Source organism: Paraburkholderia sp. EG286B (assembly GCF_040965655.1).
In the GTDB taxonomy this organism is placed as follows: domain Bacteria; phylum Pseudomonadota; class Gammaproteobacteria; order Burkholderiales; family Burkholderiaceae; genus Paraburkholderia.
In genome coordinates this window covers 279796-335397 of the sequence record NZ_JBFRCF010000010.1, presented here as the reverse complement: position 1 = coordinate 335397, position 55602 = coordinate 279796, and the positions used below count along the sequence as shown (strand labels likewise).

At 66.9% G+C, this 55602-nt stretch carries 54 protein-coding genes and 1 pseudogene (2 of these 55 cut by a window edge); 34 read left to right on the top strand and 21 right to left on the bottom strand.

The window, feature by feature from the left end; genetic code table 11:
* A protein-coding gene (locus AB4Y42_RS23500; RefSeq protein ID WP_368695494.1) for a L,D-transpeptidase crosses the window boundary here: on the bottom strand, positions 1-806 show its 5' portion. Its footprint begins 367 nt before the window's first position; 806 of the gene's 1173 nt are visible here — the first part of the coding sequence; it begins with the start codon at positions 804-806; its stop codon lies beyond the left edge, outside the window.
* Positions 807-1079: 273 nt separating this feature from the next.
* Here AB4Y42_RS23500 and nadE point away from each other — a divergent pair, with 273 nt between their 5' ends.
* Positions 1080-1958 carry an ammonia-dependent NAD(+) synthetase gene (nadE, locus tag AB4Y42_RS23495; protein WP_368695482.1) on the top strand — a complete coding sequence of 293 codons (879 nt, stop codon included), beginning with the start codon at positions 1080-1082 and terminating at the stop codon, positions 1956-1958.
* A gap of 17 nt (positions 1959-1975) precedes the next feature.
* On the opposite strand, the gene AB4Y42_RS23490 is transcribed toward nadE, so the two are convergent.
* The gene (locus AB4Y42_RS23490; RefSeq protein WP_368688434.1) at positions 1976-2245 is read right to left on the bottom strand and encodes an RNA-binding protein; all 270 of its coding nucleotides are present in this window, start codon (positions 2243-2245) and stop codon (positions 1976-1978) included.
* Between the two features lie 354 nt (positions 2246-2599).
* Positions 2600-3154, bottom strand: a complete 555-nt coding sequence (locus AB4Y42_RS23485) for a hypothetical protein (protein WP_368695493.1) — start codon at positions 3152-3154, stop codon at positions 2600-2602.
* 393 nt (positions 3155-3547) lie between these two features.
* Here AB4Y42_RS23485 and AB4Y42_RS23480 point away from each other — a divergent pair, with 393 nt between their 5' ends.
* Entirely contained in the window at positions 3548-4054 is a 507-nt protein-coding gene (locus AB4Y42_RS23480; protein WP_342918887.1) for a DUF1993 domain-containing protein, read from the top strand.
* Between the two features lie 88 nt (positions 4055-4142).
* Here the strand turns inward: AB4Y42_RS23480 and AB4Y42_RS23475 are convergent, their stop codons facing one another.
* The gene (locus AB4Y42_RS23475) at positions 4143-4769 is read right to left on the bottom strand and encodes a LysE family translocator (protein WP_368688435.1); all 627 of its coding nucleotides are present in this window, start codon (positions 4767-4769) and stop codon (positions 4143-4145) included.
* A 136-nt stretch (positions 4770-4905) separates the two neighbouring features.
* Here AB4Y42_RS23475 and AB4Y42_RS23470 point away from each other — a divergent pair, with 136 nt between their 5' ends.
* From AB4Y42_RS23470 to AB4Y42_RS23460, 3 genes are all read left to right on the top strand, one after another.
* On the top strand, positions 4906-5370 hold the full coding sequence (locus tag AB4Y42_RS23470) for an Lrp/AsnC family transcriptional regulator (protein WP_368688436.1): 465 nt from the start codon (positions 4906-4908) through the stop codon (positions 5368-5370).
* A 38-nt stretch (positions 5371-5408) separates the two neighbouring features.
* Positions 5409-5642, top strand: a complete 234-nt coding sequence (locus AB4Y42_RS23465; RefSeq protein WP_069261806.1) for a hypothetical protein — start codon at positions 5409-5411, stop codon at positions 5640-5642.
* 100 nt (positions 5643-5742) lie between these two features.
* Positions 5743-6147 carry an NUDIX hydrolase gene (locus tag AB4Y42_RS23460; RefSeq protein WP_368688437.1) on the top strand — a complete coding sequence of 135 codons (405 nt, stop codon included), beginning with the start codon at positions 5743-5745 and terminating at the stop codon, positions 6145-6147.
* Here the strand turns inward: AB4Y42_RS23460 and AB4Y42_RS23455 are convergent.
* Positions 6144-7331 (bottom strand): pyridoxal phosphate-dependent aminotransferase, encoded by a 1188-nt coding sequence (locus AB4Y42_RS23455; protein WP_368695481.1) that lies wholly within the window; start codon positions 7329-7331, stop codon positions 6144-6146. The genes AB4Y42_RS23460 and AB4Y42_RS23455 overlap by 4 nt on opposite strands.
* Positions 7332-7527: 196 nt before the next feature.
* Here AB4Y42_RS23455 and AB4Y42_RS23450 point away from each other — a divergent pair, with 196 nt between their 5' ends.
* Entirely contained in the window at positions 7528-8274 is a 747-nt protein-coding gene (locus tag AB4Y42_RS23450) for an IclR family transcriptional regulator (protein WP_368688439.1), read from the top strand.
* 35 nt (positions 8275-8309) lie between these two features.
* Here AB4Y42_RS23450 and AB4Y42_RS23445 read toward each other — a convergent pair whose 3' ends face one another.
* Complete coding sequence (locus AB4Y42_RS23445; RefSeq protein WP_368688440.1) at positions 8310-9305, bottom strand: LacI family DNA-binding transcriptional regulator; 996 nt, start codon at positions 9303-9305, stop codon at positions 8310-8312.
* Between the two features lie 302 nt (positions 9306-9607).
* Between AB4Y42_RS23445 and AB4Y42_RS23440 the strand changes: the two genes are divergently transcribed.
* Entirely contained in the window at positions 9608-10441 is an 834-nt protein-coding gene (locus AB4Y42_RS23440) for an oxaloacetate decarboxylase (protein WP_368695480.1), read from the top strand.
* Positions 10442-10446: 5 nt separating this feature from the next.
* Here the strand turns inward: AB4Y42_RS23440 and AB4Y42_RS23435 are convergent, their stop codons facing one another.
* Positions 10447-11418: a LysR family transcriptional regulator gene (locus tag AB4Y42_RS23435; RefSeq protein WP_368695479.1), complete on the bottom strand. Its 972-nt coding sequence runs from the start codon at positions 11416-11418 to the stop codon at positions 10447-10449.
* Positions 11419-11521: 103 nt separating this feature from the next.
* Between AB4Y42_RS23435 and AB4Y42_RS23430 the strand changes: the two genes are divergently transcribed.
* Entirely contained in the window at positions 11522-12208 is a 687-nt protein-coding gene (locus AB4Y42_RS23430) for an NADPH-dependent F420 reductase (RefSeq protein WP_368688443.1), read from the top strand.
* A 202-nt stretch (positions 12209-12410) separates the two neighbouring features.
* Here AB4Y42_RS23430 and AB4Y42_RS23425 read toward each other — a convergent pair whose 3' ends face one another.
* A complete protein-coding gene (locus AB4Y42_RS23425) occupies positions 12411-12845 on the bottom strand; it encodes a hypothetical protein (RefSeq protein WP_069261799.1) in 435 nt (144 codons plus the stop codon).
* A 145-nt stretch (positions 12846-12990) separates the two neighbouring features.
* A complete protein-coding gene (locus AB4Y42_RS23420; RefSeq protein ID WP_368695478.1) occupies positions 12991-14472 on the bottom strand; it encodes a methyl-accepting chemotaxis protein in 1482 nt (493 codons plus the stop codon).
* 262 nt (positions 14473-14734) lie between these two features.
* Here AB4Y42_RS23420 and AB4Y42_RS23415 point away from each other — a divergent pair, with 262 nt between their 5' ends.
* On the top strand, positions 14735-15316 hold the full coding sequence (locus tag AB4Y42_RS23415) for a cytochrome b (RefSeq protein WP_368688445.1): 582 nt from the start codon (positions 14735-14737) through the stop codon (positions 15314-15316).
* 12 nt (positions 15317-15328) lie between these two features.
* Here AB4Y42_RS23415 and AB4Y42_RS23410 read toward each other — a convergent pair whose 3' ends face one another.
* On the bottom strand, positions 15329-16228 hold the full coding sequence (locus AB4Y42_RS23410) for a LysR family transcriptional regulator (RefSeq protein WP_368695477.1): 900 nt from the start codon (positions 16226-16228) through the stop codon (positions 15329-15331).
* A gap of 134 nt (positions 16229-16362) precedes the next feature.
* Here AB4Y42_RS23410 and AB4Y42_RS23405 point away from each other — a divergent pair, with 134 nt between their 5' ends.
* From AB4Y42_RS23405 to AB4Y42_RS23380, 6 genes and pseudogenes are all read left to right on the top strand, one after another.
* Positions 16363-17817 (top strand): M20 family metallopeptidase, encoded by a 1455-nt coding sequence (locus AB4Y42_RS23405; protein ID WP_368695476.1) that lies wholly within the window; start codon positions 16363-16365, stop codon positions 17815-17817.
* Between the two features lie 26 nt (positions 17818-17843).
* Positions 17844-19124 carry an MFS transporter gene (locus AB4Y42_RS23400; RefSeq protein WP_368695475.1) on the top strand — a complete coding sequence of 427 codons (1281 nt, stop codon included), beginning with the start codon at positions 17844-17846 and terminating at the stop codon, positions 19122-19124.
* 232 nt (positions 19125-19356) lie between these two features.
* Positions 19357-19680 (top strand): ArsR/SmtB family transcription factor, encoded by a 324-nt coding sequence (locus tag AB4Y42_RS23395; protein ID WP_368688449.1) that lies wholly within the window; start codon positions 19357-19359, stop codon positions 19678-19680.
* A 108-nt stretch (positions 19681-19788) separates the two neighbouring features.
* Entirely contained in the window at positions 19789-20850 is a 1062-nt protein-coding gene (locus AB4Y42_RS23390; RefSeq protein ID WP_368688718.1) for an alkene reductase, read from the top strand.
* 270 nt (positions 20851-21120) lie between these two features.
* Positions 21121-21321: a DUF3562 domain-containing protein gene (locus tag AB4Y42_RS23385; protein WP_368688450.1), complete on the top strand. Its 201-nt coding sequence runs from the start codon at positions 21121-21123 to the stop codon at positions 21319-21321.
* Between the two features lie 263 nt (positions 21322-21584).
* Positions 21585-21815: pseudogene (locus AB4Y42_RS23380) on the top strand (DUF2866 domain-containing protein); the annotation flags it as partial.
* Positions 21816-22014: 199 nt separating this feature from the next.
* Here AB4Y42_RS23380 and dapA read toward each other — a convergent pair.
* Positions 22015-22869 carry a 4-hydroxy-tetrahydrodipicolinate synthase gene (dapA, locus tag AB4Y42_RS23375; RefSeq protein ID WP_368695474.1) on the bottom strand — a complete coding sequence of 285 codons (855 nt, stop codon included), beginning with the start codon at positions 22867-22869 and terminating at the stop codon, positions 22015-22017.
* 137 nt (positions 22870-23006) lie between these two features.
* Entirely contained in the window at positions 23007-23177 is a 171-nt protein-coding gene (locus AB4Y42_RS23370) for a hypothetical protein (RefSeq protein WP_368695473.1), read from the bottom strand.
* Positions 23178-23320: 143 nt separating this feature from the next.
* Between AB4Y42_RS23370 and AB4Y42_RS23365 the strand changes: the two genes are divergently transcribed.
* Entirely contained in the window at positions 23321-24616 is a 1296-nt protein-coding gene (locus AB4Y42_RS23365; RefSeq protein ID WP_368695472.1) for an aspartate carbamoyltransferase, read from the top strand.
* A gap of 75 nt (positions 24617-24691) precedes the next feature.
* Here AB4Y42_RS23365 and AB4Y42_RS23360 read toward each other — a convergent pair whose 3' ends face one another.
* Positions 24692-25771, bottom strand: a complete 1080-nt coding sequence (locus tag AB4Y42_RS23360) for a zinc-binding dehydrogenase (RefSeq protein WP_368695471.1) — start codon at positions 25769-25771, stop codon at positions 24692-24694.
* Between the two features lie 64 nt (positions 25772-25835).
* On the opposite strand from AB4Y42_RS23360, the gene AB4Y42_RS23355 reads away from it, so the two are divergent.
* Together AB4Y42_RS23355 and AB4Y42_RS23350 are read left to right on the top strand one after the other, a co-directional pair.
* Positions 25836-26804, top strand: coding sequence for a LysR family transcriptional regulator (locus AB4Y42_RS23355; RefSeq protein WP_368695470.1), 969 nt, complete (start codon positions 25836-25838; stop codon positions 26802-26804).
* Positions 26805-26965: 161 nt separating this feature from the next.
* The gene (locus tag AB4Y42_RS23350) at positions 26966-28618 is read left to right on the top strand and encodes an FAD-dependent oxidoreductase (RefSeq protein ID WP_368695469.1); all 1653 of its coding nucleotides are present in this window, start codon (positions 26966-26968) and stop codon (positions 28616-28618) included.
* Between the two features lie 133 nt (positions 28619-28751).
* On the opposite strand, the gene AB4Y42_RS23345 is transcribed toward AB4Y42_RS23350, so the two are convergent.
* The gene (locus AB4Y42_RS23345; protein WP_368688456.1) at positions 28752-28952 is read right to left on the bottom strand and encodes a hypothetical protein; all 201 of its coding nucleotides are present in this window, start codon (positions 28950-28952) and stop codon (positions 28752-28754) included.
* Positions 28953-28972: 20 nt separating this feature from the next.
* Here AB4Y42_RS23345 and AB4Y42_RS23340 point away from each other — a divergent pair, with 20 nt between their 5' ends.
* From AB4Y42_RS23340 to AB4Y42_RS23315, 6 genes are all read left to right on the top strand, one after another.
* Positions 28973-29689, top strand: a complete 717-nt coding sequence (locus AB4Y42_RS23340; protein WP_368695468.1) for a (2Fe-2S)-binding protein — start codon at positions 28973-28975, stop codon at positions 29687-29689.
* Between the two features lie 16 nt (positions 29690-29705).
* Positions 29706-30722: a xanthine dehydrogenase family protein subunit M gene (locus AB4Y42_RS23335; RefSeq protein WP_368695467.1), complete on the top strand. Its 1017-nt coding sequence runs from the start codon at positions 29706-29708 to the stop codon at positions 30720-30722.
* Entirely contained in the window at positions 30719-32950 is a 2232-nt protein-coding gene (locus AB4Y42_RS23330) for a xanthine dehydrogenase family protein molybdopterin-binding subunit (protein WP_368695466.1), read from the top strand. The genes AB4Y42_RS23335 and AB4Y42_RS23330 overlap by 4 nt, the downstream gene beginning before the upstream one ends.
* 154 nt (positions 32951-33104) lie before the next feature.
* Complete coding sequence (locus AB4Y42_RS23325) at positions 33105-33692, top strand: NTP transferase domain-containing protein (protein ID WP_368695465.1); 588 nt, start codon at positions 33105-33107, stop codon at positions 33690-33692.
* Between the two features lie 126 nt (positions 33693-33818).
* A complete protein-coding gene (locus tag AB4Y42_RS23320) occupies positions 33819-33968 on the top strand; it encodes a hypothetical protein (protein ID WP_176732810.1) in 150 nt (49 codons plus the stop codon).
* 262 nt (positions 33969-34230) lie between these two features.
* Positions 34231-35460 (top strand): PepSY-associated TM helix domain-containing protein, encoded by a 1230-nt coding sequence (locus AB4Y42_RS23315; protein WP_368695464.1) that lies wholly within the window; start codon positions 34231-34233, stop codon positions 35458-35460.
* Between the two features lie 17 nt (positions 35461-35477).
* On the opposite strand, the gene AB4Y42_RS23310 is transcribed toward AB4Y42_RS23315, so the two are convergent.
* Positions 35478-36578 carry a porin gene (locus AB4Y42_RS23310; protein WP_368695463.1) on the bottom strand — a complete coding sequence of 367 codons (1101 nt, stop codon included), beginning with the start codon at positions 36576-36578 and terminating at the stop codon, positions 35478-35480.
* 446 nt (positions 36579-37024) lie between these two features.
* On the opposite strand from AB4Y42_RS23310, the gene AB4Y42_RS23305 reads away from it, so the two are divergent.
* The 3 genes from AB4Y42_RS23305 to AB4Y42_RS23295 are packed head-to-tail and all read left to right on the top strand — an operon-like array spanning position 37025 to position 40172.
* Positions 37025-37912 (top strand): N-formylglutamate amidohydrolase, encoded by an 888-nt coding sequence (locus tag AB4Y42_RS23305; protein WP_368695462.1) that lies wholly within the window; start codon positions 37025-37027, stop codon positions 37910-37912.
* 8 nt (positions 37913-37920) lie between these two features.
* Positions 37921-38691, top strand: coding sequence for an IclR family transcriptional regulator (locus AB4Y42_RS23300; protein ID WP_368688464.1), 771 nt, complete (start codon positions 37921-37923; stop codon positions 38689-38691).
* Positions 38692-38714: 23 nt separating this feature from the next.
* A complete protein-coding gene (locus AB4Y42_RS23295) occupies positions 38715-40172 on the top strand; it encodes a YfcC family protein (RefSeq protein ID WP_368695461.1) in 1458 nt (485 codons plus the stop codon).
* Between the two features lie 72 nt (positions 40173-40244).
* On the opposite strand, the gene AB4Y42_RS23290 is transcribed toward AB4Y42_RS23295, so the two are convergent.
* From AB4Y42_RS23290 to aepX, 3 genes are read right to left on the bottom strand one after another with little or no spacing between them, the layout of a single operon-like run.
* The gene (locus tag AB4Y42_RS23290; RefSeq protein WP_368695460.1) at positions 40245-41312 is read right to left on the bottom strand and encodes a 2-aminoethylphosphonate aminotransferase; all 1068 of its coding nucleotides are present in this window, start codon (positions 41310-41312) and stop codon (positions 40245-40247) included.
* Positions 41313-41322: 10 nt separating this feature from the next.
* Positions 41323-42522 (bottom strand): phosphonopyruvate decarboxylase, encoded by a 1200-nt coding sequence (gene aepY / locus AB4Y42_RS23285; protein ID WP_368688467.1) that lies wholly within the window; start codon positions 42520-42522, stop codon positions 41323-41325.
* Entirely contained in the window at positions 42519-44210 is a 1692-nt protein-coding gene (gene aepX / locus AB4Y42_RS23280; RefSeq protein WP_368695459.1) for a phosphoenolpyruvate mutase, read from the bottom strand. The genes aepY and aepX overlap by 4 nt, the downstream gene beginning before the upstream one ends.
* Positions 44211-44628: 418 nt before the next feature.
* Between aepX and AB4Y42_RS23275 the strand changes: the two genes are divergently transcribed.
* On the top strand, positions 44629-46176 hold the full coding sequence (locus tag AB4Y42_RS23275) for a methyl-accepting chemotaxis protein (RefSeq protein ID WP_368688469.1): 1548 nt from the start codon (positions 44629-44631) through the stop codon (positions 46174-46176).
* 221 nt (positions 46177-46397) lie between these two features.
* Positions 46398-48182 (top strand): peptidoglycan D,D-transpeptidase FtsI family protein, encoded by a 1785-nt coding sequence (locus AB4Y42_RS23270; protein WP_368695458.1) that lies wholly within the window; start codon positions 46398-46400, stop codon positions 48180-48182.
* An 8-nt stretch (positions 48183-48190) separates the two neighbouring features.
* On the opposite strand, the gene AB4Y42_RS23265 is transcribed toward AB4Y42_RS23270, so the two are convergent.
* Both AB4Y42_RS23265 and AB4Y42_RS23260 read right to left on the bottom strand, forming a co-directional pair.
* Positions 48191-48547 carry a DUF4148 domain-containing protein gene (locus AB4Y42_RS23265; RefSeq protein ID WP_368688471.1) on the bottom strand — a complete coding sequence of 119 codons (357 nt, stop codon included), beginning with the start codon at positions 48545-48547 and terminating at the stop codon, positions 48191-48193.
* 118 nt (positions 48548-48665) lie between these two features.
* Entirely contained in the window at positions 48666-49418 is a 753-nt protein-coding gene (locus AB4Y42_RS23260; RefSeq protein ID WP_368695492.1) for a Crp/Fnr family transcriptional regulator, read from the bottom strand.
* 173 nt (positions 49419-49591) lie between these two features.
* On the opposite strand from AB4Y42_RS23260, the gene AB4Y42_RS23255 reads away from it, so the two are divergent.
* The 5 genes from AB4Y42_RS23255 to AB4Y42_RS23235 all read left to right on the top strand — a co-directional run bounded on the left by AB4Y42_RS23255 (position 49592) and on the right by AB4Y42_RS23235 (position 55454).
* On the top strand, positions 49592-51262 hold the full coding sequence (locus AB4Y42_RS23255) for an acyl-CoA synthetase (protein WP_368688472.1): 1671 nt from the start codon (positions 49592-49594) through the stop codon (positions 51260-51262).
* Between the two features lie 311 nt (positions 51263-51573).
* Positions 51574-51891, top strand: a complete 318-nt coding sequence (locus AB4Y42_RS23250) for a hypothetical protein (protein WP_368688473.1) — start codon at positions 51574-51576, stop codon at positions 51889-51891.
* An 803-nt stretch (positions 51892-52694) separates the two neighbouring features.
* On the top strand, positions 52695-53288 hold the full coding sequence (locus AB4Y42_RS23245) for a YigZ family protein (protein ID WP_368695457.1): 594 nt from the start codon (positions 52695-52697) through the stop codon (positions 53286-53288).
* Positions 53289-53445: 157 nt separating this feature from the next.
* Positions 53446-54888 carry a flagellar filament capping protein FliD gene (fliD, locus tag AB4Y42_RS23240; protein ID WP_368695456.1) on the top strand — a complete coding sequence of 481 codons (1443 nt, stop codon included), beginning with the start codon at positions 53446-53448 and terminating at the stop codon, positions 54886-54888.
* A gap of 320 nt (positions 54889-55208) precedes the next feature.
* Entirely contained in the window at positions 55209-55454 is a 246-nt protein-coding gene (locus tag AB4Y42_RS23235) for a DUF2964 family protein (RefSeq protein WP_245623541.1), read from the top strand.
* Positions 55455-55477: 23 nt separating this feature from the next.
* On the opposite strand, the gene AB4Y42_RS23230 is transcribed toward AB4Y42_RS23235, so the two are convergent.
* Positions 55478-55602, bottom strand: the final stretch of a protein-coding gene (locus tag AB4Y42_RS23230) for a hypothetical protein (RefSeq protein ID WP_368695455.1). 490 nt of this gene lie beyond the right edge of the window; 125 of the gene's 615 nt are visible here — the last part of the coding sequence; its start codon lies beyond the right edge, outside the window; its stop codon occupies positions 55478-55480.

Below are 55602 nucleotides of genomic sequence, written 5' to 3'. Positions count from 1 at the left end.
CCGAAATCGTAGATGCGCATGTCGCGCCGGCCATAACCGCGAATGTTGTTCTGGTTCATGGTGCCTTCCGCGCGGAAGTCCATGTTCAGCGGCGTGTGCTCGAACACGCCGAGCGGCGTGAGGAAGTGGTCGTACTCGCCGGGGCGTCCCGTCGCGACCGGCGACGCGCCGATCATGAGCCACGGCTCGTCGGGCATCGCGCGGAAGTAGATGAAGAGCGCCTGCACGTTCGCGCTGCGATCGACGAGGATGACGAACTCGCCCGCCAGCGCGCCGAGGTTCTTCTCATCGAGCGCAGCCTGCAGGCGCTGGCCGTAGGCGCGCTGCTCGGCCAGCGGCACATGCAGGCGCCGGTTGACGTCGCGCGCGAAGCGCTTGCGCATTTCGAGCGCGCCGCGGGTTTCTTCGGCGGCCTCCTCCGGCGTGAGCATCCGGTGAATCGGCAGCACGAGCGCGGGAGGCGCGGAGGCGGCTTCCGCGGCCGAGGCCGCGGAAGCCGGCTGAGCCGACGAAGCGGCAGACGCACTCGAAGCGCCGGAAGCCGCTGAAGCCGGTGCGGGCATGGAAGCAGCGGATGCCACTGAAGCCGCCGGGGCCGCCGAGGCCGCTTTGGCAACCGGCCGGGCGGCCGAGGCGCCCGCAGCAGCCGAGGCGCCCGGAGCGGCCGGCTTCGACGCCGCCTGCGCCGGCGCGCTGCGCACGGCACCTGAGGCAACGTGCGCGCCGGAAGCCGTCACGGCGTCGGAAGCGTAAGCGGCGCGAGCCGCCCACGAAGCGCAAAACCAGCTGCAGAGTGCGATCGCTATTGCGCGGCGCGCCGGCGCGCCCGGCCACCGCGTTCTATGATGGGGAAGTTTCGGGGCGTCGCCCCGGACGCCACCGCGTACGCGAGCGCCCATGCGCCGCGAAAAATTGTCATTCATCGTGAGTCCGGCCGATTGTGCGTCTTGTCTGAAGTCGGATACGTCGGGCGCCGTGCCGTGCGGCGTCGCTGACAGCGCCACGACCACCCGACATTAGACCAGACAACGCAGACTGCGCGCATATGTCGCGTGCGCAGCCAATTTGAGGAACCGCCCATGCCCACCCAATCGGACGCCAACCCCGAAACCGTCCGCCTCGCCCGCCAGCACCGCATCATCGCGGAACTGAACGTCGCCGGGCATTTCGACGCACACGCCGAAATCGAGCGGCGCGTGCGCTTTCTCGGGCAGCGCCTCCAGGCGAGCGGGCTGCCCACGTTCGTGCTGGGTATCAGCGGCGGCATCGACTCCGCGACGGCAGGGCGCCTCGCGCAACTGAGCGTGGAAAGCCTGCGCACGCAGGGCCAGACGGCGGCACGTTTCATCGCGATGCGTCTGCCCTACGGCAGCCAGCGCGACGAAGCGGACGCCGCCGCCGCGCTCGCCTTCATCGCCGCGGACGACATCCTGACTGTCGACATGCGCCCCGCCGCCGACGCGATGCTCGCCTCGCTCACGGCGAGCGGTCTCGCCTTCGCCGACGAGAGCGTGCAGGACAAGGTTCAGGGCAACATCAAGGCGCGCGAGCGGATGATCGCGCAATACGCGGTGGCCGGTGCGCGAGCGGGACTGGTGATCGGCACGGATCACGCGGCGGAATCGCTAATGGGCTTTTTCACGAAGTTCGGCGACGGCGGCGCCGACGTGCTGCCGCTCGCGGGCCTGAACAAGCGGCGCGTGCGCGCGCTTGCGCGGGCGCTGGGCGCTCCGGCCACGCTGGTGGAGAAGACGCCCACTGCGGATCTGGAAACGTTGCGCCCGCTGCACCCTGACGAGGACGCCTACGGGATCGGCTATGACGAGATCGACGACTTTCTGGAAGGCAAACCGGTGAGCGAACGCGCCTACGAGACGATCTTTCGCTTTTACGAGTCGACGCGCCACAAGCGGGCGCTGCCCTATACCCCGTACGACACCGCCGACGACGGCCGCTGAAGCGCGGCGCGAACGGCTCAGCCGCGTTGCGGCGGCTCTTCGTCTTCGAACGGAGGCGCGCTCACCCTCAGCGCAACGCCTGCGAGGCGACGGGATTGAAGTTCGCGCGCCACGGCGTCGGCCACATAGGGCACTTCGGAATCGAGTTCGAGGTCCGCGTGCGCGTTGGGCGTGCCCGCGTCATAAACGGTGATGCCCTTGGCGTACTTGCCGAGTTCGCGCTCGAAAAAGCTGCGCACATCCTGCTCGCTGCAGGTTTCGGGAACATTCCAGACAGTCAGGTGCATGACGGCCTACCTCGCGGGATATTCGGACCCGGCGTGCTGCGTTTAGCGGAACCGGCGGGGTTGCGTCGCGCGTACGCGCACGGGCTGAAGGCTCGCACGAGCGCGAGCACGGGTCCACGCCACCTGGCCGAGCACGGCAGCGACGCCAAGCAATAAAAGGCTGGACGTAAGCATTGTTGTGACTCCCTGTTGTTGATGAATGTCAGCATAGTCGCATTTGCTGAGCAGTGCGCTGCGGCATATTGTCTGGCGGCAGATGGCTAACCGATGGCCGCCCGACTGCCTGCTGCGCATATGTGATCCGGGCCGCAATCGGCGTGCCCGAGGCAGCAAAGGTGCGCGCGAAACGGCGCGTCAGGACCCGTCGTCGCGGCTCGCCGAGGTCGTCTCGTCGGCCGACCCGCCGCAGTCCATGCGGGTGAGGCGATCGTACTGGTGCACCCAGTTGCCGCTGATCGCGGCCTGCGCCTGGGCCAGCGTCATGCGCCCTGCGCACACGCAGCGCTTCAGGCGCACCGTGAGCAGCGACTTGCGGCGCTCGCCGGCGTGGCCGCCCCATGGGATGAGGTCGAAGTTGGCTCTGGCGTCCGGCGACCCGCCGAGGACGATCGGCACGTGCCGATCGAGCGCGTAGCCCACGCCGTCGTCGGCGTCGATGCCGCGCGCCGCGAGCATGCGGTCCTTCAGCGCCATGGTCTCGTCGAACGGCGGCGCCACGGTATCGGCGTAGCCCGGACGACAGATCGTGTCCGTCACCGACTCCTGCGTGACGCGTGTATCGAGTAGCCGTGGATCTTGCGCGGATGCGGCCTGCGCCGCGCTGCCTGCAGCGAGCGCCAGCAGCGAAACGCGCACCACTCGCGCGCGCCACCGCGGCGCGCCAGTGCGACAAACAATGCCTTCTGCCATGCGGCGCGCGATGCGGCGTATTGCTGCCTTTTCTGCGTTCATGGTTGAGCGCATCGTGCAGCACGATGCGGAATGGATGGTTGGTGCCGGGCTATTAAACCACAATCAAATATTGTCAGGGCAATTGCGCACATCGGGCCGCAGGCATGCAGTCGCGCGTATCGCGCGCCGCGCGTCACTCGCTCGCCGCAAGCGCTCGCAACCTCAAGGTTTCACAAGGAATTTTTGCTCTGTAATCCCAGGTAATTGATGCGCCTGGCGAGAGGCCTGATCGTCGCGCTCATGCTGGCCATTTGGCCGATGGCAGCGCGCGACGCGATAGCGCATAATGGGCCGCCCGGTCAGCTCCAAAGCGGAGTGCATCGCGCGCATTCGAAGAAACGAGGAAACCCCATGTCCATTTCCATGTATCAAGCATCGGTGCCCGTGCTCGTGCGCGGCCTCACCAATCTGCAAAACATCATCGGCAAGGCGCAGGCGCATGCGGCGGAAAAGCAGATCGACCCCTCCGTGCTGACGGGCGCGCGGCTCTTCCCCGACATGCTGCCGCTCATGCGTCAGATCCACATCGCCACCGACACCGCAAAGGGCTGCGCGGCGCGCCTCGCCGGTGTGGAAGCCCCGAAATTCGACGACGTCGAAGTCACCTTCGACGAATTGCACGCCCGTATCCAGAAGACCATCGACTATCTGAACGGGTTCAAGCCGGAGCAGATCGACGGCACGGAAGCGCGCAGCATTACGCTCAAGATGCGCAGCGGCCCGATCGAGTTCACGGGCCAGAGCTATCTGCTGGGCTTCGTGCTGCCCAACTTTTTCTTCCATGTCACCACGGCCTACGACATCCTGCGTCACAACGGCGTCGAGCTGGGCAAGCTCGACTACCTTGGCGGGCGCTAACGCGAGCCGCTAAACGCGAGCAATAAAAAAGCGTGCGGCGCCTTGCGCGCCGCACGCCTTCTCGCAACCGTCTTTCCCGGCGGCGGCGTCAATCGAGCGAGAGCCGCAGCGCGAAGCCGATCAGCGCGGACGAAAACGCCCATTTCTGGACCGTCTGCGCGAGCGGATTGCCGCGCAGCCACACGGCGATGCGCGCCGCGCCCAGCACGTAGATCACGTCGAAGAGCGCGCATATGGCAACCAGCAGCACGCCCAGCACGGATACCTGCAGCCAGACCGAGCCCGCCTCGGGCCGGATGAACTGCGGCAGCAGCACCGAGCAGAACAACAGCGCCTTCGGGTTCAGCAGGTTCGTGAGCAGGCCCTTGGCGAAATCGGCGCGGCGCGGCCGCGCGATGGTCACGCCCTCCTGCTCGGGCATCGCGAACGCCGGCGCACGGAAGATCTGCACGGCGATCCACGTGAGATACGCCGCCCCCACATAGCGCACGACTTCGTACAGCCACGGCGCGTTGCGCAGCAAGGCCGCGAGACCGCAGGCCGACAGCGTCACGTGGGTCGCGCGCGCGAGTCCCAGGCCGCAGGCCGCCGCGAAGCCGCTGCGCGTGCCGCGGCTCATGCTGGTCTGCATCACGAGCGCCATGTCGGCGCCGGGCAGCGCGCAGACGATAATCAGGGCGACAATGAACATCAACAGCAGGTGGGCGGAAATCATGTTGGCCTCGCGTGAAAGAGGCTCTATCTTGCCGCTACATGCAGAGCGATTTCTGGCGATTTTCATACCACTTTAGCCGATGATTGGCGGAATGCGCTAATATTTCCGAATCCGCACCAGAACTCCCCTAACCGCCATGAGCGACCTCGACAAACTCGACCGTGCGATCCTCGGCGCGCTGCAAACCGACGGGCGCATGCCGAATGCACGGCTCGCCGAAACGGTGGGCCTGAGCGAAACGCCGTGCGCGCGGCGCCTCAAGCGCCTCGAGCAGGACGGCTATATCGAGCGTTACCGGGCCGTGCTCTCGCGCCGCGCGCTCGGCTATGGCGTGGTGGGATTCGTCTCGGTGCGCTTCGCCGTGCACGACCGCGCGCTCGCCGACCGCTTCGAGCGCGAGGTGCTGGCGATCGAGCGCATTCTGTCGTGCCACAACGTAGCCGGCACGGCGGACTATATTTTGCAGGTGGTGGCCCGCGATCTCGACGACTATGGCACCTTCATGCGCGACCAGCTGCGCAGCTTGCCCGGTGTCACCTCGGTCGAATCGGCGCTGTCGCTGCGCGAAGTGAAGGCCGAGGGCGGACTGCCCCTGCCCTGAACACACCCAACCCCATTCACGTAACAACGGAGCTTTCGATGACCCCAGAACAGGCACGAGCCGAAGAAGCCGCCGCCATGGAGCGCGTCCTGACCGCGACCCAGCGCGTCAAGTCGGCGTTCACCTCGCTGCAGTCGCAGTTTCCGCCGGAAGGCGATGGCAAGCCGTCGCAGTTCGCGCTGCAGACCTTCGACATGGCGCTCCAGGAACTGGAAGACGCCCAGGCCGCCTTCGACGAGATGCTCAACGATCTCTTCGACGGCGAACGCTGAGCCTGCGCGCGTTTGCTGCGCGCCCCGCAAAAGCAGAACGGCGTGCAGCACGCGACCGGCTTCACCCATGATTCGGATTCCAGATCAACATCGACACGGCATGACCGATGACATGAACGCGCCCGTCACCGTGCTCGGCGTGGGCGTCGTCGTCCGTAACGGCGATGCGTGGCTGCTCGGCCTGCGCAAAAGCACATGGGGACACGATACGTGGGCGTTCCCCGGGGGCAAGGTCGACCCCGGTGAGGATCCGCTAACCGCGGCCGCGCGCGAGCTGCGCGAGGAAACCGGTCTGGAAATGATCGAGGCGCAAGCCGCCGGCTGGGCCAGCGGCTGGCTCGAAGCCGGCCGCGTGCGTCATGTGACGCTGTTCGTCGAGGCCGCCGCGCCGGGCACGCCCGTCGTCGCGGAGCCCGACAAGTGCGCGCGGTGGGCGTGGTTCACACGGGATGCCTTGCCCGCCGATCTGTTCGAGCCCACGCGCCTCTACTTCGAGACCCGCTAGCGCGTCGCGGCTGCGGCGCCCTCCCGTGCGAACGCCGCGATCCGCTCGCAGGCCTCGACGAGCCTCGCTTCGTCCACGACGAAACCCAGCCGCACATAGCCGTTTGCGGTCTCGCCGAACGCGCTCGCGTCGAGCACGGAAACCTTCTGCGCCTCGAACAGCTGCCAGGTGAACGCGTGCGTGTCGAGGCCCGTGCCGCGGATGTCGATCATCATGAACATGCCCGCTTCCGGTAACAGGCACTTGAGCCCCGGCACGCCCGCCAGCCGCTCGTAGACGATGTCGCGCCGGCGGCGATAGATCTCGCGCATTTCAGCGACGATCTGCGCGCGGTTGTCGAGCGCCGTGATCGCCGCCTCCTGGATGAAACCGGGCAACCCGTAGAGCATGCAGAGCGCGAGCCGCGCCAGATGCGCGATCATCGTTTCCGGCGCGATCACCCAGCCCAGGCGCCAGCCCGGCATGGCATGCGACTTCGAGAGGCTGCCGAGCGTGACCGTGCGCTTCGCCATGCCGTCGAGCGCGGCGATGCTCACGTGCTCGCGCTCGAACGTGAGGTCGGCATAGACCTCGTCGGAGAGTACCCACAGGTCGTGCCGCTTCGCCAGCCGCGCGACGCGTTCGAGGTGCGCGCGCGGCATCACCGCGCCGGTGGGGTTGCACGGCGTCGCGAAGAAGATCGCGCGCGTGCGCGGCGTGACAGCAGCATCGAGCGCGTCGCAGTCGAGATGAAAACCGTTCCCGGGATCGACGGGCACCGGCACGAGCGTCGCGCCCGACGCGCGGATCGCGGCCTCGTAGGTCAGGTACATCGGCTCGGGCACGAGCACTTCGTCGCCGGCCTCGAGCAAACAGAGCGACGATGCGAACAAGCCGTTCTGCGCGCCCGCGCAGAGAATCACGTTCTGCGCGCCGACCGCGCGCCCGCTTAGCTGCGCATGCTCGCGCGCGATCGCCTCGCGCAGCGGCTCGCGGCCCATGATGGCCGAGTAGTGCGTATCGCCTTCACGCAGCGCGGCCACGGCGCGCTCGACGATGGGCGCAGGCGTGCCGAAGTCGGGGTCGCCCACGCTCAGCACGATCACGTCCTCGCCACGCGCCGCGGCCTGCACCGCTGCGTGATGGATCTCCCATGCCGTCGTGCGACGGCCCTGCAACCGCTCGACCAGATTCGAATACTTCATCTTGCGCGACTCTCCCGAACATACGGCGCGCTGCGCGCCGTGGCGTTCAAACCGTTCCCGTTGATGCGTGTGTGCAACGATACCAAGGAACGCTGCCGCTGAGAAATGTCGATGCGCGCCAGCGCGTATCCAACGTGGTGTTAGTATTTCCAGCCTGTTGGATGATCTTTTGCCGGCAAACCCGGCGCGCAGCTCCATGTCCTCACCCTACGAAGTCCCGGCGCTACGGCGCATACACGACATTCTCGACGTGCTCGCACACGCTCAAGGCCCGATGCGTGCGGCGGCAATCGCACAGGCCACCGGCCTCTCGCGCAGCACGCTCTATCTGATGCTCGACTCGCTCGAGCGCCGGCGCTGGATCGAAAAGCGCGCCGACGGCTATATCGTCGGCCTCACGTTGTTCGAGCTGGGCAGCGCCTACGTGCGGCACGATCGGCTCCAGGAAGTGTTCCGCCAGGAGGCGACCGTATTCGTCGCGACGCATAACGAAGTGGTTCAGCTCGCGGTGCTGGACGGCGCAGAGGTCGTGTATCTCGCGCGCGAGGACCCCGCGCGGCCCGTGCGTCTCGTCTCCGATCTCGGCTCGCGGCTGCCCGCGCACTGCAGCGCGCTGGGCAAGGCGCTGCTCGCCAGCCTTACCGACGATGAGGTCAACGCCATCCTGCCGCGCCAGCTTCCCGCTGTGACGGCCAACACCATCACGCGCAAGCAGGACCTCATAGCGGCGCTCGCCGCGATACGCCGCTCCGGCCTCGCGCACGAGCGGGAAGAAGTGACGGCGGGTATCGCGTGCTTCGCGGCGTTCGTCGGCGTGACGGCGCTCGGCAAGCGTGTGGCGGTCAGCGCGAGCCTGCCGCTGGAGCGGCTGGACGCACGCCGCGAGAAGCGGCTCGCCATCGCGGTGGTCGAGATGGCGCAGCGTATCGCCAAGGGGCTTTGACGACGCGAGCGCTGGTGCACACTCGCGTCGCGTGCTCAAGCGCTCTCGCGCGGCATGACGGTGTACTGAATGCGTGTCTTCACGGGATGCGACGCGCTCGCGCCGTCCGCTGCCGCGAGGGCGGCGATGATCGCCTCGCCGGTGCGCTGGCCAATGCCGTAGGCATCGACCGAGATCGTGGTGATCGCCGGATGGCAGCACGCCGCGATCTCGAAGTTGCCGAAGCCGGCAACCGCCATATCGCGGGGCACGCTGAGGCCGCGCCGCTGGCACTCCATGATCGCGCCGAACGCCGACATGTCGCTCACGCACATCACGGCCTGGGTGTCGGGCCAGCGTTCGAGCAGCTCGGCCATGGCGGGCGCGCCGTGGCTCATCGTGACCGGCGAGTCGCCGAGCTGCACGACGCGGTGCCTTTCGAGCGCGAGCGCCTTCATCTCCATCTGAAAGCCCTTGAGGCGGTCGAGGCCGCGCCGGTCCAGGTCGCCCGCGCCGCCAAGAAAGCCGATGCGGCGATGGCCCTTGTCCGCGAGATAGCGCACCATCTCGCGCGCGGCGCTCACGTTGGAAAAGCCCACGGCCATGTCGATCGGCTCCGTCGGCAGGTCCCACATCTCGACGACCGGTACGCCCGAGCGCTGCAGCAGCGTGCGCGTGGCGTCCGTATGCTGCGCGCCCGTGAGCGCGATGCAGCGCGGCTGGTGGCGCAGCATCTGGCGCACGAGACGCTCCTCGCGATCGAGGAAGTAGTCGGTGTCGCCGATCAGCAGTTCGAGCCCTTGCGGTTCGAGCACGGCGGTGAGGCCGCTCACGGTGTCCGAGAAGTTGGAGCTGGAAAGCGACGGCACGAGCACCGCGACGAACGACGAGCGCCCCGAGGAAAGCGCGCCGGCCGCCGCGTCGGCCACGTAGCCCAGTTCGTCGATGGCGCGCTGCACGCGCTCGCGGGTCGCCTCCGACGCGCTGCGCCCCGCCATCACGCGGGACACCGTCATCTTCGAAACGCCCGCGAGACGGGCGACATCGGACATGCGGGGCGGCGTGGCTTTCGGAGCGCTGGTTTTGGACATCGCGGCTGGGCGGCAAAATAAAAAGAACGCATATCATAACGGCTGCGCCCTTCTTTTCCTCGTTTCGCGCGGTTGCATGTCATCGCCATCGTAGGCGTTCATTTAATTCGCTATCCTTAGCGTCGTGCGAAATCGCTGCGCAAGCGAGCGCCGTTCGATTGGGGAATCCAGGAATTCGGTCACAATCGATGACCGGCGCCAGAGGATGCGCACGCCCGCGCAGACGCCCCGCCGCCCACCCACGAGCCAGGAGGAAACTTGCCATGTCAGGACCCGCCCGCACGATTGCCGAGAAACGCGCCGAGTTTCGCGCGCTGCACGCCGCCGGTTGCTTCGTGCTGCCGAACCCGTGGGACGTGGGCAGCGCGCGCTATCTCCAGAGCCTCGGCTTCAAGGCGCTCGCGACCACCAGTTCCGGGTTCGCCTGGTCGCGCGGCCACGCCGACAACAGCCTGCCGCGCGACGCGATCCTCGCGCACCTGCGCGAGATCGTCGCGGCCACCGACCTGCCCGTGAACGCCGACTTCGAAAGCGGCTTCGGCGCCGATCCCGAAGGCGTCGAAGCAAGCGTGGGCCTCGCCGTCGAGACCGGCGTCGCCGGGCTTTCCGTGGAAGACTCGACCGGCGACGACGCCGCGCCGCTGCTGCCGATCGAGGTCGCCGCCGAACGCATGCGGGCGGCGCGGCGCGCCATTGACGCGCGCGGCGGCGACACCGTGCTAGTTGGCCGCGCGGAGAACTTCGTGGCGGGCGTGCCCAACCTCGACGACGCCATCGCGCGCTTGCAGGCGTACGCGCAGGCGGGCGCGGATTGCCTCTATGCGCCCGGCATCCAGACACGCGAGCAGATCGTGGCCGTCGTCACCGCTGTCGCGCCGAAGCCCGTGAACGTGCTGATCGGCGCGAAGTCGGCCTTCACGCTCGACGATCTCGCCGCGCTCGGCGTGCGCCGCGTGAGCGTGGGCGGCGCGCTCGCCCGCACCGCGTGGGGCGCTTTCATGCACGCGGCGCAACGGCTCAATGAAGGGCGTTTCGACGGTTTCGAAGGGGCGGCCCCCGGCGCGACGCTCAATGGCGTCTTCCGCAGCGAGAGCTAATCACGCTACTTGCGTGGCGCGCGCGGCTTGCGCGCCGAACGACGAACACGCAGCGACGCCGGCGCCCGCGCGCCGGTGACGCTGCCGCCTTCGCCAAAGCACGCCAGCGCCCACGCCACGAACGCGCGCTGCTTGGGGGCCTGCGCGCGGCGATCCGCGTAAAGCAGATGCATGGGCCGCACCGGCGCGGCATACGCCTCGAGCAGCGGCACGAGCCGCCCCGCCGCCACCGACGGCGCGAGGTTCGGCTCGCCCGCCAGCACGATTCCCACTCCCGCCTCCGCCGCCGCGATCAGCGCGCGGGTGTCGTTGCTGCGCAGCTGGCCGCGCGGCTCGACTTCGATCTGCGTGTCGCCGTCCTTGAAGATCCACGTCTGGGGCGCCGGAAAGCTGTCGAACGCGTAATCGAGGCACACGTGCTGCGCGAGTTCGCGCGGGTGCGCCGGCGCTCCGTGTGCGGCGAGATAGGCCGGCGCGGCGCACGGCACGAGCCGATAGGGCGCGAGCGGCCGCGCGACCAGTTGCGAGTCGGGCAGCACGCCGATGCGAAACGCGACATCGAAACCGTCTTGCAAGAGGTCGAACTGCCGGTCGCTCAGCACGAGATCGACCTTCACGTCGGGGCAATCCGCGAGAAACGCCTTGATTTCATGTGCGAGCCGGAATGCGCCGAACGAGACGGGCGCCGTCACGCGCAGCGTGCCTTGCGGGTGGGCGGTCTGCGCGAGTGCGACGGCCTCGGCGGCGACCGCCTCTTCGAGCACGCGGCGGCAGGCTTCGAAGTAAGCGCGGCCGGCCTCCGTAAGCGCGTGCTTGCGCGTCGAGCGCTGCAGCAGGCGCACGCCTAGCGTCTTTTCCAGCGCGTCGACATGCTTGCCCGCCATCTGCGGCGTCATCGCGAGCATGCGTGCCGCCGCCGTGAACGAACCGGATTCGGCGGTCTTCACGAACACGGTCATGCTGGTCAATTTGTCCACGATTGGAAATCCACCGTTTCGAGTCTTTCACCTGGATGGCGGATTATCGCATGGGAGTTTCGGCGCTACGCTGGAGTCTCCATTGCAAACCACGGGGCTTCCCATGAACGAACATCGATTGGCTGTCGGCATTCTCGGCGCGGGCGAGATCGGCTCGACACTGGGCAAACTGCTCGCGCAGGCGGGGCATGAGGTGATGCTCTCGTCGCGCGATCCGAAGGCGCGCGCGGCAGAGGCGGCGGCGCTGGGCTGCAGGATCGGCTCGCTGGAGCAAGCCGCGGCGTTCGGAGAGATCGTGATCGCGGCACTGCCGCTGGCCGCGCTCGGCGAGATACCGGTCAAAACGCTCGCCGGCAAGGTCGTCATCGACACCATGAATTACTATCCGGCGCGCGACGGCGCCATTGCGGCGTTCGACGAACACCGCGAGGCGACGAGCGAGCGCGTTGCGCGGCAACTGGATGGCGCACGGGTGGTCAAGGCCTTCAGCGCGATTCTTGCGTACGACCTGCCGCGCGAAGAGCGTCCGGCTGTCGAAGGCGGACGGCGCGCGCTACCCGTCGCCGCAGACGACGAAGCGGCGAAGGCGCTCGTGGCCGCGCTGCACACACAGCTCGATTTCGACGTGCTCGACGCGGGTTCGCTTGCCGATAGCTGGCGTTTCGAGCGCGCGAAACCGGCCTATTGCATTCCACTGAACCACACGCAGCTCCTTGTCGCGCTCACCGCGGCAGAGCGCGACAAGGAGCTGCCACACGGCTCATGGCGACGCAAAGCGCGGCAGGATTGAGGTTCACCGATACCGGTGAAATCGCCTGGCATACCGAATCAAGCAGCGCGAAGCCGCCGCGATCCGACACCCGGATGAGGTCTAACTCAAGCAGGGAGGAAGTTACGCGCGGGCCAGAACGGCCCGGCGAGCGCCGCCGGATGCGGCGGCGCGAAATGACGAGGCGCAGCGGCGCGCTGCCGTTGCGCCCGGCAAACCGTGCTTAGTCGTAGTGACGGTGCTTGTGGTGCTTGCCGTGATAGCCGCGCGAATAGTCGTCGGCATACGAGTTCGAACGCGAGACATTGCCGCCGAGCGCCGAGCCTGCGCCGCCGCCCACGGCCGCGCCGATCAGGCCGCCCGTGCGGCCGCCCATGGCGTTGCCCGCCGCCGTGCCAGCGCCACCCCCGAGCGCGCCGCCGATGATGGCGCCCGTGCGCTCGCGACGGTTCGAGGTGACCGCGCCACCCGCGCCGCCGCCCACCGCGCCGCCGATCACCGCGCCGGTGCTGCCGCCCACGGCGCCGCCCAAAGCCGCGCCGGCGACGCCGCCGAGCGCGCCACCCAGTGCGTTGTTCATATCGCCGGCGAGCGCCGGCAGCGAGGCCGCAGCAGTCAGCGCGGCAACGGCAACCATCTGGATGATTTTCTTCGACATAGTTGTTCTCTTACGTTTTTGAGACGGAACCGAGTATAGCGGCCAACGCGAAAGGGCTTTGTAACGCCACAGGCCAAGCCCCGTAAGAGGTGTAACAAAATGGTCTGCCTCGGGGTCGCGCCCCGAAAACGCGTCGTGATGCCCCTCAATCCAGCCTGAACACCTTGACCGCGCTGGCGAGCAGCTCCGTCTGGCGATGCTGCTGCCTGACCTGCTCGACCGTGTCGGCGACATGCGCCGCGTTCTCGCGTATCGCCGCGTCGATGCCGGCGATGTTCTCGCCCATCTGGTCGATGCCTGCGCGCTGCGCGCCGGTGGCCGTCGCCATTTCGTGAACGATGGCCGACAGGCGCGTGACGCTTTCGAGCACCTCGCCCACCGTGTTGCCCGCGCTTTCGACGAGACCATTGCCCGTGCGGGCGCGCTCGACCGACTCGCCGATCAGCGCCCGGATCTCCTTCGCCGCCGAGGCGCTGCGCTGGGCCAGCGTGCGGACCTCCTCCGCCACCACCCCGAAGCCGCGCCCCTGATCGCCCGCGCGCGCGGCCTCGACCGAAGCGTTGAGCGCGAGAATGTTGGTCTGGAACGCGATGCCGTCGATCACGCCGATGATGTCGGTGATGCGTTCGCACGAGCGATAAATGTCGCCCATCGTCTCGATCACTGCCTTGATCGCCCCGCGCCCCTGGGTCGCGACCTCGCTCGCCGAGCCCGCCAGCGCGCTGGCCGCCATTGCGTGATCGACGCTCTCGTGCACGCTTTGCTTGAGCTGCTCCATCGCCGCGACCATGCTTTCGAGCGAGCGGCGCTGCTGCCCGGTCCGCTCCGAAAGGACAGCGTTACGCGCGCTAGTTCCTGCTACGGATTCCGAAACTTCACTCACGCTGTCGCGCACCTGCAGCAGCGTCTTGCGCACGGCCGCAAGCGTGGCGTGGAAGGCGCCGGCCACATCGCTCGCGGGCCGGCTCGCCTGCTCGCTCAGCGTGATGTAGCCCGAAGCCTGGCCGATCCCCTCCGACATGGCCGCGAGTTCACCCGCAACGTTCGCATCGCGCTCCTGGCGCGCGGAAATCGCCGCGATGAACAAGGTTTGCAGCCAGAGGAACGCCCAGTGCTGCGCCACGACGTCGAAGCCCGTTTGCGAAAAGACCCGGACCGGCCAGCCCCACGCCTGCAAATAGTTGAACGCGAGTTGCTGGACGGAGATGAAGCCGGTAGCGAGCAGCACGACCTGCACGTCGCGATAGGCGAGCAGCAGCGAGAGCAGGATGAATACGACGAAGTGAAACTCGTCCTGCCCGCCGCCCACGTCGATCAATAGGGCCGCGCCGCCCATGAAGGTGAGCGCGGAACCCATCCTGGTGAACTTGTGCCCAGGCAGGGCAAGTGCGAGCAGCGTGGACACGAGCGCGAGCGGCAATCCGACGACGAGCACGGGCGTGAGCGCGTCGAAATGCCAGCCTATCCCCAAGGCGGCCGCCAGAAGAATCCAGTTGACCAGCGCGCAAGCCCTGTCGGCTCGTTTGCGCGCGTTCATGAGCGGGCTTTCGACGGCCGCTCCCCGGCGAGCGGCATTGGCCGGGGCGTACGCCGCGCCAAACGGGGCTTCTGCGAAATTGCTGGACATGGAATTCCCGACTCCTGATTGACAATGCAACTTACGGCCAAGTCGAAGCAGACGGACCGGATCACATTCCGCAGTTATCGGCAGGTAAGCCGACAGCTAGATAAGGGAAATCCATTGAAGAATTATCGTTGACTTATCATCCAATGTCATTTTGGTGACAGCCGTTGTAACCGGAGCTAACAAAACGGCATCGGCCGAGGATGTTCCGCACAGCCGTTTTTGTGGCAGGCTTGGTCAATTCGACCGCGAAAAGGCCTTTACCATGTCCCGAAGCCCACACTCCATTTCTGCGTTGTCGTTCGCGCGTCCCACCTACGGCTTGACACTGCGCGTGCTGCATTGGCTGACCGCGCTATGCATGTTCGTGGTGATCCCGGTGGCGTGGTACATGACGACGATGGACCGTCATGACCCGTCGCACGGCAGTTGGGTGAATTTTCACAAATCGATTGGCCTGACTGTCCTGTTGCTCACGCTGATCCGCGTGGTGACACGGCTTGCGGGCAATGCGCCGCCGCTGCCGCAACGCATTCCGGCGTTCGAGCAGAAGCTCGCGCATATCGGTCATGGCTTGCTGTATCTGATTCTCTTCGCCATGCCGATCAGTGGATATATCAACTCGTATGGCGGCGGCCATCCGGTGAACTGGTTCTGGCTGTATCAGGTGCCTGCCGTCGTGCCGGTCGACAAGGCGCTCGGCCATCTCGGCTCGAAGATCCACTATTGGCTGGCGTACCTGACGTACGCACTGATCGCCGGGCACGTGCTTGCGGTGATTTACCATCAACTGGTGCAGCGCGTGGACATCCTGGGACGCATGACGGGGCGCGCCGGCAAACGCTGACGCGCCGTCACATCACAACGCGCGTTCGATCGCGGCGATCAGCGCCACCAGCACCCCCTCGATGGGGCGCGAAAGCCGCCGGTCTCGCATCGTCATCACACACAGGTTGCGCTGGTTGAGCGTCGGTTCGTCGAAGCGTTTCGCCAGCAGCGAAAGATCGTCCGCGAGGCCCGAAAGCGAGAGCCGGCTGCCGAGCGTGATCGCACCCGCCAGCGCGGCGAACGCATGCAAGGCGCTCGAATTGTTGCTGGTGAGAATGGGCTCGAGCTTGATGCCGTGCCGCGCGCAGCATTCGTCGAATAGCTGGCGCGCCGTGTTGCCGCGCTCGAGCAGCGCGACGGGATAGTCGCGCAGGTCCGCGAGCGTGAGCGAGTCGCGCTGCGCCAGCGGATGCCCCGGATCGAGCAGCGCGCAGACCGGCGCCTGTGCGCTGTACTGCACGTAGACCTTCGCAGGGTCTCCACTCGAAAACGCCAGCCCCAGGTCCGCCTCGCCCGTAGCCACCCACTGCTCGACCTGCGAAGGCGTGCCCGAGCGCAGATTGAAATGCACGTGCGGCGCGGCGGCGTGATGCTGCGCGAGCACGTGGGGCAGGAACGAGCGCGTAAAGCCCTCCGTGCAGCCGATTCGCACAATGCCGTGCCCGAGCGCCTTGGCCGTAGCGATCTCGGCGAGCACGGCGTCGCCCTCCAGCAGCGCGCGCCGCGCATGCTCGGCCAGCCGCTCGCCCGATTCGGTCAGCACCATCCCCCGCGGCATGCGCTCGAAGAGCGCCGTGCCCACGTCTTCCTCCAACTTGCTGATCTGACGGCTGATCGCCGAAACGGCGACGTGCAGGTTCTCGGAGGCCGCGGCCAGCGACCCCGTGCGCGCGACCTCGACGAAGTAGCGCAAGGCGATTCCATGAAGCATCGGTTTTTCCGTCCAGTGGGCGCCTGGTGCGTTGCCATTTCGGCAATGCTATCCGCAAAATTTGAAATTGTTGCGAATTTTTGACGTTCCTAGACTGCTTTCATTCCCCGCACCCAGGCACGAGAGGAGCCCTTTTGAACGAGACCCGACAAACCGCCATCGACCGCGCCGTGCGCGTGTACGATTCCGGCGCGTTCTTCACCGACCTCCAGCGCCGCGTGGGCTTTCGCACCGAGAGCCAGAATCCGGCGCAGGCCCGCGCGCTGGTCGCCTATCTCGCCGACGAGGTGATGCCCTCGCTCACGCCGCTCGGCTTCACATGCCGCGTGGTCGAGAATCCCGCGGGCTCCCGCGCACCGTTTCTGATCGCCGAGCGTATCGAAGACCCCGCGCTTCCGGGTGTGCTGACCTACGGCCACGGCGACGTCGTGCGCGGCTACGACGAGCAGTGGCGCGAGGGTCTCGCGCCCTGGAGCGTCACCGTGGAAGGCGACCGCTGGTATGGCCGCGGGACCGCCGACAACAAGGGCCAGCATTCCGTGAACTTCGCCGCGCTCGCCGCGGTGCTGGACGCGCGCGGCGGCAAGCTCGGCTACAACGTGAAGCTGATCTTCGAAACCGGCGAGGAAATCGGCTCGCCGGGCCTCGACGCCGTGTGCGCCGCCCATCGCGACGCGCTCGCGGCGGACGTGTTCATCGCCTCCGACGGCCCGCGCGTGCTGGCCGAACGCCCCACGCTGTTCCTCGGCTCGCGCGGCGGCGTGACGTTCGAACTGCTCGTCGATCTGCGCCGTGGCGCGCATCACTCGGGCAACTGGGGCGGCGCGCTGCGCAATCCGGCCATCGTGCTGTCGCACGCGATCGCGAGCCTCGTCGACCGGCGCGGCGCCATTGCCGTGGACGGGCTGCGTCCGCCGCCCGTGCCCGCGAGCGTGCGCGAAGCGCTTGCCGACATCGTGCTCGGCGGCGACGAAGACGCCCCCGCGATCGATCCCGACTGGGGCGAGCCAGGCCTCACGCCCACCGAGCGCGTGATCGCCTGGAACACGCTCGAAGTGCTCGCGTTCAAGAGCGGCAACCCCGACGCGCCCGTCAACGCGATCCCGCCCACGGCCAAGGCCACCTGCCAGCTGCGCTTCGTGGTGGGCACCGACGCCGCGCGTGTAGGCGAGCATCTCGAAGCGCACTTCGCGCGGCTTGGCTTTGACGACGTGCAGGTACGCGTCATGCAGACGTCCGCCGCGACGCGGCTCGACCCCGACGACGCCTGGGTGCATTGGGCGCTCGATTCGCTGCGAGCATCGACTGGCAAGAAGCCGGCGCTGTTGCCGAACCTCGGCGGCACGGTGCCGAACGACGTATTCGCATACACGCTCGGCCTGCCGACGCTCTGGGTCCCGCACTCGTATCCGGCCTGCGCACAGCACGCGCCGAACGAACACCTGCTCGGCTCCGTCGCGCGCGAGGCGCTCGCCGTGATGGCCGGACTCTGGTGGGACCTCGGCGACGACGCCGCGCGTCTCGCCGCAAGCCGCGCATCGGCGCAAGCGCAAGCACGCGCGACGCAACCCACCGACGCCCTCGCCTGACGACCCAAATAAAGGTGCCTGCCGCCATGTCCGCCAAACAACCCGTGAGCCTTGTGAGGCTCGTCATCGCCACCTCCGCCGGCAACGCGCTCGAATGGTTCGACATCGCCATTTACGGGTTCTTCGCGGTGTACATCGGCAAGCACTTCTTTCCGGCGGTCAACGAAACCGTTTCGATGCTGCTCACGTTCGGCACCTTCGGCGCGTCGTATCTCGTGCGGCCGCTCGGCGGCGCGGTGCTCGGCGCCTATGCCGACCGCAGCGGACGCAAGGCCGCGCTGATGCTCTCGGTCAGCCTCATGATGGTCGGCACGGCGATCATCGCGCTGATTCCCGACTACGCGGCGATAGGACTCGCCGCGCCGCTCGCGGTGTTCGCCGCGCGGCTCATCCAGGGCTTTTCGGCGGGCGGCGAGTTCGGTGCGTCCACGGCCATGCTGATCGAGCATGCGCCGCACCGGCGCGGTTTTCTCGCGAGCTGGCAGTTCGCCACGCAAGGCCTCGCCACGCTGCTCGCGGCGTCGTTCGGCTATGGTCTCGCCCGCCTCATGGCGCCCGCCGACCTCGCGGCCTGGGGCTGGCGACTGCCGTTTTTCTTCGGATTGCTGATTGGTCCGGTGGGCCTCTATCTGCGCCGCTTCATTGAAGACGCCGAGGACTTCAAGCGCGCCGCGCGCACCGAAACGCCCGTGCGCGAAGTACTGGGCCAGCAAAAGCGGCTCGTGCTCACGGCGATCGGCCTGCTGACCGTGTCGACGGCGGTCAACTATCTGCTGCAGTACATTCCCACGTTCGCGATCCGCCAGCTGCATCTGCCGGCGGCTACCGGCTTCGCGGCGACGATGGCGGGCGGCGTGATTCTCACCGTGGTCACGCCGTTCGCGGGGCATCTGTCCGACCGCATCGGGCGGCGCACGCAGATGACCTGTGTGGCGCTGCTCTTTCTCGCGAGCGCCTACCCCGGCTTCGCCTGGGCAACCAGCCATGAGAGTGCGGTGCCGCTCTTCGTACTGATCGCGTGGCTCGCGCTCCTCAAGTCGATCTATTTCGGCGCCCTGCCCGCGCTCATGGCCGAGATCTTTCCGGCCGCGACGCGCGCCACCGGCATGTCGATCGGCTACAACATCGGCGTGACCGTATTCGGCGGCTTCACCCCGGCCATCGTCACGTGGATGCTGAGCGCCACCGGCGACAAGAGTGCGCCGAGCTACTGGCTGATCGCGACCGCCATGATCAGTTTGTCCGCGCTGGCGTATGTGAGCCGCGTGCGAGTTGCGGCCACGGTTGCGCAGCAGGCGACGGCGTAGATCGAGCGAGGGGGTGCGCCGCCAACCCAGCAGCGCACCCGCGCGATGCAACGGGCACTGGCCCGCGAATCAACCGGCTCCCAAGCATGGCTTCCCGGTGTTTTGCATAGCGCGAGACCACGCAAAAGCGGGGAGGGAAAGCGCGATGTACCGACAACCCTATTGAAATCAGTGTCATCGCCCATATCGTAGAATCACGATATATGATTCGGACAGTTACGATGCAGCCGCGATGAAGCATTCCCCTACCACTCCCGCTCTAGACGTCGACGCGATCTGCAAGGCGCTCTCCAATCCGGTGCGCCGCGAGATTCTTGCGTGCCTGCGCGAGCCGCAGGTGCACTTCGGCGACCAGGAGCTGCCGCTCGAAAACGGCGTTTGCGCGGGCAAGATCGACGCGCATTGCGAGCTTTCGCAATCCACGGTGTCCGCGCATCTGGCCGTGTTGCAGAAGGCCGGGCTCGTCACGTCCAAACGCGTGGGGCAGTGGGTGTTCTTCAAGCGCAACGAACCGGTCATCGAGGCGTTTATCGCCCATATGAACGCGCAGTTGTGATTCTTCAGCGACGAAACATCTGCTGAATACGCATCGTCCGTTTCGATTCCCGTATCGCTTTTCAGCCCGCGGGCCGCGCCCGCAGACAAGGTGACCCTACACATGGCAATGGCAACGCTTTTCGACCCCATCCAGATCGGCGACCTCACGCTGCCGAACCGCATCATCATGGCCCCGCTCACGCGTCAACGCGCAGGTGAAGTGCGCGTGCCCAACGAACTCATGGCGAAGTACTACGCCGAGCGCGCCACGGCCGGCCTCATCATCAGCGAGGCGACCTCGGTGACGCCGCAAGGCGTCGGCTATGCCGAAACGCCGGGCATCTGGTCGCAGGAACAAGTGGCAGGCTGGAAGATCGTGACCGATGCGGTGCATGCCGCGGGCGGCCGCATCTTCCTGCAGCTGTGGCACGTCGGCCGTGTGTCCGACCCTGTGTTCCTGAACGGCGAGCTGCCGGTGGCGCCCAGCGCCGTTGCGCCGCAAGGCAACGTGAGCCTCGTGCGTCCGCAGCGCGGCTTCGTCACGCCGCGCGCGCTCGAAACCGAAGAGATCGCGGGCGTGATCGCCGCGTTCCGCCAGGGCGCCGTCAACGCGAAGGCGGCCGGGTTCGACGGCGTGGAAATTCACGGCGCGAACGGCTATCTGCTCGACCAGTTCCTGCAGGACAGCACCAACCAGCGCACGGACGCCTATGGCGGCTCGATCGAAAATCGCGCGCGCCTGCTGCTCGAAATCACCGACGCGTGTATCGACGTGTGGGGCGCGAATCGCGTGGGCATGCATATCGCACCGCGCGGCGACGCTCACACGATGGGCGATTCGAACCCGGCGGCGACGTTCGGTTATGTGGCGCGCGAGCTGGGCAAGCGCAAAATCGCGTTCCTCTTTGCGCGCGAATCGCTTGGCGACAACCGTCTCGGGCCGCAGCTGAAGGCCGAATTCGGCGGTCCGTTCATCGCGAACGAAAAGTTCTCGCTGGAATCGGCGCAGGCCGTGCTCGCGGCAGGCGAAGCCGACGCGGTCGCGTGGGGTCAGCTCTTCATCGCGAACCCCGACCTGCCGCGCCGTTTCGAACTGAACGCGCCGCTCAACGCGCCGAATCCGTCGACGTATTACGCGCGCGGCGAAACGGGCTACACGGACTACCCGTCGCTCGAAACCGCGGCGTAAAGCTGACATAAGCAGAACGCGTGCGGCCCATGGCCGCATGCCATCAGGCGGCCACGGCGCAGACATTCTGTCTCGCCGTGGCCGTTTTGCGCTGGAAGCCCTGAAAATACAGCGCTCGCGCGAGCAGGCGCCAAAGCTCAGACAGATCACGCCTGCGACCCGCTTGCGGCGTTTTTTGCCCGATAGGTGGATTCAATTGGTATCCCGCGCCCGGATGTCCTTGAATGGAAAGCCCCCCGCCAACCCCTCCTCGCTGACCGGAGCCAAGTCATGCCGAAGACCGCGGATGCTGCCGAGATCGTCCATACCATCGCCGAAGAAACCAACACGCCGGAGGAAACGGTCGCGCGCATCTACGCCGAAACGCTCAATGAATATCGAGCGCAAGCGCGCATCCAGGACTATCTGCCGCTTTTCGCCGCGCGCAAGACGCGTGCGACACTGCGGCAAAATGGCACGAAGCCGCACTAATCGCCGTCTGTCTGCTTGTCTTTGTGCCGACCATACGCAGGCCGGCCGCACACCCCGCCGCATTTTCCTGCATGGCGCAAGCCCGCATAGGGCTCGCGCCGCTCCATCCATTGGCCGCGCCGGTCACACCCGGGCCCCCATCGCCCCAGCCCCTCTCTTAAGGTTGGTTTAATTCTTTGCTGCAACCATAGGCTCAACCCCTGTTGAGCCGCCGGAACATCGGCGGCATTTTTTTGCGCGGCAAGCGTAGGAGGAGCGAGGTCATGGTTGAAGACGATGTGCTAGTGCACCTGCAGTCCCTGCTGCGCGACGGCGCCGCTTCGACGGTCGCGTCGTGCCGGGTCTCCACGCCGCTCCAGCATCCCTGGGGCCGCGCTTACCGCCTGGTCGAATGGACGACGCCGCTCGACGACAGCGCCCGCCGCCAGGTCGTGCCCGCCGAAAGCACGGCGCTCGATATCGCGCGCCTCGTTGCGCAGCACGTGCCCGGCCGCCGCATTCTGCTGAACGGCGAACCCGCCGCAGTCGAACGCCCCCGCACGCGCCGCCGCCGCGCGTCCAGCACCGCGAACGCACGCGCGGCGCGCTAGACGCGCCGCTTCCGGGCGGCGTACTCACGGCGGCACAAGCCGCAGTTTGTACTTCCACCGCCGCCATCTCATCCCGCCACGCGCGCTTCCCGCACGGGCAGCATCAAATCACGAGGCGCGCCAGCGACGCCTCCAGTTCACCGCTCACACGCGTCATCGGCGCGCGCAGTTCATTGCGGATCCGCCCGCACGCAGCCAGCCCCGCCTTCACCGGTCCCGGATTCGGCTCCGCGAACGCGGCGCGCACGAGCGGCACCAGCGTGTGCCAGATCGCGCGCGCATCGGCGAGACGCCCTTCCTGCATCGCACGCGCCATCCCCACGAAGCGCTCTGGCCGCCAATGCGCCGACGCCGCAATCGCCCCGCTCGCGCCCGCGCACATCGCGCCGAACATGTCGATGTCCTCGCCGCAAAGCACCTGCAAACGGCCGTCGAGAATCAGCGCGAGCGTCTTGTCGAGCGAGCCGCCGCAGTCCTTCACCGCGACGATGCGCTCGTGCGCGGCAAGTTCGAGCAGGCTCGGCAACTCGATGTGCACGCCCGTGCGCGCGGGGATGTCGTAGACGATCAGGGGCTTGCGGCTCGCATCGGCGAGCGCGGCGAAGTGGCCGATCACACCCGCCTGCGATGGGCGGATGTAGTAAGGCGCGGCCGCCAGCACGCCCGCGACGGGCCGCTCGTTGAGCGCCGCGATCCGCTCGCAGACGGCCGCCGTGTGATTGCCGCTCACGCCCGCCACGACCGGCAGCCCGCCCGCCGACGCCAGCACGGTGGCGAGCACGTCGTCCGCTTCCGCGTCGCTCAGCGCGGCGGGCTCGCCGGTCGTGCCGAGCGCGACGAAGCCGGCCACTCCGGCCTCGACGTAGTGGCGCACGAGCGCGTCGAGCGCAGCATGATCGACTGCACCGGCGTTGAACGGCGTGATGAGCGGAATCCAGATACCCGAAAACTCTGACATGACTTTCCCTTGAACTCGACCGTATGGAAGGTCCGTTCAGCGGTGCGCAGGAGGGAAGCAAGCCGGGAGTGGGGCGGAAGGCAGGGCGCCTTCGGCTGGCTGTTCCGTCGCACATCTGACGGAACAGCAGACTCCGGTCAGATGAGCGGCTGTTTTTTGGCTTTGGCTTTCACCCACACCGATGCGGCCTGCGCAAGTGACGACACCGCGCGCGTGGCGGCGGTGAAATTCGGCAGATCGTGGCGGAGCGGGTGACGTAGCATGTCGCGCAGTGTAACCGGGATCGCGCGGTTGCGGGCGGGCGCCACCAGGCGGCGTGCTGCGCGAGGGTACGCGCTCACTCGTGCCCGCAGGGTCTCTCGAGCGCTCTTCCGACAAAAGAACTTGACTTCTCGCGCCACCGAACTAATATACGCACCGCGTACATTAACCAGAAATCACGGGTGCCAGCATGAGCGTTCCGCAACAAGCCTTCCTCCGTGACGCCATGCGGCGTCTGAACATGACCCGCGACGCATTTGCGAGCCGCATCGGCGTGTCGCGTCGTGCGCTCGACACGTGGCTGCTGCCCGAAGAGTCGCAGGAATCGCGCGCCATGCCGGAGATCGTCGAGCGCTTCGTGTCGGAAATCGTCGGCAGCGGCGAGCCGCGCGAAGACTATACGCAAAGCGTAGACTCGCCGCGCTCGCTCGCCAGCCAGATGCAGTTCGAGGGCAAGCCGCAACTGCTTTCCGTGGACCAGTTCTCGCGCGACTCCGTCGAGGCCCTGTTCCGCGTGGCCGATATCATGCAGCCCATCGCGCGCCGCCGGAAAATCTCGCGCGTGCTCGAAGGCGCGGTGCTCGGCAACCTGTTCTTCGAGGCCAGCACGCGCACGCGCGTGAGCTTCGGCGCCGCGTTCTGCCGCCTGGGCGGTTCGGTGTGCGACACGACCGGCTTCACGTTCTCCTCGATGGCCAAGGGCGAATCGATCTACGACACGAGCCGCGTGATGGCCGGCTACGTGGATGCGATGGTGATTCGACATCCTGATCAAGGCTCGGTGGCCGAATTCGCGCGTGCAGTGAACATCCCCGTGATCAATGGCGGCGACGGTCCCGGCGAGCACCCGAGCCAGGCGCTGCTCGACCTCTACACGATCCAGCGCGAGTTCTCGCGTCTGGGCAAGATCGTCGACGGCGCACATATCGCGCTCGTGGGCGACCTCAAGTACGGCCGCACGGTGCACTCGCTCGTGAAGCTGCTCGCGCTCTATCGCGGCATCAAGTTCACGCTCATTTCGCCGCCGCAGCTCGAAATGCCGGCGTACATCGTCGACAAGATCTCGACCAACGGCCATGTGGTCGAGCAGACACACGATCTGCGCGCAGGCCTGCGCGGCGCGGACGTGGTGTACGCCACGCGCATCCAGAAGGAGCGCTTCGCCGACGAGTCGTTCGAAGGCTACACGCCCGAATTCCAGATCAACCAGGCAACGATGGACGAGTGCTGCAGCGCTGAAACGCTCGTGATGCACCCGCTGCCGCGCGATAGCCGCCCGGGCGCGAACGATCTCTCGACCGATCTGAACCACGATCCGCGCCTCGCGATCTTCCGCCAGACCGACAACGGCATTCCGGTGCGCATGGCGATTTTCGCGGTGCTGCTGGGCGTGGAAAATCTCGTGCAGCATTCGATGCGCGACGCCGTGTGGCGTCCGCCCGCGTACCTCGGCCCGGACGACGCCGTGTTCCACGGCATCGACTGAGCCTCGTTGCACTCGCAACGTCATCGGCCCGCAAGCGTCAAGTCGCGCTTGCGGGCCGATTTGCTGATGGCGTGCTCAAACGCCTGACGACGTGCAAACCGTCACGCAGGTCAGCCCTTGTGCCTTTTCCGCCGCGTCGATCGCGCTCTCCAGTGCATCGAACGCGTGGCGCTGCACGTCGATCGCATCGAGCGGCAATTGCCCGGACTGCACGAGCGCGATCAGCGCACGGTAGTCGGCTCCGCTGTACATGAAGTGGCCCATCAACTCCCAGTTGTTGATGAGCATCTCGCCATACTTGATCGGCAACTCCACCTCCATGCTGCCCATCAGCACCATGCGGCCGTTGCGGCGCAGGCTGCGCAGCGCGGCGAGCGTGGCGCCCGGGTCGGTGGCGTGGCCCACCATGTCGAAGGCGAGATCGGCGCCGCCGTTCGCGGCCGCGCGGATGGCCTCCAGGTCGCGCGCCATCTCGCCGCTGAGCGCGACGGTGACCACACGTCCGCCGCCGAGCTTCGCGAGCGGCGCCAGCGCCGCCGCGCGCCGCCCGAGCGCCACCACACGGCCCGCGCCGAGCGCGAGCGCATCGAGCACGGCCGCCGAGCCGAACGCGCCGGCCGCGCCGTTCACCACCACGGTTTCGCCTGCCGCGAGCCGGCCGCGCCGCAGGCCGCCGAACGGCACCACGAGCTTGCCGAGCGCCGCGAGCTGCGCCGAGGGCACGTGATCGAGGCCATCGAGCGGGAACACCGTCGAGGCCGGAAACTCGACCGCCTCGCGCAGCGTGCCGTGCGGGAAATCGTCGAGCATGGGCCCGCTGTCCGGGCTGATCGCCGTGAGCCCGAGCAGCGCCTGGGCGGGCTCGCGCAGCGCCTCGTCGGCGATCCAGTAGGGGCTCAGCGCCACGCGTTGGCCGACGCGATAGCCGTACACGCCTGCACCGACCGCGAGCACCCGGCCGATGCCGTTGGTGCCCGGCGAAAACGGCCCCTGCGGGTAGCCGTAGGGCAGCTTGCCCTGCACGTACTGGCGCGTATAGCTCAGGAGCGGCACGGCCTCCACGCCCACCAGCAGCGCGCCGCGGCGCGGTTCGGGTTGCGGCACGTCGCGCAGCGCGAGCGGCAGGCCGGGTTGATCGAGCATCCAGGCTTTCATGGCTTCTCCTAGTGGAAAGGGTGTGCATCTGACGGATTGAACTGTAGGCGAGCGAGACGTATTCTTGAAATCAATTGCCGACATTGCACCTATCATCGTGATTGATCTCTCTGGCGTCGACCTGAACCTGCTCGTGTCGCTCGACGCCCTGCTCGCCGAGTCGAACGTGACGCGCGCCGCCGCGCGCCTGAATCTCACGCAGCCGGCCGTGTCGGCGCAGCTCGCGCGGCTGCGCCAGCTCTTCGACGACCCGCTGCTCATCCCCGCCGCCAATGGCCGCGGCATGACGCCCACGGCGCGCGCGCTCGAGCTGATGGCGCCGCTGCATGCGGCGCTCGAGACGCTCGAAACGGTGGTGCGCCGCGAGCCGGCATTCGATCCGCTCACGGGTAAGCGGCGCTTCGTGGTCGCCGCGAGCGACCAGTGCGTGGCCGTGCTCGGCCTGCCGCTGATGATCGCGTGGCCGCGTCTGGCGGGGCCTGGGCTGCAACTGGCGTTCATCGCGATCGAATCCGGTTCGCTCGCGGAGCGCTTCGAGCGCGGCGAAATCGATTTGCTGCTCGGCTCCGCGCAGCAGGTGCCGCCAACGCTCAAGGCCAGAAAGCTCTATGACGAACGCTTCGTCGTGGCGCAGCGCAAAGGGCACCCGCGCGGCGCGGCGCCGTTCGACCTGGACAGCTATTGCGCGCTCGAGCACGTGCTCGTCTCGACCAGCGGCGCGAGCTTCTTCGGCTTCATGGACGAACATCTCGAAGCGCTCGGCCGCCGCCGCCGCGTGGCGCACTCGGTACAGCACTTCACGCTCGTGCCCGAGGTGCTCACGCGCACGGACTACGTGGCGACGCTGCCCTACCGGCTCGTCGCACGCTACCAGGACCGCGTGGACCTGTTCGAGCTGCCGTTCGAGGCACGCGGCTTTTCGATGCATGCGGCATGGCATCCGCGCAATCACGCCGATCCGGCGCTCGTGTGGCTGCGCGAGGCCGTGGCTGCGCTGGACACCGGTGGCATGGTTAGCGATCCTCTCGATTGACTCGCGCGCAATTCGTCAGTCGATTGATAAGGCGAATGTCCGCATGCGCACCGCCTATACTGCATGAGACGTCAAAAAAGCGGCCATGCCGCGCCACGAAAGTACGTTCCCGCGCCGTTGTCCCGTCGTCGTTTCCTGCGTTCCCGCTACGTTGCGAAGCCATGCTGACCACAGAAGAAATCCGCGCGGTCCCGCTTTTCTCCACGCTCCCCGAAGCCGAACTCGAACGCCTCGCGCACACCTGCGCCGACCTGCACCTGAGTCCCGGTGAGTACGCCGTGCACGAAGGCGGCGAGCGCGCGCTCTATGCCGTGCTGTCCGGCAAGATGGAGGTCGTCAAGCTGTTCGACGGCATCGAGCGCACGCTGGGATGGCGCTTGCCCGGCACGATCTTCGGCGAGGTGCCGCTCGCGCTCAGCTCGCCCTTTCCCGGCGCGTATCGCGCAGCCCTTCCCTCGCGCGTGATGCGCGTGGACGCGCAGCACTACTACGCGCTTGCTGCCGCCTCCCCGGACGTCGCCACGCGCATGGGCGCGCTCGCCCGCGAACGCATCGGCGGCTTGCAGGGCCTTTCCGCGGAACCGCCGAAAACACGCGTCACGCTCGTTGGCGCGCGCTGGGACCCGGCGTGCGCGAACCTGCGCCAGTTTCTCGCGCGCAACCAGATCAGCTGCGAGTGGATCACGCCCGACGCGCCCGAACTCAAGACACGCTGGAACGGCCCCTGCCCCGAAGAACAGCATTGCCCCACCTTGCGCCTCGCCGATGGCACCCTGCTGAGCCGCCCCGCGACGCGCGACCTGGCGGAGCGCCTGGGGCTGCAAACCCAGCCGCGTCTCGCGGAATACGACACGCTGATCATCGGCGGCGGCCCGGCGGGTCTTGCCGCGGCGGTCTATGGCGCGTCGGAAGGACTCCGTACCATCGTGGTCGAGCGTGAAGCACCGGGTGGCCAGGCCGGCACCTCTTCGCGCATCGAAAATTATCTGGGCTTTCCTGGCGGCATATCCGGCGACGAACTGGCGAGCCGCGCGCTGCAGCAGGCGAAGCGCCTCGGCGCCGAGATCCTCGTCACGCGCGCGGTTGCACGCGTCGATACCGCGGCGCGCGAAGTCCACCTCGACGGCGGCGACGTGGTGCGCGCGCACACGCTCATTCTCGCGACGGGCGTCACCTGGCGGCGGCTGGCGATCGAAGGCTTCGACCGCTTCATCGGCAAAGGCATCTATTACGGTGCGGCGCGCAGCGAAGCGAGCGGCACGCACGGGCTCGACATCTATCTAATCGGCGGCGGAAATTCTTCGGGACAGGCCGCGCTGTACTTCGCCAATCATGCGCGCGCCGTGACGCTCATCGTGCGCGGCGAGTCGCTCGAGAACAAGATGTCGCGCTATCTCGTCGAGCAGTTGGTGGGAAAGGAGAACGTCCGCGTCGAACTGAACTCGGAAGTCGTCGGCGTGTATGGAGAGACGCACCTCGACGCCATCGACGTGCTCAATACGGCCAGCGCAAGCGTGAGCCGGCGCGAATGCGGCGGCTTGTTCGTGTTCATCGGCGCGGACGCGGAGACGGGCTGGCTCCCGCCGGAGATCGCCTGCGACAAGCGCGGCTACGTGCTGACCGGCGACGATGCCGTGAAAGCCGGGCGCTGGTCGCACCGGCGCGATCCCTACCTCCTCGAATCGAGCGTACCCGGCATCTTTGCCTGCGGCGATGTGCGGCTGAGCCCGGTCAAGCGTGTCGCCTCGGCCGTCGGCGAAGGCAGCATGGCGATCGCCTTCGTGCATCGTTACCTTCAGGAAGACCGCTCATAGCGTACGCGTTGCGCGGAGCGACTCGTCGCACAACCATCTTTCAATACGCTTTTCCCTCGCGCTGCATTGCGTTTCTGTCCACGGCGTCAGCTTCGCGCCGGACTCGCGTCAGCCATGCGACAGCGTTGCGCCATCAAGCAATATGCAGCGAAAAATTCACATGTAAGCGCTTTACTTTCGTGTTCGAGAAGTGCAATTTGCAGTTCTGCGATGCCCGGCCGAGCAACCGCGGCACCGGAATTGCTTCACGAAAGAGGCGCGCCGCTGCGCGACGAAGCCCTGCGCAACCCCGCGCGGCCAGCGCCTGAAGTCCCGGATTACGTTCCGTCTTCATCCTGGAGTCCGCAGATCGCCATGTCCAACGAACGTCCCCTCGATGCGCCGTGCGATTGCGACGACGCCTCCCAAGCTTCCCCCTCCCGCGTGCCCGCCGACGTCACCCGCCGCCGCTTTCTGCAATCGGCCGCCGCCGCTGCCGCGTTGGGCGCGACGCCTCATCTGCATGCACAGAATGCGCCGCCTGCCACCGCCCCCACCGAAGCGCCGCCGCCCGCGCCCGCGCAACCGGTCAGGCTCGACATCAACGGGCGCGCTTACGCGCTGCATATCGAACCGCGCGTCACGCTGCTCGATGCGCTGCGCGACTATGCAAGCCTCACCGGCACGAAGAAGGGCTGCGATCGCGGCCAGTGCGGCGCCTGCACGGTGCTCGTCGAAGGGCGGCGCATCAACAGTTGCCTCACGCTCGCCGTGATGCACGAAGGCCAGCGCATCACCACCGTCGAAGGGCTCGCGGGCGTGGCAACGCTGAGTCCCGTACAGCGCGCCTTTATCGAGCACGACGCCTTCCAGTGCGGCTTCTGTACGCCGGGCCAGTTGTGTTCGGCCACGGCATGCCTGAGCGAATTCGCGGCAGGCGCCGCGAGCGCCGCCACACCCGACGTGCGCGCACGCCCCGCGCAACTCAGCGATGCCGAAATCCGCGAGCGCATGAGCGGCAACATCTGCCGCTGCGGCGCCTATGTCAACATCGTGGCCGCCGTGCGCGACGCGCACACGGCCGGCGCCTGAGCACGGAGGCACACAAATGGATGCCATCTCGTACCAGCGCGCCGCCGACGTGAACGGCGCGATTGCCGCTGCGCAGCGTCCCGGTGCCGTGTTCATCGGCGGCGGCACGAATCTTCTCGATCTCATGAAGGGCGGCGTCGCGCATCCGGTCACGCTCATCGACATCACGCGCATCGAAGCGCTCGATCAGGTTCAAACGCTGCCCAACGGCGGCCTGCGCATCGGCGCGCTCGTGCGCAACAGCGACGCGGCCAATCACACGCTCGTGCGCACGCGCTATCCGCTGCTCTCGCAGGCGCTGCTCGCCGGCGCCTCGCCGCAACTGCGCAACATGGCCACCGTGGGCGGCAATCTCATGCAACGCACGCGCTGTCCGTACTTCTACGACACCGCGTTCACCCAATGCAACAAGCGCGCGCCCGGCAGCGGCTGTGCGGCGATTGGCGGCTTCAACCGCATGCATGCAATCCTCGGCGCAAGCGCACAATGCGTGGCCGTTAATCCATCCGACATGAGCGTTGCCCTCGCGGCGCTCGACGCGACCGTGCAGGTGAGCGGTCCGGGCGGCGCACGCACGATCCCGTTCGCGTCGTTTCATCGCCTGCCCGGCGAGCGGCCCGATCTCGACACGGCGCTTCAGTCAGGTGAACTGATTACCTCGGTCGACCTGCCGCCACCGGTGTTCAGCGAGCACGCGCACTACCTCAAGATCCGCGACCGCGCGAGCTATGCCTTCGCGCTCGTCTCGGTCGCGAGCGCGCTGCAACTCGACGGCCACCGCATCCGCACGGCGCGCATCGCGCTGGGCGGCGTCGCGCATCGGCCCTGGCGCGCGAGCGCGGCGGAGCAACATCTCGCGGGAAAGACGCTCAACGCGTCGACGCTGCGCGAGGCCGCCGCGGCGGAACTCGCGCAGGCAAAGCCGTTGAGCGGCAATGCGTTCAAGGTCGGGCTCGCGCAACGCGCGATCGTCCGCTCGACGATGCTCGCCGCCGCCGGCACGCAAGGCAACAACACCGGAGATTTCGCATGAGCACGCTGACCGGACAACCGATGGACCGTATCGACGGCATGCTCAAGGTCACGGGCGGCGCCCTCTACGCGAGCGATTTCCCCGAAACGCGGCTCGCCCATGCCGTGCTCGTCACGAGCACGATTGCGAGCGGCACGATCACGTCGATCGACGCGAGCCGCGCGCAGTCCATGCCCGGTGTGCTGCTCGTCATGACGTACCAGACCGCGATGCGGCTGCCCAACGGCGGGCGCTCGCCGCTCAAGCCGCCGGCGGGACGGCACCTCACGCTGCTGCAGGACAACGTCGTGCGCTACAGCAACGAGCCGGTTGCGGTCGTGGTGGCCGACACGCTGGAACACGCCACCGATGCCGCGCGCCACGTCAGCATCGTCTACGCGCCGATCCAGGCCACGCTCGACTTCAACCGCGCGAAAGGCGACGCGCACGCGCCGCCCAGCCCGATGGGCCGCCCGGTCGAATCGACACGCGGCAACGTCGAAGCCGGGTTGCACGAAGGCGCGGTGCGCTTCGAGGCGGTCTACACCACGCCCACGCAGTTCCACAACCCGATGGAGCCGCACGCGACGATGGCGCACTGGGACGGCCCGGACCTCACGCTCTACGACGCCACTCAGGGCGTGAGCGGCGCGCGCAACGCGGTGGCGGCCGTGTTCGGCATCGCGCCCGACAACGTGCGCGTGATCTCGCCGTTCCTCGGCGGCGGCTTCGGCTGCAAGGGTTCGTCGTGGTCGCACGTGAGCCTGTGCGCGATGGCCGCGAAGCAGACGGGCCGCCCCGTGCGGCTCGCGCTCGCGCGGCCGCAAATGTTCGGGCCGGTCGGCTCGCGCCCGCACACGGAGCAGCATCTCTCGCTCGCCGCGCGCGCGGACGGCACACTCACGGGCCTGCGCCACGATACGCTCGCTCACACGTCCACGTTCGAAGACTGGCTCGAGATGTGCGGCCTCGTCACGCGCATGATGTACGCGGTGCCCAATTGCAGCACGAGCCATCGTGTCGTACCCCTGAATGTCGGCACACCGACCTTCATGCGCGCGCCCGGTGAAACCACGGGCTCGTTCGCGCTCGAATCGGCCATGGACGAGCTGGCGTGGCAACTGAAAATGGACCCGGTTGCGCTGCGCCTGAAGAACTACGCGGAAAGCGAGCCGCAGGACGGTAAGCCGTGGTCGTCGAAAGCGCTGCGCCAATGTTACGAGGCGGGCGCGCAACGCTTCAACTGGTCGCGGCGCGTCAACACGCCGCGCGCCATGCGCAACGGCAATACGCTCGTCGGCCTCGGCATGGCGAGCGCGACGTATCCCGCGAACCGCAGCGAAGCCGCCGCCGTGGCGCGCATCCTGCCCGACGGCAACGCGATGGTCGCGTCGGGCACGCAGGACATCGGCACCGGCACCTACACGGTGATGACCCAGGTGGCCGCCGACGCGCTCGGCTTTCCGCCCAACCGCATCCGCTTTGCGCTGGGCGATTCGACCTTGCCGGTCGCGCCGGTTTCGGGCGGCTCGCAGTCGGCGGCGAGCGTCTCGCCCGCCGTGCAGGCCGCGTGCACGGCCGTGCGCGACAAGCTCGTCGCGCTCGCGCGCGGCGATCGCGGCTCGCCCGTCTACGGACTCGCCGCGGACGACGTGACCGTGCAGGACGGCTGGGTCGTGAGCCGCAGCGACAGCTCGCGACGCGATCCCGCCGCGGCCGTCATCGCCCGCGCGGGCGGCCAGCCGCTCGAGGCGCAGGTCGCGACGAAGCCAGGCGCGGAGAAGCAGCAGTATGCGTTTCACTCATTCGGCGCCGTGTTCGCCGAAGTGCACGTCGATGCCGATACCGGCACGATACGCGTGGCGCACATCGTCGGCGCGTACGACGTGGGACGCGTGCTCAACGAAAAGACGGCGCGCAGCCAGTTGATGGGCGGCATGGTATGGGGCGTGGGAACGGCCCTGCACGAAGAGGGTCTCTTCGACACGCGCATGGGCCGCATTGCGAACAACAATCTCGCCGAATACCACGTGCCCGTGAACGCGGACATCGGCGAGCTGGACGTACTGTTCGTCGGCGAACCCGATCTGCGCTTCAATCCGCTCGGCGTGCGCGGCATCGGCGAGATCGGTATTACCGGCGTGCCGGCGGCCATTGCGAACGCCGTGTATCACGCCACCGGCGTGCGCGTGCGCGATTTGCCGATTACGCTCGACAAGGTCGTCCCGCAGACGAATTCGCTCGTGTGACCGAGGGTCTGCCGTGCAGGCTCTGCACAGGCACAGTGCATGAGCGGTCGCCAAATGCAAGACGAAGCAAGGCATATGCGGCGCGCGGGGCTTGCCTCACGCGCGCTTGCGCCGCACAATCACTGCTCACCCTCTTCGCGGGCGTACCACACCCATGGCCTATGCTTCGTTCGCCACCGGCGTGTTGCTCGCCGCCGGCACCGGTTCGCGCTTCGATCCCAACGGACTGCGCAACAAGCTCCTCGCCCCCCTCCCTGAAGGCACGTGCGTCGCGCGCGAGTCCGCGCAACGGTTGCTGCGCGTCGTACCCAAAGTGATCGCCGTGGTACGTCCCGGGGCCGAAACACTCGCGCATGTGCTCAACGACGCCGGCTGCGACGTGGTGTTCGCCCCCGACGCCGCGCGCGGCATGGGCGCGAGCCTCGCTGCGGGCGTGGAAGCCGATCATGAAGCGGAAAGCTGGATCGTCGCGCTGGCCGACATGCCCTGCATTGCCGTCGAATCGATCGAAGCCGTGGCGCGCACACTGGATGGCGGCGCATCGCTCGTCGCGCCGTTCTATCGCGGGCAGCGCGGACATCCGGTGGGCTTCGGCTACGCGCATCGCGCGGCGCTCGTCGCGCTCGACGGCGACGCGGGCGCCCGCGCCCTGCTCAACACCCACCCGCTGACGCGCGTCGAAGTCGACGACCCGGGCATTCTGCGCGACGTCGACACGCCCGCCGACCTCAACGGGCTCTGATTCGCGCGCACTCGCGACTCGCCCGCGGCGATTGTTCAATTGCGGGTGCCAGGCATGCAATCGATCGCCTACGCTATAGGGTGACGCGCACCACACGGCCGCACGCTAGCGCAAAAGGACCTCGCGATGATCTGCTCGCACACGAATCCGCTTCCCGATCCACTCGCCGATCCGACCCGGGACCCCGAACGCGACCCGCTCACCCCACCGGCACCGGGCCATCACAAAGACGAACCGCAGCAGCCCGAGGGGCCGCCGGACAAGGACCCCGTGTGATCGCACGCCCGGTCGCCACGGCCGGGCATCGCGTCTGATGGCTGTAGCGGCACTCGCGACGACGTCTCGCGAGCGCCGCGGCCGATTCTGCGCGTTCCGCGCTTCTTCCGCCCCCATATCCCCCCTTTCGCAAAGCTTGCGCCTTCGACGATCGATCCGTAGAATGCAAACGATTCCTATTTGCAGTATTTTTCAAGTTTGCCGTGAGCCCAATCGTGATCGCGTTCGCCCCCGCGCCCCGGCCGGCGAGCCGAGGTTTTGCATGAGACCGCTGCTGGTCCGCCTGCACCGCTGGTTCGGTCTTGGCACCGCGGCCTTCCTGTTCCTCGCCGGACTGACCGGCGCGGTGATCGCGTGGGACCACGAACTCGACGCGCTGCTCAATCCAACGTTCTTCCGTAGCGCGACGCCGGGCACGCCGCTGCCCGCGCTCGAACTCGCGAAGCGTCTCGAGGCCGCAGAACCGCACGCGGTCGTGACCTTCATGCCGCTTTCCGTCGAGCCCGGCCATACCTGGATCGCGCAGGTGGCGCCGCGCCTGAACCCTGCGAACCAGACGCCCTATGCGCTCGACTTCAACCAGGTCGCGCTCGACCCCGTCACGGGCGAGGAGCAAGGCCGCCGCATGTGGGGCAAGGCTTCGCTTGCGCGCCAGAACCTGATCCCCTTCCTCTACCGGCTCCACTACACGCTGTTCATGCCGACGAAAATGGGCATCGACTTCGGCGTCTGGACGATGGGCGTGGTCGGGATGGTATGGCTGCTCGACGGCTTCATCGCGATCGTGCTCGCCTTCCCGAGCCTGAAGAGCTGGCGCAAGTCGCTCGCCTTTCGCGTGAAGCGCGGCGGCTATGCGCTCACGTTCGACCTGCACCGCTCGGGCGGCGTGTGGCTCTGGGGACTCCTGATCGTGGTGGCCGTGACATCGATTTCGATGAACCTCGGCGCGCAGGTCGTGCGCCCCGTGGTGTCGGTGTTCTCGACGCTCGCGCCGGACCCGTTCCGCATCGTCGCGCCGGGCCCCGCGCTCACGCCCGCCGAGGCAGCGGCCGCGCGCGAACGCATCGTGGCCGAAGCCGCCGCGATGGGCCGCCGCGAAGGCATCACGGCGCCGCCGGGCGGACTGTTCGGGCTGCCCACCTCCGGCGTGTATGGCGTGGGCTACTTCGAGGCGGGCAACGATCACGGCGACGCGGGCCTCGGCAATGCCTGGCTCATCATGAACGCGCGGACGGGCCAGGTGCTCGGCAGACAGATTCCGGGCCGCGGCAGCGCAGGCGACATCTTCATGCAGGCGCAATTCCCCTTGCATTCGGGTCGCATCGCCGGGCTGCCGGGGCGCATCGCCATCAGCTTTACCGGCGTTGTCGTCGCGATGCTCAGCGTGACCGGCGTGCTCATCTGGCTCAAGAAAGCGCGTGCGCGGCGCAAGCCCGCGAAGCAGGCGAAGGCGGCCAGCACGATCGGCACGCGCGAGCGCGCCGCGAACTGACCGCCCGGGTCAGTCGATCAGAACTTGTGGCGGATGCCCGTCACCGCGAGGAACTGATTACCGTTGCTCGATGCGCCCGACGTCCCTTCGATCTGCGCCACGGCATTCGTCGCGCGCTGATAGATGAGGTCGAGATAGACGTCCGTGCGCTTCGAGAGGAAGTACTGCACAGCGCTGGTCGTCTGCCAGTAATGCCAGCTATCCTTCTGGCCGTTCGCATTCACGCCCGTCCAGGTCTCGCCGATGGCGGCATGAATGGACGGCGTGATCGCATAGCGCAGGCTGACTTCCGCGTTCTGATAGTGCTGGTACTGGCTTTGCGGCGTCAGCTCGAACGCGACGTTCGTGTACATCGCGCCCACGCCGAGATTGCCGAACGTGTAGACACCGCCCGCGCCCCAGATGCGCTGCTGCGTAATGCCCTTCAGGAACGTGAAGTAGTTGTCGGAAGGAATCGCGCCGGTCGTGTCCGTGGCCGGATGATCGAGCTGCACATACGCTGCGCCGAACTGCAGCGGCCCGCCCGCATAGCTCGCGCCCACGCTCCATGAACGGTTCGTCCCGAAGTTGCCCGCGTTGTTGCTGAAGCCGTACATCGAGTTGATCGTCAGGCCGTGGAATTTTGGCGTGACGTACTTGACGGAGTTGTCGGTGCGGAACGTGTTGTTCAGGTCGTCGGTGTCGAATGGGTGCGTACCGTACTGCGACGTCTCCACGGCCATTTGCAGCGGTTCGAGCGAGTCCTGCGCCGCGTTGTACTGGCGGCCGAACGTGAGCGAGCCCCAGCGGTCGCTCGCGAGCCCCACCCACGCCTGGCGGCCGAAGATGCGGCCGTTCGCGCTCGCGGTGCCGGTCTGCAGGTTGAAGCCGTTCTCGAGGCGGAAGATCGCGCGATTGCCGCCGCCCAGATCCTCGCTGCCGAGCAGGCCCCAGCGCGAGCCCTGCTCGCTGCCGGCCGTCGCCTGGAAGTTCGACTTGCCACCCTGGTTGCTCGTGTAGGTGAAGCCGCCGTCGGCGATGCCGTACAGCGTGACGCTCGACTGCGCGTTGGCGTGCGAGGCCGCGAGACCGAGACCGCCGATGACGAGTGCGAGGGTGCGCCGGGATGCTTGAAACATGCGTTTTTCTCCTTCTGGCATTCGATGTGCCGTGTATTGGTGTTGATCTCCAGATGCGCGCCGGGAGGTGCGATCTATCTTTTGCAATCCTGATGAAATGGCATCGCTGCGCGGCGCGGAGCAACGGCTACCCGCTTGCGCTCCCCCGTTGACGATGGCTTGCCTCATCACCCGCTTGTTTTATTGTTTAAAACAGCGTATTATTTATTATTCGGGTCGGCTTTCCGTCCCGTCAAGAAGTTGTCAAAAACCCGCGACACGAAGTGGGGCGTCGCGGCGCCCGCCAAAATCGCTGTAATCCGTTACAGCCGGTTCAATTCGCTATTTTTACCGCGCCATTCCAGGGGAAACCCCAATCGGCCCAATTTTTACCGCGCGCTACGCTATCTCTTGAAATTAAAACGCTGTTTTATTTACTAAAACATGCGGCAAGTAACTGACTAGCGATGACGAACACCAGCCCACTTTCCTCCCAGGCAGACGAACACGCGCCTTGCTTCACCATTGCGGCACAGGCCGAGCCGCTGCCGATCGTGTTCGACTCCCCGCATAGCGGTATCACGCTGCCCGACGACTTCGGCACCGTCGCGCCGCGCGAGGCGATCCTCACGTCGTGGGACGCGTTCGTCGACGAACTGTGGGGCGGCGTGCCCGCGCGCGGCGGCGTGCTGATCGGCGCACGCTTTCCGCGCGCGTATATCGACCCGAACCGCGCCATCACCGACATCGACGCCGAACTGCTCGCCGAGCCCTGGCCCGAGCCGCTCGCGCCCGAGCCGTACACGCGTCGCGGCATGGGCCTGATCCGCCGCTACGCGCTGCCCGGCGTGGCGCTCTACGATCGCAAGCTTTCCGTCGATGAAGTCCGGCACCGCATCGACGCGTACTACCGCCCCTATCGCGCGGCGCTCGCGCAGGCGGCCGAGGCGGCCTACGCGCAGCACGGCGCGCTGTGGCATGTGGACTGTCACTCCATGAAATCGCGCGGCAACGAAATGAACGTCGACTCGGGCGAGGCGCGCCCCGATTTCGTCATCAGCGACCGGCGCGGCACGACATCGGATCCGGCGTTCACGCAATGGGTCGCCGATCACTTTGCGGCCACCGGCTATCGCGTGCAGATCAACGAGCCGTACCAGGGCGGCGACCTGCTGCGCGCCGTGAGCGATCCGGCGCGCAACCGCCACAGCATTCAGATCGAACTGAACCGCGCGCTCTACATGGATGAGGCCGCGTTTTCGAAGCATGCGGGTTTCGACACGCTCAAGCGCGACCTCGACGCCTTCGCCGACGCCCTCGCCGACTGGGTGCGCGCGCGACTCAACGCAAAGTGAGCTTAGCCATGACCTATATCGTCGATGCCGTCGACAACGCGCTCAAACTGCTCAGCTATGTGGCCGAGCATCCGGGCCTTGGCGTCACGGAACTGTCCACGCAGCTGGGCATCAACAAATCGCGCACCTATCGCATGCTCTGCACGCTGGAGCTGCACCGCTATGTCGTGCAGGACGCACAAACCTCCACCTACGCGCTCGGTCCGCAAGCCTTCGTGTTGGGCGTGGCGGCCACGCAGCAAAACACGCTCGTGCGCTCGGCCTCGCGCCACATGCTCGCGCTCAACCAGGCGATCAACGAGACGATCGTGCTGCGCGTGCGCGAGGGCCTCGAGACGGTTTGCGTCGCGCGCTGCGAGACCACGCACCAAGTGCGCGCCGTGGGCGCGGTGGGCAACCGCCGGTCGATCAATCACGGCGCTTCGGGCAAGGTGCTGCTCGCGTTCGCACCGGGTGCCGTACGCACCGACTATCTCGCGCGCATGAAGAAGATGCCCGAGGCGCCGGACCTGATCGCGCTCGTCGAGGAACTCGATGCGATCGCGCGCAAGGGCTATGCCGTGAGTCTCGGCGAAGTGACGGCAGGCGCGGTGGCGATCTCCGCGCCGGTGCGCGATATGTCGGGCGCGACGGTGGCCGCCGTCGCCATTTCGGGGCCGGAAATGCGCATCGGCCGCGCCGAGATTCCCGACTACCTCGAACGCCTGCAGGCCTGCGCCGATGCGATCTCCGCCGAACTCGGCTATACAGGCGCACGCGCCGCGGCGCTTTCCGCCTGAGCACGCATGGAGGATTCCTGATCATGATCGTCGCTCCGCCCTCCTCCCCGCGTGAAGACACGCCACCCGCAGAAGGCGAAAAACAGGAAACCCGGCCGCACGGCAAGATGCTGCACCCTGTCGTCATGATGCTCTGGGTGCTCGCCGCCGCATTGGCGATGACCTGGTTCGTCGACGCAGGCCGCTTCGAGCGCCACGACAAGCTCGTGATTCCGGGCACTTACCACGTGGTGCCGAAAAGCGGCGATCTCGCCACGCTCGTCGCGCCCGCAGTGACGAAGAGCACGCCGGACCATGCAGCGCCCGCGAGCCTCGTCTCGGTGTTCGTCGCCATCCCGAAGGGGCTTATCAAGAACGCGCCGCTCATCGTCATGGTGATGTTCGTGGGCGGCATGTTCGGCGTCATGAAGCGCACGGGCGTGGTGGACGCCGGCATCGACCGCCTGCTCCAGCTCACCGCCGGCAACGTCTACCTGCTCGCGCCGCTGCTCATGATCCTGATCGGGCTCGGCAGCACCCTGCTCGGCTTCATTTCGGAGTACCTGGTCATCATTCCGATGGTGATGCTCCTCGCGAAACGGCTCGGGCTCTCGAATCTGTTCGCGGTGGCGCTCGTCGCGATTGCCGCGAAGATCGGCTATATCGCCTCGGTCACGAATCCGCTGTCGCTCGCGGTGGCGCAGCCCATCGTCGGCGTGCCGCTCTTCAGCGGCCTGGCGTTGCGGCTCGGCGTGTTCGTGGTGTTTCTGACGATCGGTGTCACGTATCTGCTGCTCTATGTGCGTCGCAGCGGCTATCGGCGCGAGGTCGCCGTCGAGGCGCTGCATGCGCCCACGCCGCTCTCGCGCCGCCACAAGGCGACGCTCGTCATCCTCGCCGTCGCGGCCGCCGCACTCGTGTTCGGCACGCGCGAACTGAGGTGGGGGAACGTCGAGCTTTCCGCGTTCTACGTGGCGATCAGCATCGTGACGGCGCTCGTGGGGCGGCTCGATTCGCGCAGCGCGTCCGAGGCCTTCGTCGACGGCATGAAGGGCATGGTGCTCGCGGGTCTCCTGATCGGGCTTGCGGCATCCGTCGAATTGATCCTCCAGAACAGCTTCGTGCTCGACCCGCTGATCGACTACTTCACGCGCCTCGCGCACGGCCGCTCGAGCGTGTGGGTCGCCAACGGACTCATGGCCGTGCAGATGCTGCTCGACGTGTTCATTCCTTCGGTGTCGGGCAAGGCAGCGGTGAGCATGCCGATCATCGGGCCTATCGCACAGCTTTCAGGTGTGAGCGGCCAGACCTCGGTGCTGGCATTCGTGCTGGGCGGCGGCCTCACGAACATGGTCACGCCCACCTCCGGCATGCTGCTCGCGTATCTCGCCACGGCGCGCGTGGGCTTTGGCGAGTGGCTACGCTTCATCCTGCCGCTCTTTCTCGTGCTGCTCGTGCTGTCTTCGGCAACCCTCGCGTTCGCGGTGCTCACGGGCTATTGAAACACGGCCGCAAAAGCAAACGGGCGGCCGAAGCCGCCCGCCAATTGCTTTCGCACTCTTCGAAATACGCCCTTAGCGCGTCACTTCATCGAACGCCGCCAGCAAGCGTTCGACGTCGGCGGCATGAATGTCGCCCATCGTCGAAATGCGGAACAGTTCCGCCGACAAGCCGCCCTGCCCCGCATAGATCACGAAGCCGCGCGCCTTGAGCGCGTCATGCAGCGCGGGATAGTCGACGCCCGCGGGCAAGCGGAACGCGCGCAGCACCACCGACGACTCTTCCTTCGGCAGCACGCTCTCCATGCCGCGCGCGGCGAGCCCTGCACGCACCTGCTCGGAAAGCGCCGCATAGCGCGCGTGACGCGCCTGCCAGCCGCCTTCGTCGGCGAGTTCGCGCAGCGCCTCGACGAGTGCGTAATAGGCGTGCACGGAAGGCGTGAACGGCGTATTGCGCTGATCCTGCAGCGTGGCAAGACGCTTGAGGTCGAGATAGTACGTGCGGCTATGCGCTTGCGCGAGCGCGGCGCGGCGCACCACCACGAAGGCCGCGCCCGGTACGCCGTGCAGGCACTTGTTCGCCGTCGCCGCCACCGCCGCGATGCTCGCGTCGCCGAAGTCGAGCGCTTCGGAGCCGAAGCTGCTCACGCCGTCCACGAGCATTTGCACGCCGCGCGCGCGGCACGCTTCGCCCACTGCGCGCAGATCGTTCAGGCGGCCCGTGGTCGTTTCGTGATGAATGATCGCGACGTGCGTGACCGCCTTGTCGGCGTCGAGCGCGGCCGTGATGCGCGCGAGGTCCGGCGCCTGCATCCAGTCGTGCCTGACGACCTCATGCGCGATGCCGTACTGCTTCGCGATCGCGGTGATGCGCTCGCCATACACGCCGTTCTCGACGATCAGCAACTTGCCGTTCGCGGGCACGAGCGTCGAGATCATGCTTTCGACCGCAGCCGTGCCGGAGCCCGTCATGAGCACGGCCTGCCATTGCGCGGGGTCGAGATCGTAGACGCCCACGAGACGCGTGCGCGCCTCTTCCTGTACGTCGAAGAACTCGCTTTCGCGATGGCACAGGTCTTCCTGGAGGAGGCTCTGGCGCACGCGTTCGGTGAGCGTGACCGGGCCGGGATTGAGCAGCAGCATCGGTAGTTCCTTATTTGGCGGACGTGTCGGCAGCGGCGCCGATGTGGCGCATGAGGCGCGTCTTGACATCGGGCGGCGTGATCGTGGGGCGCGGCAGGCCGTCGGGTGTGCCGCGGCGAATCGTCAGGCGTACGAAGCGCGTGCCTGCGACACCCGAGGCGCCCTTCGCGCGTTCGCGCGCGGCGGCGAGCACGCTGTCGAGCACGGCGACATCGTCGCCTTCCGCGGCGTCGGCGTAACCGCACGCGGCGGCCACGTTGGCGAACGACACCTGCCCCGACACGGTCGCCTGGCCACCCGTCGAATCGTGTGCGCCGTTGTCGAGCAGCACGTGCGTGAGGTTCGCGGGGCCGTAGGCGCCGAGCGTGGCAAACACGCCCATGCGCATGAGCGCCGCGCCGTCGCCGTCGAGCGCGACCACGTTCAGGTCGGGCCGCGCGAGCGCGAGGCCGAGCGCGAACGGCGTGACGCAGCCCATCGAACCCACCATGTAGAGCTGGTTCGAGCGGTCGTCGAGCGCGTAGAGTTCGCGGCCGCAGAAACCCGTCGACGCGACGACCACCGTCGACTCGGCAGGCGTCGCGGCGATCACGCGCTCGAGCGCCTGCTGGCGCGTGGGCAGTTGCTCAGGCGACCGTCCGGTCCACTTGGCCTGCGCGACCGGCAGCGCGTGCTTTGCCGGCATCGCGCCGCCGCCCTCGAGTTCGTACGGCGCGACGCTGCCCTTCTGCATGACGAGCGCGTACGGGCGGCCCGTTTCGTCCATGTGCCTGATGGCGCGATCGAGCGCCGCCGCAATCTGGTCGGCTTCCGTGGGGAACGTCTCCCACGGAATCTCCATCGTTTCCAGCATCTGCGGCGTGACCGGGCCCATCAGCGCGTGCTGCGGCTCGTCGGGCACGCCCGGCTGGCCGCGCCACGTCACGATCAGCAGTTGCGGCAGGCGGAACGTCCACGTCAGCGAGGTGAGCGGGCTCACGGCGTTGCCGAGGCCCGAGTTCTGCATCATCGTGATGCCGCGCTTGCCCGCGAGCGCCACGCCCGCGATGACCGCGACCGCGTCGCCTTCGTTGGCCGCGCTCACGTAGTGCAGCGAGTCGTCCTGCAGCACGTAGTTGATGAACGGCGTGAGGTACGAGCACGGCACGCCGGCGTACCACTCGAAGCCGCGCGAGCGCGCCGCTTCGACGAACTGTGCGGCTTCGATCATGCCTGGCCCTCCGCGCCCAGCGGCGTTTGTGCGTGGGCAAAGTCTCCCGCGCGGCGGAAGTCTTCGAGGTCGTTCACGCCGCGCCAGTGGCCGTGCACGTATTGCACTTCGATTTTCTCGCCGTCTGCGATCAGCGCATTGAGCAGCGCCGGCATGTCGAGCGTGTCGAAGTCGGCGCGCGTTTGCAGCTGCGCGAGCTTCTTCGCGAGCTTCGCGCGGCCCGCGCCGCGCACGTTCACGAGGCCGATCCAGCGGCCGTGCGGGGCCGCGCCGTTCGCGGCCGGATCGCTCGCCACACGCTCGAGCAACACCTTGCTGCCGAACAGATCGCGCTCGTCGGCGGCCGAGCACCATGCGAAGTCGCGCGTGCTGCTGTTCTCCGGCTCGGGCGACGAATCCACCACCACGCTGAAGTCCGCTTCGCTTTCCACGAGATCGCGCAGGATATAGCTGCGGAACACCAGGTCGCCGTACGAGATCACCGTGTCGTTATCGAGCGCGCCGACCGCGCACGCGAGCGAAGCGAGTTCGTTCGTCTGCGCGAAACGCTCGTTGCGCACGAGCTTGATGCCCGCCGTGTCGATGGCTTCGGCCTTGTAGCCGCCCACCACGGTGATGTCGTTGACCGACTGCTTCTTGAACGCATCGACAAGCCAGCGCAGGAGCGGCTTGCCCGCCACCGGCAGCATGACCTTGGGCTTGTCTTCCGTGTAGGCATCGAGGCCCGAGCCGCGGCTCGCGGCCAGCACGATCGCCGAGCCTGCGCCGCGCGACGAAGCGGAAAGATAGCGGTCTTCGGCTTCCGAGTATTCGTCGGCGTCCTGCAGACGGAAAATTTCGTTGACCGTAGCAATACGGTCTTCGACGTCGACGAGCGTTTGTGTTTCGTAAATCGTCCTGGTGACGGCCTGCATGGCCGAAACGGCCGCGCGGATCTGGTGGTTCGCCCAGATCACCGTGCTGATGCCCGCCTTGCGGAACACCTCGGTCGGCGTGCTGTAGTACTTGGTCGGCACGATCACAAGCGGGCCGCGGCCCGCCCACTCGCGCGCGAACGTGAGGATCTCGTCAGCTTTCGAAAGCTTGCTGTGGATGAGGATCGCGTCCGCGCCGGCCTGGCGATACGCTTCGGCGCGCTTGAGCGCTTCGTCCATGCCCCAGCCCGCGATCAGCGCCTCGACGCGCGCGACGATCGAGAAGTGCTCGTCGGTCTGCGAGTCCTTGCCGGCCTTGATCTTGCCGCAGAACTCGTCGATGTCGGCAAGCGGTTGCGCTTCGCCGCCGATGAAACTGTTGGTCTTCGGGAACACCTTGTCTTCGATGCACACGCCCGCAATGCCGCGCTGCTCCAGCTTGCGCACGAGCCGGCGCACGTTGTTGAAGTTGCCGTAGCCGGTGTCGCCGTCGAGCAGGATGGGCAGGTCGCTCGCGTCGGCCATGAACTCGAGGTTGTCGACCACCTGGGTCCAGCTCGCCTCGTTGTTGTCGCGCACGCCGAACTGCGCGGAGATCGACAGGCCCGAGCCCCAGATCGCCTTGAAGCCCGCCTCGCGCGCAATGCGTGCGGAAAGGCCGTTGTGCGCTTCCATCAGGAATTCGAGTTCGTTGCTGGTCAGCATCTGGCGCAGCCGCGCGCTGCGCGATGTGGCAAGAGCGGCGGGGACCAGGGCGGGTTCGCGTGCGTTCATTCTTGTTGCTCCAGTGGACGTCATGGGGGCGGCAGCGGGGGCCGCGCCGTGTGCGTCGCATCGTTGGGAAAGGTCCTTCATCCCGGCTTGATCGCAGGCCTCGAAGTCGGGCCGGCCGGGGGCAAAGTCGCGACTATATCGGAAATGATTCCTATCCGCAGTCGATCCCTGCAAACAGTGGCAAATCATGGAGTTACTGTGAAATTTGTGGCTTTTGTCGGCGCGTTCGCGGGCGTTTCAGCAGCGCGTCATATGCGCTAGATCAAGGGCTTTGTTTTGTATGAAGAAAAATCTGCCTAAGCAGGGTTCGCCCTGGGTCTCGCGCGCGTTTGCGTGGGCCGTAAACACAGTCTGGCGGCAACGCATCGCCAGTCGTACCGCTCCAGCCCTGTGAATTACCCGACCGACCATGCAGAACATGACCCTCAACAAAAAGCTCCGCTCGATGATCGCGATCCTCTGGATCGGCCTGCTGTTGATCGTCGCCTTTGGCGCCTGGCAAAGCCGCGAAGCGATGATCCGCGAGCGGCGCGCGCAGCTCACGGCGCTCGTCGACGAAGCGACGAGCATCGCCAACTACTACTACGGCCTCTCGCAACGCAACGTCATGCCCGAAGCCGACGCCCAGAAGCAGGCGCTCACCGTGATCGGCTCGATCCGCTACAGCACCGACGGCTATCTGAGCATCAACAACTCGCAGTCGGTCATGCTGATGCACCCGATCAAGCCCGAGCTCGACGGCAAGAACCTCAGCGACTTCACCGACCCCGCGGGGACCCACGTGTTCACCGGGCTCGTGAACGCCGCGAGCGGCCCGAACGGCGGCTTCCTCGACTACCTCTGGGCCAAGCCCGGCCACAGCGAACCCGTTCCCAAGCTGAGCTTCGGCCGCCGCTTCGTGCCGTGGGACTGGGTGATCGTGACGGGCATGTACATGGACGACGTGCGCGCCGAGTTCTACGACAGCCTGCTGCGCTGGCTCGGCGTGACCTTCCTGCTGGGCGGCGCCGCCACGGCCGTGATGGCGCTCGTGGTGCGCAGCGTGCGCAGCAGCATCGGCGGCGAACTGGAAGGCGCGGTGGACGCGGCCAATCGCATCGCCCAGGGCGACCTCACCTTGCGCCTGCAGGTGCAGGGCACGAACGAGACCAGCCTGATGCGCGCGCTCGCCACGATGCAGACAGCGCTCGTGCAGACCGTCTCGCGCGTGCGCAGCGGCGCGGAGAACATCAACGTGGGCGCCAACGAGATCGCGGCGGGCAACACGGATCTCTCGCAACGCACCGAGGAACAGGCGGCGGCACTCGTGCAAACGGCGTCGAGCATGGATCAGATGACGGCGAACGTGCGCCAGAACGCGGATAGCGCCCAGCATGCGGCGTCGCTCGCAAGCCAGGCCGCCGACGTCGCGACGCGCGGCAGCGCCGTAGTCGACGACGTGGTGCGCACCATGGGCGACATCACGACGAGCTCGCAGCAGATCGGCGACATCATCGGTGTAATCGACGGCATTGCGTTCCAGACCAACATCCTCGCCCTGAACGCCGCCGTCGAAGCGGCGCGTGCGGGCGAACAGGGCCGCGGCTTCGCGGTGGTGGCCGCCGAAGTGCGCAGCCTCGCGCAGCGCTCCGCCACCGCCGCCAAGGAGATCAAGGCGCTGATCGAAAAGTCGACCGGCACCGTGACCGAAGGCCAGCATCTCGTGACCAACGCGGGCTCGACGATGACCGAGATCGTGCAGTCGGTGCGACGCGTGCACGAGATCCTCGAGGAGATCAGCAACGCGTCGCGCGAGCAGAGCGCCGGCATCGAGCAGGTCAACCGCGCCGTGGGCGAGATGGATCAGGTGACGCAGCAGAACGCGGCGCTCGTGGAACAGGCCGCCGCCGCCGCCCATTCGCTCAAGGATCAGGTGAGCGGGCTGCGCGAGTCGATCGCGAGCTTCCGCTTGCCCGCGCACGCGTAACGCTGTCGCCATACCGGCTCACCGCCGGTCTGCATGTCTCCCCGCCGGGCCGCATTCGCGGCCCGGTTCGCTTTGCGCCTCTCCCCGCTCCCCTGCACGGCTCGCGCCGCCTGACGGCGTGCACCGCGCGCCCTATTGCCTCGCGGCCGTGCGCACCCAACATTTCAATTCAATTACATCCTGTTTACAATGTGACTCTGCCCCGCCATCCCGCCTTGCCGATGATCCGTTCCAGGAAACCGCCGCGCGACCCGCACGCAGCCGCGACCCGCCACCCGATGCTTGCGCCGCGCCTGCCCGCGTGGCGCTCGAAGTTCATCGTGTTCATCACCTTCGCGGCCTTTGCGGCGCTGGCCGGGCGCGCGTTCTGGATTCAGGTCGCCAATCACGGCTTTTACGTGAAGCAGGGCCAAAAACGCTACCAGCGCACCTTGGAGCTCGACGCCATGCGCGGGCGCATCGTCGACCGCAACGGCGCGCTGCTGGCCGTGAGCCTCGCGACCTTCGAGGTCTGGGTGAATCCGCGGCTCCTCGACGCCGCCGCGCACACGCCGCTCGCGCGCCTGCTCGACATGCCGCTCGCGGAACTGGAGCGGCGCGTTGCCGGCGACCGCTCCTTCGTGCTGCTCAAGCGCCAGGTCGATGCCGAAACCGCCGCGCACATCGACGAGATGGGCGCGGGCGGCATCACCCTGATCGCCGACTCGAAGCGCTATTACCCCGAAGGCGAATCGGCTGCGCACGTGGTGGGCTTCACCGACGTCGAAGACGCCGGCCAGGAAGGCGTGGAGCTTGCCGCGAACGCGCGCCTGCGCGGCACGCCGGGCCAGCGCGAGGTGATCCGCGACCGGCTCGGGCGCGTCGTTTCGGAGCCGAGCGAGCGCGTGCAGCCGCGCAACGGCGACACCGTCCAGCTCACCATCGACCGCCGCGTGCAGCAGCTCGCGTATACGCAGCTCAAGGCCGCCGTGGCGAAGAATCATGCGGAAGCGGGCAGCGTCGTCGTGCTCGACGCCCAGAACGGCGAAATCCTCGCGCTCGCGAACTGGCCGTCGTTCGACCCGAACGACCGCGCGCGGCTCACGGGCAAGCAGTTGCGCAACCGCGCCGTGGTCGACACGTTCGAGCCCGGCTCGACCATCAAGCCTGTGGTCGTTTCGCTGGCGATGGACCTGCACAAGGTCAACGCGAACACCCTCATCGACACCGCGCCGGGCACGTACCGCATCGGCCCCGCGACGATTCACGACACCTCGAATCACGGCCGCATGACCGTGGCGGAGGCCATCCAGAAGTCGAGCAACATCGCGCTCGCCAAGCTCGCGCTGAACCTGCCCGCGCAAACGATCTGGGACAAGTATCAGGAGTACGGGCTCGGGCAGCGGCCCGGCGTCACGTTCCCGGGCGCGGCGCCTGGCCGCGTGCGGCCGTGGGCGCGCTGGCGCCCCATCGAGCAGGCGACGATGGCCTATGGCTACGGCCTGTCCACCTCGCTTTTGCAGATGGCGCAGATCTACACGGCCTACGCCGGCGACGGCACGCTGCATCCGGCCGCCCTGCTGCGTGAAGCGCCGGGCGGCGCAGGCGGTGCCTCCGCGTCGGCGGCGCGCGTGGTCACGACGCCGGCCACGGCCGCCGCGATGCGCAAGATGCTGGAAATGGCGACGAGCGACGGCGGCACGGGGCGCGCCGCCAATGTGGAAGGCTATCGGGTGGGCGGCAAGACCGGCACCGCGCGCAAGCAAATCGGCGCGGGCTACGCGAAGAACCGCTATCGGGCGCTGTTCGTCGGCATGGCGCCGATGAGCGCGCCGCGCGTGATCGTCGCGGTCATGATCGACGATCCGGCGGGCAAGGCGTTCTATGGCGGCACGGTCGCGGGGCCGGTGTTCTCGGGTGTGACGGCCGGCACGCTGCAGTTGCTCGGCGTGCCGCCCGACGTCGCCGCCGGCCCCGAGAGCGCCAGGGGTGCCAGCGGCACCCGGGGCGGCTCAGGGCGCGGTTAGCGCCTCAATCAATGGTGGCGATAAGCGGGCGGCGACTCACTGCCCGACACGGCGGGCGCACCCGCTTCACCGTTCTGCGCGGGCGGTGCGCCGTAGCCCGATTGCGCGACCTGCTCCTGCGCCAGGCGCGCTTCGTTGGCGCGCTTTTCGGCAAGCCGGCCCATGGCGCGCTGCACATCTTCCGGATAAGTGGCGTCGTTCGACGAAGCCGGGTTGTACCCCACCGACTCCAGATCGACCAATTCCTGAAGCACCTGGGCACGCGTTACCGGGCCGTTGTGCGTGCCGGCGGATTGGGCAAACGACACCGCCGGAACGATCGCCATCATCGAAACCAGCGCCGCGCGCAGCATTGCGTTTTTCACCTTGCTCTCCTTATGTATTCGATGAGCAAAGTCTACGCAGCACGGCCACGCCTAAAAACCGGCTCGCGGGGGAGAGAGTCTTCTATACCTCGCAAGATTGATAAGGGTTCTGCGATCCTCAGATCTGGTCGCGGCCAAACGCGCGCAGCCCGTCGAGATCGAGCACGTCCACGCGGTTGTACGAGAGCGCGACGAGCCCCTCGCGCTCGAGCGTCTGCAGCGCCTGGTTGATCCGTTGACGCGACGCGCCCGCCAGCATGCCGATCTCCTCCTGGGAGATGTCGAGCGCACGCCCCGTCTCGGGATAAAGATAGGGATTGAACATCTGCGCGAGCGACTGCGCGACGCGTGCATCCACGTCGAGCAAGCGGCTGTTCTGGATCAACGCGATGAATTCGCCCATGCGGTTGTTGAGCTGATGAATCACGAAGCGGTTGAACGGCAGGCTGCAGTCCATGAGCCGGTGGAACGTCTCGGTGGCGACGGCCATGACGAGCGACGGCTGCAGCGCGATCACGTCGTACTTGCGCGGCTCGCGCTTGATCACGCTCCCCTCGCCGAACCAGCCCCCGTGCGGCACGCCCGAAAACGTGCAGCCGCGCCCCGATGCATTGAAGATCGCCAGCTTCACGAGGCCGGAACTCACGCCGAGCCACCAGTCCGAGGGCGCTTCGCGTGCGGCGACGATCGCGCCCGCGGCATAGCCCTGCGCATGCGAGGACGCGAGCACCCACTCGCGATGCTCGGGCTCGAGCGCGCGGAACCAAGCGCACCGCTCGAATAGCGCCGCCAGGCGCGCGGCGTTTGCGGCGTCGATGCGCTCGCCTTCGCGCCATGAATCGCGGGCGGGCGGTGTCCCATCCGGGGGCATAATGGATTGCGACATCGCGCTTTCCTGGGTTAGGTCAATCTTTGGGTCGATCTTGTCGGGCACACCGTGCGTCGCGGCCCGCTCTGTCGCGCCGGCGACAGACTGGCATGCGCGGCCCTGCTACGGTAGCGCGAATCATATCGACAAACCCATAACCGTTCGGAGACACCGCCATGTTGCACCCCTACGAAGAAGGGCTCGCGCAACGCGAGGCCAATTATGTGCCGCTCACGCCGGTCGATTTCATCGCCCGCGCCGCCGAAGTCTATGGCGACCGCCTGGCCGTGGTCCACGGCGAGGTCCGCCGCGACTGGCGCGAAACCTATGCGCGCACGCGGCGGCTCGCGAGCGCGCTCGCGCAGGCGGGCATCGGCCGCGGCGACACGGTGGCGGTGCTGCTGCCCAACATCCCCGCGATGGTCGAAGCGCACTTCGGCGTACCCATGCTCGGCGCGGTGCTCAACACGCTCAACACGCGACTCGATGTCGCAACCATGCTGTTCATGCTGCGCCATGGCGAAGCGAAGGCGTTGATCGTCGATACCGAATTCGCGGCGCTCGCGCAGCGCGCGGCGCTCGAATTCCCCAACCTCAGGATCATCAGCGTGGCCGACATCGCGGCCGCCGACCCCGAGTACTTCCCGCGCGCCACCGACTACGAGGCGTTCCTCGAACAAGGCGATCCCGAGTTCGCCTGGGAGCCGCCGCGCGACGAATGGGACGCCATTGCACTGAACTACACCTCGGGCACGACGGGCGACCCCAAGGGCGTGGTCTATCACCATCGCGGCGCGTACCTCAACGCAGTGAGCAACATCCTCGAATGGGACATGCCCAAGCACGCCGTGTACCTCTGGACGCTGCCGCTCTTTCACTGCAACGGCTGGTGCTTCGCGTGGACCGTCGCCGCGCGTGCGGGCGTGAACGTGTGCCTGCGCAAGTTCGACGCGAAGCTCGTGTTCGATCTCATTCGCAGCGAGCGCGTCACGCACTATTGCGGCGCGCCCATCGTGCAGGGCGCGCTCGCCGACGCCCCCGCGGAGTATCGCGAAGGCATCGCTCACACGGTGTGCACGATGGTGGCAGGCGCCCCGCCCGCGCCGGCCGTGATCGCGAAGATGAAGGCGATCGGCATCGAACTCACGCATGTCTATGGTCTGACCGAGGTGTACGGCCCCGCTGCCGTATGCGCGGTGCAGGCGCGCTGGCAGACGCTGCCCGACGAGGAACAGGCGCGCCTCGCCGCACGCCAGGGCGTGCGCTATCACCTGCAAAGCGGCGTGAGCGTGCGCAACGCGCAGACGATGGAACCCGTGCCCGCCGACGGCGAAACGCTCGGCGAGATCATGTTCCGCGGCAACATCTGCATGAAGGGCTATTTGAAGAACGAGCGCGCGACCGAAGAGGCGTTCCGCGGCGGCTGGTTCCACACGGGCGACCTCGGCGTGATGACGCCCGACGGCTACGTGCGCATTACCGACCGCAGCAAGGACATCATCATCTCGGGCGGCGAGAACATTTCGAGCATCGAGGTGGAGGACACGCTGTATCGCCATCCGGCCGTCGCGCTCGCCGCCGTCGTGGCGATGCCCGACCCGAAGTGGGGCGAAGTGCCTTGCGCGTTCGTCGAACTGCGGCCCGGCGCGAGCGCCACGGCCGAGGAAATCATCGCGCACTGCCGGCTCTTTCTCGCGCATTTCAAGGTGCCGCGCGCCGTGCGCTTCGGCGAACTGCCGCGCACGGCCACGGGCAAGATCCAGAAATATGAGTTGCGCGCGCAACTAGGTTCGCAAAGCGCGATCGATGTGGCTGGTGCAACACCCGCGCCGAAAACACCTCGGTAAGAACGACAGCGGGGCCTGCTGGCCGGTACACGTGACGCATTCGGGCGGCCCGCGCCGCCCGAATGTAACGTCAGTTGACAACCCGACCCTCTACGGCCTGTTCCCGATTGTCAGGTACGGCGCTTAATCCTTTCTGCATCAAGGGCCAACTGTCAAAGCGGCCTTTCTTGCATGAAGAATCGTATGAAACGAAAGCTTACAAGTGGTCACGTTTTCCTCCGCTTCTGGCCGATAAGCTTTGAACCGTGGTCGCGACACAAAGGCATCCCGATGCCGCGTGACTGACGACGCAACCAACGAGGAGGTAACTCATGAACACGAAGAGCTGGAAGACCCCCGCCCGCGCCATCGCCGCAGCACTGATCGCCGGCGGCGCATTGATGGGCGCCTCGAGCGCCTTCGCTCAATCGGCTCCGTATGGGCTGCGTGCCGAATCGGCGCCGCAATACGGTCAACCGCACATGATGCCGGTGGACGCGCACGTCTCGATCGGTTGGCACGAGAACCGTTATTACGACGGCCACCGCTATTGGGAACACGACGAGTGGATGCACCATCACCCGCACGATCCGGGTCCCCCGCACTACCGCGACGACGACCATCGTCCGCCGCCCCCGCCGCGTTACTGATCCGCGTGACGCACGCGTGATCCAGGGGCCGCCTTCTCTGGAGGCCCCTCAAGCGGCACACCGAGGCCGGTCTTCCCCCTGGGGAGACCGGCCTCGGCGCATTTCAGCGCCTTACTTCGCCGCGCGCGTGCGGGCGCGCGAATATCGTTCGCTATGCGAATCAAATTGACCGCAACGCCCGCCACACGGCGGATCCGGCCTGCCGCGCCGCACGCCGGGCGCATCCGGAAAGGCAGACGTTAGTAATTGCAGGTAATGCGGAAGTGTTGCCGCCCGCACGCCCCGCGGGTAACGTTGATGGGCGTTTCGTTCCCCGGAGCGCACGGTGTATTCTCATTGCCCGGCCAGAGATGGCCGGGATTTTTTTTGCGCGCGAATGAGAACACTAGCGCCCTTCGGGTGCCAGGCGCACCAGGTTTTTTTTCCGATTGCGGACGCAATTTTGCGGACGTAAGGTGGGATTGCCTCTTGAGAACAGGCGAGCCTTGTGACCCCCGGTCGTGACACCGTCCGACCGGGGATTTTTTTGGCTTCTGTGCTTCTGGAGAATCGCGTCTGCCGGAACGGTGCAGCGGCGCCGCGAGAGAAGAACTATGACGGATCACCGAATGAGGAGTTCGGCTTCGCTCCAGCCAGAGCTAGATCCGTCACGCCGTGCATTATCCGGGCTCAAGGCCGGGGCGTCACTAGCATCTGACGCAAAGAACCATTACGCAAACTGGCAAGATATGGGGACTGACGTCGAAAGCCGACCCATGAGCATCGGTTAACATGGGGGTTTCGCCTGCAGTGCCACCCCGCTTGTGCCAACTTTCACGCTCGCCCATCCCGTCACGGCGGAACTCGATATCCGCAAGAGCCGCTTCATCGCGCACGCCCTTCCCGTTGCCGACCGCGAAGCGGCCATGGCTGAAATCCGCCGCCTGCGCGACGAACATCCCACCGCCACGCATGTTTGCTGGGCGCTGCTAGCGGGCGGCCAGTCCGGCATGTCCGACGACGGCGAGCCCTCCGGCACCGCCGGGCGCCCGATCCTCGAAGTGCTTCGCCATCACGACCTGGACGGCGTGCTCGCCGCCGTGGTGCGCTACTACGGCGGCGTGAAGCTCGGCGCGGGCGGCCTCGTGCGCGCCTATACCGACGCCATTGCCAGCGCCCTGCATGGGGCCGAGCGCGTCGAGCGCATCGCGCAGGCGCGCCTCACGGTCGAACTCGGCTATCCCGACGAAACCCGCGTGCGCCACTGGATCGACCAGCAGCAGTTCACGCTCGTGGAGAGCCAGTACGCCATGACGGTCCGCCTCACGATCCAGTTGCCCGCTACCGCCTTGGACGCTGCGCGCCACACGCTGACTGATCTCACGCAAGGCCGCTCGGGCTTCCCCGAGCACGTTTGAAGCGGGCGGCTGGCTGCCGCCGCAGTACCGATCCTGTACTTTTCAAAAACTTTTCATTTCTTTCATAAAGTTTCATGAAAGCTTGCCGTAATGAAAGCATGGCCGCGCATTTGCGCGTTCCGTCGACTCGACGCACCAGAACGAACGGACTTCTTTCATGGCAAGCACGATCACGAACACCACGACCGCCAGCGCCAACAGCGCGCTGAGCGACGCCGCCCAGTCGATCATCAGCGGCGCGACCAACTCCACGCTCGACGTCAACCAGCTCGTCAAGGCGCTCGTCAACGCCAAGATCGCGGGGCCGAGCGCCATCCTCAGCGCGAAGCAGACCGCCAGTAGCACGACACTTTCGGCGCTCGGCACGCTGAAGTCGGCGCTCGCTTCGCTCCAGACCGCACTCGAGCCGTTCAAGGATGGCGCCGCGCTGCAACGCTTCACCGTCACGACGAGTGAGAAGGACAAGGGCTTGAGCGCGGTGGCCGGCAAGAACGCGGTGGCGAGCAGCTTCACGGTCGAAGTCGATCGCCTCGCGACAGCGCATAAGCTCGCCTCGGACAGCTTCGACACGGGCGAGACGCTCGGGGAAGGCAGCCTCGACATCTCGATGGGCGGCAAGTCCATGCATCTGACGATCGCTGCGGGCAGCAACAAGCTCAGCGACGTCGTCGCGGCGATCAACCGGGCGAAGGACAACCCAGGCGTCACGGCGTCGATCGTCAACGGCGCCGACGGCCAGCACCTCGTGCTGACCGCGAACAAGACCGGCGCGGCCAACGCGATCGACGTGCAGGCGGGCGCGGGCGTCGACACGCGCCTCGCTTCCTCGCAGATGCGCGAAGTCGAGGCAGCCAGCGACGCCGAGCTTCGCATCGACGGCACACGCGTCACGAGCGCGAGCAACACGCTCGAGGGCGTGGTGAGCGACATCACGATCAAGCTCGCAAGCGCCTCGGTGGGCACGAAGCAAACGCTCACCATCGCGCCCGACACCGAAGCGACGGGCACATCCATCCGCGACTTCGTGAAGGCGTACAACAGCTACGTGGATGCCCTGAGCGGGCTGACCTCCTACACGGCCGCGACCGGTTCGACGAGCGCGCAAGCGGGCGCGCTGCTCGGCGACTCGATCGCGCGCACGCTCGCGGCGAGTCTGCCCGCGGTCGTTTCAGCGGGCGTGAAGGGCAGCGACGGCGTGACCCATTCGCTGGGCGAGATCGGCATCAAGCTCGACAAGAGCGGCAAGCTCGAGATCGACGACGAGACGTTCAAGAAAGCGCTGCAACCGGGCAACAGTGCGATTGCGGCGCTGTTCGGCAGCGGCGGCATGACCACGAAGCTCAACAGCGCCATTACGCCCTACGTGCAGTCGAGCGGCATCATCGAGCGGCGCAGCACAGCCATCAACAAGGAACTCGACGACATCAAAAAGCAGTCGTCGATGCTCGATGTGCGCGCAACCCAGCTCACTGCGCAATTCAACCGCCAGTTCACCGCGCTCAATAACCTCATGTCGATCATGAACAACAACCAGCAATATCTGACACAGCTCTTTGGCGGCGCAAACAGCGCGGGCGCCCTCGCGACGAATCACAAATAAAGGCGTGAATGTGCGGTGATCGACGCTAGCAAACGTCGACGGCAGACGAAAAAAAGGCCGCCGAGTGAATCGGCGGCCAACAGGGGACGTGAAGAACAACCGCGAATCGAACTATCGAATCGACCCGACCGCTCCATCATGGCGAGCCAAAATTAAGACAAACTTAAACGCGCGCAAAAAACGCTCGGGAATTCCGGCGCACCGGGGCGCAGGCAATTGAAAGAACGCGTAATAATGGGCTGGCTATACTTGATCTGGTCCGGGCCGCGCATTCATTCGCGCCCGCATGACCGTCTTCTACCCAACCCGGAAGAGCCGCCATGTTTGATCGACTGCATCGGTTTATGGAAGGCGCAGGTCCCGAGCGGCGCCATCGCGTCTGGAGCAAGGTGCGCATTTTCGTGGCCGCAATGGGCACGCTCGGCTCTGCCGCCGGCATCGCCATCGCAGTGGTCGGCCTCATCAACTTCGACCACCAGAAGGTGATTGCCGGCGTGGCCGTCATCATCGTCTGCACGGCAATCTACGTGTCGATCCTCGTACGCGACCGCAATCGCGCCGACTAGCCACGCCGCCCAGCGTTACTGCTTCACTGCAGGTTCTGGCCGTCGCGCGTGACATGCACGGCCGTCGCGCCCACGTAGTCGGCGCGAATGCTGTCGCCCACCTTGATCGATTCGAGCGGCACGTCCGGCGGCGCCACCACCACGACCG

Bases quoted from the DNA above. Each gene is read 5' to 3' on its own strand.
- nadE (WP_368695482.1), top strand. From the start codon at position 1,080: ATGCCCACCCAATCGGACGCCAACCCCGAAACCGTCCGCCTCGCCCGC.
- AB4Y42_RS23490 (WP_368688434.1), bottom strand. From the start codon at position 2,245: ATGCACCTGACTGTCTGGAATGTTCCCGAAACCTGCAGCGAGCAGGAT.
- AB4Y42_RS23485 (WP_368695493.1), bottom strand. From the start codon at position 3,154: ATGGCAGAAGGCATTGTTTGTCGCACTGGCGCGCCGCGGTGGCGCGCG.
- AB4Y42_RS23480 (WP_342918887.1), top strand. From the start codon at position 3,548: ATGTCCATTTCCATGTATCAAGCATCGGTGCCCGTGCTCGTGCGCGGC.
- AB4Y42_RS23475 (WP_368688435.1), bottom strand. From the start codon at position 4,769: ATGATTTCCGCCCACCTGCTGTTGATGTTCATTGTCGCCCTGATTATC.
- AB4Y42_RS23470 (WP_368688436.1), top strand. From the start codon at position 4,906: ATGAGCGACCTCGACAAACTCGACCGTGCGATCCTCGGCGCGCTGCAA.
- AB4Y42_RS23465 (WP_069261806.1), top strand. From the start codon at position 5,409: ATGACCCCAGAACAGGCACGAGCCGAAGAAGCCGCCGCCATGGAGCGC.
- AB4Y42_RS23460 (WP_368688437.1), top strand. From the start codon at position 5,743: ATGACCGATGACATGAACGCGCCCGTCACCGTGCTCGGCGTGGGCGTC.
- AB4Y42_RS23455 (WP_368695481.1), bottom strand. From the start codon at position 7,331: ATGAAGTATTCGAATCTGGTCGAGCGGTTGCAGGGCCGTCGCACGACG.
- AB4Y42_RS23450 (WP_368688439.1), top strand. From the start codon at position 7,528: ATGTCCTCACCCTACGAAGTCCCGGCGCTACGGCGCATACACGACATT.
- AB4Y42_RS23445 (WP_368688440.1), bottom strand. From the start codon at position 9,305: ATGTCCGATGTCGCCCGTCTCGCGGGCGTTTCGAAGATGACGGTGTCC.
- AB4Y42_RS23440 (WP_368695480.1), top strand. From the start codon at position 9,608: ATGTCAGGACCCGCCCGCACGATTGCCGAGAAACGCGCCGAGTTTCGC.
- AB4Y42_RS23430 (WP_368688443.1), top strand. From the start codon at position 11,522: ATGAACGAACATCGATTGGCTGTCGGCATTCTCGGCGCGGGCGAGATC.
- AB4Y42_RS23425 (WP_069261799.1), bottom strand. From the start codon at position 12,845: ATGTCGAAGAAAATCATCCAGATGGTTGCCGTTGCCGCGCTGACTGCT.
- AB4Y42_RS23420 (WP_368695478.1), bottom strand. From the start codon at position 14,472: ATGTCCAGCAATTTCGCAGAAGCCCCGTTTGGCGCGGCGTACGCCCCG.
- AB4Y42_RS23415 (WP_368688445.1), top strand. From the start codon at position 14,735: ATGTCCCGAAGCCCACACTCCATTTCTGCGTTGTCGTTCGCGCGTCCC.
- AB4Y42_RS23410 (WP_368695477.1), bottom strand. From the start codon at position 16,228: ATGCTTCATGGAATCGCCTTGCGCTACTTCGTCGAGGTCGCGCGCACG.
- AB4Y42_RS23400 (WP_368695475.1), top strand. From the start codon at position 17,844: ATGTCCGCCAAACAACCCGTGAGCCTTGTGAGGCTCGTCATCGCCACC.
- AB4Y42_RS23395 (WP_368688449.1), top strand. From the start codon at position 19,357: ATGAAGCATTCCCCTACCACTCCCGCTCTAGACGTCGACGCGATCTGC.
- AB4Y42_RS23390 (WP_368688718.1), top strand. From the start codon at position 19,789: ATGGCAACGCTTTTCGACCCCATCCAGATCGGCGACCTCACGCTGCCG.
- AB4Y42_RS23385 (WP_368688450.1), top strand. From the start codon at position 21,121: ATGCCGAAGACCGCGGATGCTGCCGAGATCGTCCATACCATCGCCGAA.
- dapA (WP_368695474.1), bottom strand. From the start codon at position 22,869: ATGTCAGAGTTTTCGGGTATCTGGATTCCGCTCATCACGCCGTTCAAC.
- AB4Y42_RS23365 (WP_368695472.1), top strand. From the start codon at position 23,321: ATGAGCGTTCCGCAACAAGCCTTCCTCCGTGACGCCATGCGGCGTCTG.
- AB4Y42_RS23360 (WP_368695471.1), bottom strand. From the start codon at position 25,771: ATGAAAGCCTGGATGCTCGATCAACCCGGCCTGCCGCTCGCGCTGCGC.
- AB4Y42_RS23350 (WP_368695469.1), top strand. From the start codon at position 26,966: ATGCTGACCACAGAAGAAATCCGCGCGGTCCCGCTTTTCTCCACGCTC.
- AB4Y42_RS23345 (WP_368688456.1), bottom strand. From the start codon at position 28,952: ATGAAGACGGAACGTAATCCGGGACTTCAGGCGCTGGCCGCGCGGGGT.
- AB4Y42_RS23340 (WP_368695468.1), top strand. From the start codon at position 28,973: ATGTCCAACGAACGTCCCCTCGATGCGCCGTGCGATTGCGACGACGCC.
- AB4Y42_RS23335 (WP_368695467.1), top strand. From the start codon at position 29,706: ATGGATGCCATCTCGTACCAGCGCGCCGCCGACGTGAACGGCGCGATT.
- AB4Y42_RS23330 (WP_368695466.1), top strand. From the start codon at position 30,719: ATGAGCACGCTGACCGGACAACCGATGGACCGTATCGACGGCATGCTC.
- AB4Y42_RS23325 (WP_368695465.1), top strand. From the start codon at position 33,105: ATGGCCTATGCTTCGTTCGCCACCGGCGTGTTGCTCGCCGCCGGCACC.
- AB4Y42_RS23320 (WP_176732810.1), top strand. From the start codon at position 33,819: ATGATCTGCTCGCACACGAATCCGCTTCCCGATCCACTCGCCGATCCG.
- AB4Y42_RS23315 (WP_368695464.1), top strand. From the start codon at position 34,231: ATGAGACCGCTGCTGGTCCGCCTGCACCGCTGGTTCGGTCTTGGCACC.
- AB4Y42_RS23310 (WP_368695463.1), bottom strand. From the start codon at position 36,578: ATGTTTCAAGCATCCCGGCGCACCCTCGCACTCGTCATCGGCGGTCTC.
- AB4Y42_RS23305 (WP_368695462.1), top strand. From the start codon at position 37,025: ATGACGAACACCAGCCCACTTTCCTCCCAGGCAGACGAACACGCGCCT.
- AB4Y42_RS23300 (WP_368688464.1), top strand. From the start codon at position 37,921: ATGACCTATATCGTCGATGCCGTCGACAACGCGCTCAAACTGCTCAGC.
- AB4Y42_RS23295 (WP_368695461.1), top strand. From the start codon at position 38,715: ATGATCGTCGCTCCGCCCTCCTCCCCGCGTGAAGACACGCCACCCGCA.
- AB4Y42_RS23290 (WP_368695460.1), bottom strand. From the start codon at position 41,312: ATGCTGCTGCTCAATCCCGGCCCGGTCACGCTCACCGAACGCGTGCGC.
- aepY (WP_368688467.1), bottom strand. From the start codon at position 42,522: ATGATCGAAGCCGCACAGTTCGTCGAAGCGGCGCGCTCGCGCGGCTTC.
- aepX (WP_368695459.1), bottom strand. From the start codon at position 44,210: ATGAACGCACGCGAACCCGCCCTGGTCCCCGCCGCTCTTGCCACATCG.
- AB4Y42_RS23275 (WP_368688469.1), top strand. From the start codon at position 44,629: ATGACCCTCAACAAAAAGCTCCGCTCGATGATCGCGATCCTCTGGATC.
- AB4Y42_RS23270 (WP_368695458.1), top strand. From the start codon at position 46,398: ATGATCCGTTCCAGGAAACCGCCGCGCGACCCGCACGCAGCCGCGACC.
- AB4Y42_RS23260 (WP_368695492.1), bottom strand. From the start codon at position 49,418: ATGCCCCCGGATGGGACACCGCCCGCCCGCGATTCATGGCGCGAAGGC.
- AB4Y42_RS23255 (WP_368688472.1), top strand. From the start codon at position 49,592: ATGTTGCACCCCTACGAAGAAGGGCTCGCGCAACGCGAGGCCAATTAT.
- AB4Y42_RS23250 (WP_368688473.1), top strand. From the start codon at position 51,574: ATGAACACGAAGAGCTGGAAGACCCCCGCCCGCGCCATCGCCGCAGCA.
- fliD (WP_368695456.1), top strand. From the start codon at position 53,446: ATGGCAAGCACGATCACGAACACCACGACCGCCAGCGCCAACAGCGCG.
- AB4Y42_RS23235 (WP_245623541.1), top strand. From the start codon at position 55,209: ATGTTTGATCGACTGCATCGGTTTATGGAAGGCGCAGGTCCCGAGCGG.